The following is a 57,671-nucleotide window of genomic DNA, read 5'->3' on the forward strand; positions in this document are numbered from 1 at the left end:
GGAGCAGTTATCAGCAATGTAACGTCAGACATTCCGCTGTATGCGAAATGGAATACATCAACATCCACCATCAGCTTCAACGTAAACGGCGGAACAGGAACAACGCCGAATTCCATGACGGTATCGTATGGTCAGTCTTCCGCAGCGCTGCCGGATGGCACGGGAATCACAGCTCCGACAGGAAAAGTATTTGGAGGCTGGAACACCCAAGTGGATGGAAACGGTACGAGCTATGCCCCCGGGGAGTCGTTCACGATGAGCACAGCAAACGTGACATTGTATGCGCTGTGGCTATCAGCGAACGCTTTGTTGTCCAGCTTGTCCGTGGATCAAGGCACGTTATTACCGGCGTATACGACATCGAATTCGAATTATACGTTGAACGTGTCTAACGCGACTTCAAATCTCAACATTTCTTTGACAAAAGCGGATCCAAATCAAACGCTATTGGTTACGGGTGCAGCATACAGCACGGTAACGGGCAATGTGTATACTTACAGAGCTTCGAACTTGATTGTCGGGCCAAACCTTATTAAGATACAGGTAACTGCGCAGAATCTGACACAAAATACGTATAATCTAGTAGTGAATCGATTAAACAACAACGCCGACTTGAGCGGACTGACGCTGTCGGGCATTACGCTAACTCCAGCATTTACTTCCGGGACAACTTCGTACAGTACTAATGTGGCTAATAGTGTATCTAGTACGTCCGTAACAGCTAGTGCCTATGATAGCAACGCGACAATGACAGTGAACGGAGTAGCCGTTGCAAGCGGTCATACAAGCAGCGCTATTAATTTGAATGCAGGCACTAACATAATTACCATCATCGTAACGGCACAGGACGGCACTCCGAATTCCTATACGGTTACAGTGACGCGTGCATATCCATCATCCATTGGAGGCAGTGGTGGTTCTGGACCGGTAACGACTTCAAACGATAAAGTTATCTCGTCGGACGGTACGCTGAAACTTCCCGTCGGTAAATCGGGCGAAGTTAGCTTGGGCGATGAGGTTAAGATCGTTATTCCTGCCGATGCTTTCGGCAAAGACCTGGAATTATCGATTGAAAAAGTGGCTGACACGCAAAAGCTGCTCACAAGTAAAGACGTTCTGGCCAGCCCGATATTCGAAATTCTGAAAAATTTATCGGAAAACTTCTATAAGGAAATCACACTCACCTTTACCTTCGATCCTAAGATCTTAACGGGAAATCAAAAGCCTTCCGTATTCTACTATGACGAATCGAAGCAAACCTGGGTGGAAGTCGGCGGCGTGGTAAACGGCAATACCATTACCATAAAAGTGAATCACTTCACGAAGTATGCGGTATTCATTGTTGGCCAAGGGGCAGACTCGACGGCAGACACGAAGCAGCCGATCAACTTCAGTGATATCCCCGGACATTGGGCGGAGGCGAATATCAAGCAAGCGGTAAGCGCCGGCATCGTCAGAGGCTATCCGGACGGATCGTTCAAGCCGAATCGTACGTTAACGCGTTCGGAATTTGCGGTCATGCTGATGAACGCGTTGAAGCTGCAAGGAGAAGGAGCGGCACTGACGTTCACAGATAAAGCGAAGATCGGATCCTGGGCGCAGAGAGCGGTCGCGCAAGCTGTACAAGCAGGAATTATTAAAGGCTATGAGGACGGCAGTTTCCGTCCGGATGCAGAAATGACACGCGCTGAGATGGCAGTGATGCTCGCAAACGCTTTGGGTAAGTCCACCGTAGCGGACACCGCAACCGGCTTCGCAGATGACAAGGATATTCCGGTGTGGGCGAAAGGTAGCGTTGCTTTTGTGAAGCAAGTAGGCATCGTGCAGGGGAAAGGCGATAACGAATTCGTTCCTTATGACCTTGCAACGAGGGCTGAGGCCGTAACGCTTCTGCTGAAAATGCAGGCACAAAAGAGCAAGTAAAGTAAACGTTATTGAAATTTGCAGGGCGATTTACTGTAGTTTAACTCAGGACTGTTATTGAAGTTTCTGTAGCGAATTAGAGCAATGAACGCTGTAAAACAAAAACGCCGGGTTTTCCGGCGTTTTTGCTTTACAATATAAATCTTGGGTTGAGTTGTCGAAAATTGCGTATTACAATCACAGACGGATCAAGGAAAAACTAAAAGGCATGAGGGGTCACACAGATTCCTTAAATTAAAACGCTGACTTCAAGACCGGCGCATCGCGCGCGCCTATGTCTTTTCGTTTATATTAAAAATCTTCGGGTAGCTCCTCGATGCTAGATGGCCAAGAACGAATGGTCACGAGCCAAAATCCACGGGAATCTCCCATATTAAGTTCCTCGTTCGGATTAAATAATGATGTAGCGGCTGTTTCCAGGTACATGAGCTGATTTTCGCGAGAGACGCGGTGATAAGATGGTTTTCGTTCGCTTACATGTTTCTGTAGCGCTTTTATCGCCTCGCCCCAATCCCCATGAAGTTCTTTTCCACATTTGAATTGAAGTAGGTCAACAAGATCGGTTTCCAGGTAGGCGTCATGCTGGTTAGCTTTTAAGCCGTGGAGCGGTGTGCCTGTTGATGCGAAATGCCTGTTAGAATGGCTGTTATCTAAAAACAAGTAGCGCGCGCCAGGATGCGCATATGGTTGCGAATCGACATTGAAATGCTTGTTATGGATATTTGCCGTTGTGTACCAAAAGGTCGGCCAACTGAGATAAAGCTGCAATTGCGCTTTATCTACAGCGTTTTGGCTCCAGAGTTTGGCTTGCAAGAGAAGCGCGTTTTCTCTGATTATCTGCTGCTTGTCCATTTCTTTGTAAATGTATAGTACGTCTCCGAATTCGATCCTTTTTCTTCGCTGTATGCCGGTATAGGATACTTGGGGCGTTTGATGGATAAAGTAGGACGATATGGAGAGTTGAACAGGGAGTCCATGTTGGTTTGCGAGAATGTTCTTCCACGTGTTGCCTAGAAGATGTATGTCCTTATGTATGCTTTCGAGCATGCTGACTTCATTTCGCGAACAGTTTAACTGATTTCCTAAGAATGTTACCGCTGATTTGCGCAAATCGATCTGTATAGCGGTGGGGATTCGCATGCTTGGATGTGCCTCCTTTTATTGGCTTCAGGGGTTGATATACAGAATTTCATTGAAAAAAGACGAGTTCTACACCGGTTTCTCGGGATGCCTTTTGTATAGGAAAGTATTGGAATTACTATGTGAGGCTTATGATACTGTAAGATGTTGTACCTATCAATGCGAGATTACTATAAGTGCGATCTCAAAAAAATAATAAAAACAGGCATAACTTTTTGGGAAATATCATTTAAACCGAATTTGCGGTATTTGTAGATTTACCGATCAGCGGTTACATATTTAAATTTATTGTTAAGGCACTGTCTTGTACCCATCAACAAATCCCGGATCAATTAAATATTCTAGTTTTCTGCTGAGGAGAAAAGTAACCCAAATCAAAATGATTGAATCCTTAAAAAGTATAGAATAATGGAGAAATAGACTGTCTTGGGATGTAAACCTGCCCAGATCGTCGAACAACCCAGTGTCATTAAACGCTGGGTTTCTTTTTTTGGTGAAAATATATAGCATTTTTTATGCAAATCTATATTAATTTGAGAAAATTCTATAGTTTTCTATGTATATCATATCCAATCCGAATTTTATAATATTAAATGTAAGCGCTATCTATTTGGATTTTAATAGGAGGTGTGCGGTTAGCGGATAGGATTGTGCTCATAGACGAGGCATAATTTTTCGGATGTCCAACTCAATCTGGGAGGCGAATTTATGTTAACGGTAAAATCAAAGTCGTTAAATGTGTTTGTCGTGTTCGCTATGGTCGTATCATTATTCTTGTTCGCATCCTCGCAAAAGGCAAGCGCGGGGCTCGCACCGACTGGGTCCAAGTTTTTGGGCAACGTCATCGCCAGCAGCGTTCCTTCCAACTTCGGAACGTACTGGAATCAGGTAACTCCCGAAAACTCGACCAAATGGGGTTCCGTCGAGGGAACTCGCAACACCATGAACTGGACCCAATCGGACATCGCCTACAACTATGCGAAAACTAACGGTTTCCCTTTCAAATTCCATACCTTGGTATGGGGAAGCCAAGAGCCGGGCTGGATCGGAGGCCTTTCGGCGACGGACCAAAAAGCGGAAGTTGTCCAGTGGATTCAAGCGGCCGCTACGAAGTATGGCGGCGCGGAATTCGTAGACGTCGTGAACGAACCGTTGCATGCCAAACCTTCCTACAAGAACGCTATCGGCGGCGACGGTACTACGGGCTGGGATTGGGTCATCTGGTCGTTCGAGCAAGCCAGACAAGCGTTCCCGAACTCCAAATTGTTAATCAACGAATACGGGATCATCAGCGACCCGAATGCGGCGAGCCAATATATCGCCATTATTAATTTGTTGAAAAGCAGAGGCCTAGTCGACGGCATCGGCATTCAATGCCACCAGTTCAATATGGACACGGTTTCGGTAAGCACGATGAACAGCGTACTGAACACGCTCTCCGCGACGGGGCTTCCGATCTATGTATCGGAACTGGACATGACGGGCGATGACGCTACGCAGTTGGCAAGGTACAAAGAGAAATTCCCGGTTCTATGGGAAAACTCGAATATCAAAGGCATTACGCTGTGGGGTTATATTCAAGGCCAAACGTGGGTAGACAATACTCATCTGGTTACAAGTTCCGGCGCTGAACGCCCAGCTATGACATGGCTGAAGCAGTATCTCGGCGGGAACGGCGGAACACAGGCTCCGGCTGCGCCAACAGGCCTTACGGCAACGGCAGGCAACGCGCAAGTTGCGCTCAGTTGGACAGCATCGAGTGGAGCGACGAGCTACACGGTGAAGCGCGCGACGACGAGCGGCGGAACTTACACGGACGTGGCGACTGGCCTCACTTCGACGAGTTATACGAATACGGCCTTAACGAACGGAACGACGTATTATTATGTGGTGAGCGCGGCGAATAGCGCGGGTTCCAGCGGCAACTCGTTGCAGGTTAGCGCAACGCCGACGGCTGGCACTCAAGCGCCAGCGGCTCCTACTGGACTTACCGCAACGGCAGGTAACGCGCAAGTTGCGCTCAGTTGGACGGCATCGAGCGGCGCGACGAGCTACACGGTGAAACGCGCGACGACGAGCGGCGGAACTTACACGGACGTGGCGACGGGCGTCACTTCGACGAGCTACACGAATACAGGATTAACGAACGGGACGACGTATTATTATGTGGTCAGCGCAACGAATAGCGCGGGAACTAGCGGCAATTCGTCGCAAGCTAGCGCAACTCCGAGCGCAGTCGGAGGCGGCACGAGTACGCTTGTCGCGCAGTACAAGGTTCTCAACGCCAACCCGACCGACAATATGATTAACGCGACGTTCAACATCAAGAATACGGGCACAAGCGCCGTTAGTCTGAGCGGGGTGAAACTTCGCTATTACTTTACGAAGGATAGCTCTTCTACGCTTAACTTCTACGTGGATTATGCGCAAATTGGAGGTTCCAACGTCAGCGGAGCGTTCGTCAGCGCGACGGGCACGAACACGGATACTTACCTTGAGCTGTCGTTCAGCTCCGGCGCCGGCTCGATCGCGGCCGGCGGACAGACCGGGGATATCCAGATTCGCATTGCCAAGGCCGATTGGTCGAACTTTAACGAAGCGAACGATTATTCGTACGACGGAACGAAGACGGCATTCGCCGATTGGAATAAAATCACGCTGGTGCAAAGCGGTACGATCGTCTGGGGGACTGCTCCTTAAGCGATCCATAGATAAGAGATTGAGGCTGCCTTCGGGTAGCCTCTTTTTCTTGTGAGCCTCACAGTCGCACAATCTAAGTGGTTCAAATCCACTCGGTTACCGGTTGAGGCATTTCTCGATCAGGTTTTAATTTCTCTATCCATTGAAACATCCCATTCCTTGCCATTATGAGATTTATACTCGGACGGAGTCATATGCATATGCTTCTTGAATTGCTTGGAGAAGTAGCTCAAATGCTGAAATCCGTTTTCCAATGCGGCATCGAGGATGCTGCAATAGCTCGATTGAATCATAACCGCTGCGCTGTTCACGCGAAGCAAATTCAAGTATTCCATCGGCCTTAAGCTTGTAAGTTCTTTGAAGAGACGGCAGAAATGAGATGGAGACATGGAAGCGACGGCGGCTAATTCCTCTAAGGTCATCGTCAGCTTATAACGGGCATCCATATATCCCAGTACGGTAATAATTTTGTTCCATTTCTGACTTTTAACCCGATTGGCTTCTTCATAGCGGTTTCTGGGAACCAGGAGGGGGTAGATCTTGGCCAAGAAAATAAGCAAACGCCCCTTAAACAGCAGCTCAAAGCCTGCCGCCCTCTCGTGGAAGTCCTCGATTAGCGCTTTAATCAAGCTGCACAATTCTCCGTAATCGCCTTGGATTAGAGCAGGAAACAGAGCTGTACCTTTCAGAAGCGGATTCAAATACTCCTGGCATCGATCGGGCTGGAGGCTTGAAAGCCAGGAAAGCTTGAATACGATCGCACTGTAGAAGCAGCCTTCTGGTGCATGCGAATAGCCGCTGTGAAGCTCTCCCGAGTTGACGATGACACAGTCGCCCTCCCGAACGGTATAATCCGTATGATTGACGGAGAACACGGCGCTCCCTTTGCGGATATAGATCAACTCGATTTCTTCGTGCCAATGGAGCGGAAGGATTTGCTGGTTTCCGCTCTCGTAGTTGACGTTGTAGATCGTAAGCGGGAATTTGGACGAGCCGTGAACGGCTTTCTCGCGAAAACGGAATTCAAGCATGAATAGATCTCCATATAATCAATATTGTGCTAATGATAATCAAAATTCAGTTAGATTATACCTTATTAACTCAATATCATGATACTCATACGGTTAGGCGTTTTCTTAACGCCTTCCAGATGAGGAGGAGTAAACATGTCTATCGTGAAAGCCATCGTCATGCCGGAAGGGCTCGTTCTCGTAACCTCGGATGGACGAATGAAGCTTACTCCGTATTCGAGCGGCGCCATTCGCATCCAGTACACTTTGGAACCGACCTTCAGCACTGCAGACAGCTTGATGATCGTACGTCGACCGGGAGAAGACGTAGACTTCGCCATCGATGATCAGGAGGACTCCGTGAGCTTGCGCACTTCTAGATTAACGGTACGAATCGATAAACGGACTTGTGCATTCGCTTATTACGATGCGCTAGGAACACTGCTTGCGAAAGAGCCTTCCCGGGGCGGAAAGACACTTGTTCCGATCGATGTTGTCAAAGCCGTGTTCGACGAGAACGCCGGGCTGGAAACGGACCAAGGAGCGGACGGGCTGAGGGTAAGAGCCGAGAAGGGAAAAAAGGTTATCGATAGGAAGGCTTACCGGACCAAATTAGAATTCGAATGGGTGGAAGGAGAAGCGTTGTACGGGCTCGGCTCACATGAAGAAGGCATGTTCAATTTGCGGGGCAAGCACCAGTATTTGTACCAGCAGAACATGAAGGCGGTCATGCCCGTCCTCGTATCGACCCGCGGCTATGGCATCCTCGTGGACAGCTATTCGCTTATGAAGTTCCGCGACGATGCGTTCGGCTCTTACTTGTCCACCGAGGTGGACGATGAGATGGACTATTACTTTGTATACGGCCCGGAGCTGGATGAAATTGTCCATGGCATTCGCGATTTGACGGGTAAGGCGCCGATGTTGCCGAAATGGGCGTACGGATACGTGCAATCCAAAGAACGGTACGAGTCCCAGCAAGAATTGATCGAGGTCGTGAGGGAATACCGCCGTCGGGGGCTGCCTCTCGATTGCATTGTGCTGGACTGGAAATCCTGGACTGGAGAGCTGTGGGGACAGAAGACGCTGGATCAGGACCGGTTCCCCGATCCCGAGGGGATGATGGAGGAGCTGCATCGGTTAAATGCGCGGTTGATGGTTTCCATCTGGCCGATCATGAACCCGGACAGCGACAATCATAAGGAGATGGCTGAACAGGGCTACCTGCTGGCCAATCGAGCGACCTACGACGCCTTTCAAGACAAAGCCCGCGAACTTTACTGGAAGCAGGCGAACGAGGGACTGTTCTCGAAGGGCATCGATGCCTGGTGGTGCGACTGTACGGAGCCTTTCGAGGCGGACTGGAAGGGGGCAGTCAAGCCGGAACCGGAGGATAGGATGCTCATCAATACGGAGGAGTCCAAGCTTTATTTGGACCCGGAGCTGATCAACGCGTATTCGCTGCTGCATTCCCGCGGCCTGTACGAAGGGCAGCGTGGCGTAACCGACCGCAAGCGCGTTGTGAACCTGACCCGTTCCGCTTACGCGGGACAGCACCGATACGGTACGATTACGTGGTCGGGGGACGTTTCCGCCACTTGGGACACTTTGCGAAAGCAGATCCCGGACGGCCTGAATTTCTTCTCTGCCGGCTCTCCCTACTGGACAACGGACATCGGCGGTTTCTTCGTCCACAACAAGCCGGAGCTTTGGTTCTGGAGCGGCGATTACGACGATGGCGTCGAGGACCAGGGCTATCGGGAACTATATGTCAGATGGTTTCAATACGGAGCGTTTCTGCCGATGTTCCGATCGCACGGCACGGATACACCGCGCGAAATCTGGCGCTTCGGCAGGCCGGGCGAGCCTTTCTACGAAGCGCTGGTCGCGTTCCTGCGCCTTCGTTACCGGTTGCTCCCGTATATCTATTCGCTTGCCTTCCGAGTGTATCGGGACGATTATACGATGACAAGAGCATTGGCCTTCGACTTCAGGCACGATCCCGGAACATACGACATCGGCGACCAGTTCATGTTCGGACCTGCCTTGCTGGTGAATCCCGTCACTAGGCCAATGTATTACGGTTTTGGCTCAACCCCTCTCGAAGACGTAAGTGAAACTAGAAACGTCTATTTGCCGGAGGGCTGTCTATGGTTCGATTTCTGGAACGATCGAGTATACGAGGGAGGACAAACTCTGGAGGCCGAAGCTCCGCTGGATCGGATCCCGCTGTATGTCCGTTCCGGTTCGATCGTGCCGATGGGAGGAGACGTTCAATACTCGGGCGAAAACTCTTCCGAGCCGTTGCATATTCGAATCTACGCGGGTCGAAGCGGATCCTTCGAATATTACGAGGACGAGGGAGACAATTACGGCTACGAGAAGGGATACTATGCCGTTTCGTCTATGCATTGGGATGAAGACCGGCGCGTATTCGTTATCGGTGAAAGGCAGGGCTCGTATCCCGGCATGAGGCCGCAGCAGGAATTGATCCTGCAGCTGTTCGACTCGCGAGACTTCGAGAATCCTTCGCGTTCTCCCGTAATCCGGCATGTCAATTATACTGGAGCAAGCATTGAAGTCGCATTTCCATGAAACTTTAGCCCGCTGAGCGTTTCGGCGGGCTTTTCATATGCATAGAGGTAACTTTTGAATAAACGAGGTCACCTACGATAGAGAGATCTTAATTCTTAACAGAGTACAATGAACCCATCCTGTTAAATTGGAGAGAGGTTATAGGCATGGCTATTCAATCGACCGTTAATACATCAATTAAACCGGCGCATTCACGGCGGCAGAGCGGCATCGTCCGCTTACTTCGAAATATCGTGAAATATCGAGTGCTACTGTTTATGCTTTTACCGCCGGCGATCGTCTTTTTCATTAATTGTTATATTCCGATGTTTGGCGTATTCATCGCTTTCAAGAACATCAACTACGTCGATGGTATTATGGGCAGTCCGTGGACGGGACTCGACAATTTCCGCTTTCTCTTTGCCACTTCCGATGCATGGCGAGTGACCATTAATACGGTTGCATACAATATTTCCTTTATTGTGTCCGGTTTAATTCTCTCAGTTGCGGTCGCTATTGCCATTAATGAGGTACGTGCCAAGATCGCTTCGCGATTCTATCAAACGGTTATGATCATGCCGAATTTCTTGTCTATGGTCGTCGTCAGCTATATCGTATACGCCTTTCTGCATCCGGAATACGGCTTCCTGGTCAAATACGTCTTGCCTTTATTCGGCCACACTTCCGTTAATGCCTATATGCACCCGCAAGCATGGCCTTATATTTTATGGTTAACGAAAATGTGGCACTCCGTCGGCATAGGCAGCGTCATCTATCTGGCCGCAATAACCGGAATCAGCGAGGAGTTGTATGAAGCCGCGGTTATGGACGGTGCCAGCAAATGGCAGCAAATCATTCGTATTACGATTCCGCTCCTTACGCCCGTGATGGTCATCCTGACGATTCTGAATTTGGGAGGTATTTTCCGCTCCGATTTCGGTTTGTTCTATCATGTTACGCTCGACTCCGGCGCGTTGCGCTCTACGACGGATGTCATCGATACGTATGTTTACAGAGGATTGATCCAGCTCAACGATCTGGGAATGTCCTCCGCGGCGAATTTTTACCAATCGATAGTCGGATTTTTCCTTGTCATCGGAGCTAACGGTCTAGCTCGCAAACTTAATCGTGATTCGGCACTTTTCTAGAAAGGAGAATCGAAATGAATAAAGCGGGTAGCATGAAACCTTACCAGCAAGTGTCCAGATCGGCTAAATTATTTCTTCATCTATTTTTCGTCGCTTTTAGTCTCGCGTGCATCATGCCCATCGTGCTGATTGTCTCTATCTCCATTTCCGATGAAAAAATGCTCACGTTAAAAGGTTATAAGTTCTGGCCTGACGTTATCGATCTGTCCGCATACCGATTTCTATTTACCGATTCGTCAACGCTATTGAAAGCCTATGGGGTTACCTTAACCGTTACTTGTATCGGAACCATATTGGCGGTGTTGTTGATCGCCATGTACGCTTATCCGATCTTTCGCAAGGATTTTCCGTTCAAGAAGTTTTTTAATATCTATCTTTTGATTACGATGCTTTTCTCCGGAGGGTTAGTTCCGTTCTACCTCTTGTATATCAATTACTTGGACCTGAGAGACTCTCTTATCGCTCTCATCCTTCCGGGTCTTTCGAGCGCTTTCTATATTTTCATAACGCGTACCTTCTTTCAGCAGACCATACCGGAAGAGATGATCGAGTCGGGCAAATTGGATGGGGCGTCGGAGTGGCGAATTTTCTTCCAGCTCGTTCTTCCGATTTCGCTCCCGGTTCTAGCGACCATCGGCCTGTTCACGACGCTGATGTATTGGAACGATTGGTTTAATTCCTTGTTGTTCATTAACGATACGGATAAGTTCTCCTTGCAGTACGTGATGATTCAAATGATTCGCCAAGCCGAGTTTTTCAAAAATCAATTGGCGGGAAGCGGAGTAGCCTTGTTGGTGCGAGAAACGGTTCCCACGGAAAGTCTTCGTATGGCTATGGTTGTCGTCTCCATTGGTCCGATTCTGTTCGTCTATCCCTTCTTCCAGAAATACTTCACCAAGGGGCTTACCATCGGGGCCATCAAGGGTTAAACCGTCTAACTCTGGCTAAATGGCCGGTTAGAATATATGATAAACTTATAGGGAGGCACGACGAAATGAAGGCAGCAAAAGGTTGGGGCACGGCGCTTTCTTTGGTGATCGCGATGATGCTGGTTATCTCTGCTTGCGGAAACAATGACAACGCAAGCTCGTCAGGTTCGCCTAGCGCGAAACCGACGGCAAGCAGTCAGTCATCCGGCGATACCGGATCCGGCAATCCGGATATCTCTAAGTATCGCAAGCTCAAAGTGTACACGGTAGGTAATTTCCCTCAGAAGGACACCGCGGCAGTCGTAGCGGAGATCAACAAGTACCTCAAAGAGAAAATCAACGCCGAGATCGACTTCCAAGGACTCCCATGGTCCTCCTGGGCGGAAAAGATGGTTCTGGCTTATCAGTCCGGAGAACAGGTAGACTTGACATTTGCTCCGAACTGGTCCGATTTTGCCAATAACGTAGCGAAAGGCGCTTTTCTGCCGCTCGATGAACTGTTGGCCCAATATGGACAAGGAATTACGCAGACGTTAGACCCTCGTTTCTTCGAAGGCGGCAAAGTAAACGGCAAAATCTACGCGATTCCTACGAATAAGGAAATCGGCGAAAGCCACACCATTATGTTAAGAAAAGATATGGTGGATAAATACGGGTTTGACGTAAGTACCATCAATACATTGGAAGATCTCGAGCCATGGCTTGCGAACATTAAGGAAAAGGAGCCCGGCTTCGCTCCGATCTGGCTGTCGGGTAGCGGTTCCGATACGCTTAGTTACTTCGATAAAACCAGGAAAAGCATTGAGGAAAACTTCCGTTATGAGCTGGTAGCTGGCGCGCCGGCTGTTATCGTGCTGGACACGAAGATGGACAAGATGGTAATCAGCTCGATGGAGAACGATGCCGCTATTTACAGGTGGAAGCTCTACAGCGACTGGTTCAAGAAGGGGTACATCAACAAAGATGCCGCAACGACCAAGACCAGCACCGAAGACGCGTTGAAAGCAGGAAAAACGTGGATGAAGTTCGGCTCCGACAAACCGGATTCCGATAAGGAAGATTCTAGCGCCACCGGTATCCAGCTCGTTAAGCTTAAAGGAAACGATCCCGAGATGAGCACGGCCAGCATCAGCAACTCCATGATGGCCATCGGGCGCACTTCTGTCGATCCGGAGCGGACGATGATGCTGCTGAACCTTCTCCATACCGACAAGCATCTGGTCAATTTGTTCGATTTCGGCGTGGAAGATCGTCAATACGTTAAGTTGGAAGGCCAGGATAATTTCATTAAGCTGCCGGACGGCGTAGCTACCCGTGCGGATACGGGCTGGGCTCCGGGCATCGAGTGGATGTTCGGCAATCAGACGCTAACTTATTTATGGGAAGGCGAAAGCGCGGACAAATGGGAAAAGTTCAAGGAGTATAACGACAGAGCCCATAAGGTGAAATCGTTCGGTTTTAGCTTCAATACGGAAACGGTCAAAACGGAAGTATCGGTTATCAGCAATATTATCAAGGAATATCGTCCGCTACTTGAAACAGGCAGTCTGGACGCGGACAAGGTTCTCGCCGAATACAACTCAAAGTTAAAAGCCAACGGCATTGAGAAAATTCGCGCTGAAGCCCAGAAGCAGTACGATGAATGGAAAGCGAAGCAACCGTAAATAGGCTAGGGGGAAGACTAACAAAGTCTTCCCCCTTTCGTGCCGCATCGTCGCTTAAGGCCAAGTAAGAGGAGAGAGACTATGAGACTATCATTGCGATTTAAAGTAAGCGCTCTAGTCCTGCTTCTGGTGACGCCGCTTTTTCTTTTTTTGTATTATACGAATATCTATTCAACGAACATTGTCCGGGAGAAAGTCACGAATTCCGCTTCGAATACGCTGGCTCTGCATTTAAGCACCCTTGATGAGTTACTAGAGCAGACCGGCACTTATTTGACTCGCACGGCAAATGACAATCTGCTGTTGGAATTATACTCGGCAAGCGACCCGGACAGCGTAAACTATTATGTGTCCCTGCGGAAATTGATGGATCAATGGTACAACGATGTCAGCTACTACTCCATTATCCGCACTGTGTTCGTGTATCATCAGAAGAGGGACGAATTGTTCTTAAGCAGCCGAAATGAGTATTACCAAGAGAAAGAAGATATTCGATCCGGACTGTCGTCGCGGCTGGAAACGCTCAAGCTTCCAACTTCTTTGAAGTGGGAAATCGTCACCGTCGGCGGCGAGCCTGTCTTGTATAAGGCTCTGCCGGATAAAAGCGGAAGGTTGCTCATCGGCGTACTTGTCAGCATCGACTCTTTGGCACAGCCTTTAACCCAGCTAGGACCCGCAAGTAACGATGAGAAGATCGGCATGATATCGAAAGACGGCAAGCCGTTGTGGGGTCAATTTACGAACGAGGATCTTGTCAGCATCCGCGGCCTTCTGGATGAACAATCGGCCCGCACCAGCGTTTCCATTCGTCTCGGCGACGGTAACAGCTATTTGTTCGTAGGCAAACCGTCGCTTTTTTCGGATCTCAACGCGTTCATCCTATTGGACGAAAAATCGCTACTGGACGAGCTTCCTTTGTTCCAACGCGTTATCGAGGGCATCCCGGCCGCGGTTATCGTGATGTTGGTCATTCTTCTTATTCTGCTCAGCCGTCTCGTGTTTAAGCCGATTCATTCATTGGCAAGCGGGATGCGCATTCTTGGCAAGGGACAATGGGATTATCGACTGAAGGAAGGGAATACCAAGGAGTTTCGGTTGATTACGGAACAGTTCAATCGGATGGCCGAACAAATCGGCGATCTGAAGATCGACGTATACGAAGAGAAAATGAAAGTCCAGCAGGCCGAGCTTAAACATCTTCAGGCCCAAATCAATCCCCATTTTTTTATGAACTCCCTGAATATCGTCTACCATTTGGTAGAGCTTCAGAAGTACTCTCTGATCAAAAAGATGATAGGCCATCTTGTGTCCTATTTCAGGTTTATCATGAGTACCAACGATAGCTGGATTCCGCTCGCCAGCGAATTGAATCATATTCGGAATTACATGGAAATCCAAATGGTGATGTACCCTGACAAGCTGATCTATCGCGAACGGCTTCCGAAGGAATTCGAAAGTCTGTTCGTTCCGCCGCTGCTCGTACAACCTTTCGTAGAAAATGCCATTAAGCATGGATTTATAGATAATCTAAAACCATTCCAAGTCGAGATAACGGCGAGCGCGGAAATCGGGGATGACGGGGTATCGTACGTCTCCATCCAAATCAGCGACTCCGGACGGGGATTTACCGATTCGCAACTCGAATTTCTTAACGGCGGAATATATGAAAAAGAGCCGACGGACCGCCAGTTAGGGGTATGGAACGTTCGTAGACGCTTAGTTATGTTCTATGATGAACGAGCGAATCTTGCTTTCCGGAACGATCCTCGGGGCGGCGGAGTGGTAGAAATGAAATTGCCCATGACGAGGAGACCGTGATCGATCTTATGTACCGGATTTTGATCGTAGACGACCAATATTTCGCCTTGCTCGGTTTGCAGCAAGGCGTGGACTGGAGCGAGCTTAGCGTTACGGACGTTAGGCTGGCGGAAAACGTAGAGCAAGCGGTGGAGTGCCTAAGGAACGAAGCAGTTGATCTGCTTATATGCGATATCGAGATGCCGGGGAGGAACGGACTGGATTTGTTGGCCTGGGTGGAGCAACACTCGCCGAACACCCTAACCATTATGCTCACATGCCATGCGGATTTCGAATACGCGCAGCGTGCCATTCAACATGGAGCGTTTCATTATTTGTTAAAACCCGTCGATTACGGGCAATTGAAGAAAGTGGCGGGCGAAGCGATCGCCGAAGTGTGCAGGCGGAATGACCAGCTAAAGTATGACGATCTTATGCAGGATTATCGAAGGAAATGGGATCGACAACTGCCGATCCTGGTGGAGCGCTTCTGGCAGGACATCCTTAGCCAGCGAGCATCGCTTCATCCGGATTCGTTGCAAAGATCCGCGGAAACTTACGGTTTGGATTTCAAGCCGAGCGACCGTTTTATCCTGGTCCTGTTAGGTCTGGAGCAATGGAAAGAGAACCTGAGCGCGCGGGACGAGTCCATAATGGAATACGCGCTTCGCAATTTGGCCGGAGAACTTCTATTGAGCGAGTTAGAAGGCGTCGTTCTTCAGAATCATGCGGGTCTTAATCTAGCGATCGTATACGAGAGGCGCGAAGCAGACCCCGTCGGCAACGTACTGGAACGCAATTGCCGGCGGTTCCTGAACGAGTGCGAACGGTTGCTCCATTGCTCCTTGTCTATCTACATTAGCCCGTCGGTACTCCTGCCGGAGATCGTGAGCGCCTACGCTAACGTGACGGAGAAAGAACAACGCAACATTAACCGCTCCCGGCAAGTATTCACTTCCGGTTATCCGCCATCTGTTAAACCGCTGGAACAGATACCGGCGGTTGCTCCTTTGTATTTGTTTTCGGAATGGGCCACCATCCTGGAACTCGGCGAACTAGAGGAATTGGATCGCCGCGTTACGCTGTGGTTTAGCGGCAGCGGCACAGAAACTTGGACGAAGGAATCGCATGATCAGATCATCCACGGCATTCTTTTTATCGTTCATACCCTACTCGCGAAAAAAGGTTTAACGATAAACGAATCGGCGGAGCTGAAAAACCTGGCGGACAAGGGAAGCTTCCCGAAACATATGCTGGCCCTGCAGAGTTGGACAAGGGAATGCCTAGGGGCGACCGTGCGACTTCTGCGGACAAGCAATAACGTATCCTCCACCGTTGTCGCCAAGATCAGGCAATACATTCGTTCCCGCTTAAGCCAGGAGATAACCCGGGAAGATCTGGCCTCGCATGTCTATCTGAATCCGGCGTATTTGTCCAGGATGTTCAAAAAGGAGACAGGGTTATCTTTGTCGGACGCCATCATTCAAGAACGAATACAGGAAGCCAAACGAATGCTGGAAGAAACAGAAAACAAGATTACCGATATTGCGGAAAATGTAGGTTATACAAGCTTAGGGAGCTTTTCCAACTTGTTCAAAAGAGTTGTTGGCGTAACGCCTCAGCAATATCGGGCTAGAAAAAAATAGAACTGTTGCGCCTTCCCGAAGCAGTTTTTCGGTTTCGTCCATAAGTCATGAAATATCAATTTTGTACCATACACTAATGAATCAGGAAAATTGGTATAGATCAATTATATATTGGTATACATCATTGTTTTAATCTGGTTAGTCATTTAAGATTTTTTTTATGAAAATCGGTGAATGTATGGAGGCGTATGGATTGGAAAGGTATCAGTAATGCTTCGTATTGTCGATAGCTGCTCTTTTGCGTAGATGTGGAAGCGTTTGCACCAATTAGGCTTCGGATTGATCGTTTCAACCTTTTGTATGCTTTTGGAATTTTCGCGGCGTATTTCCCGTTATTTGTTTGAATTGCCTGCAGAAGTGTTCTACATTTTGATAACCGCATTGAGCAGCGATTTCAGCAATACTTTGGTTGCTATGAAGCAAATATTCTTTGGCCAATCGGATTCGGCTGTTGATGACGTCATCTATACAAGAAATGCCAAAGTTTTTTTTGTAAATGTTTTGAAGATAGCCTGGACTGATTCGTAGATAATCCGCCATTTTCGAAACCGTCCAGTTATCGCCCGGATTGTTTTGAATAGCGGTGCGAATTCTCAATAGTTTGTAGTATTGAGGCGTAATGGCATCTTGAAAATAAGACTCCAATAACTTGTTGAACAACGTCCTCAATAAAAAATCAGTGGAAGATTCTTTGTAATCCCGACTAAAATTGTGTTCGATGACTAGCAGTTCAAACAACTTATGGCAGTAGTCCGGATCATTCAAGGAAAAAGGAACGCCGAACGGAAGCGGTGATTCCGTTATATAAGGTTCGTTGGATTCAAAGCGGATCCAGTTATTTACGAAATAATAATCGGCGCAGGCTCGGTAATAGATCTTCTGAAGTGGGCGGTAGAGGACGGCGCTGTGAGCAGGGTATTCCTTGAGTTCGTCATCGACCCAGAATTGCGCGGGGGACTTGGTAATGACTAGGAGCCAGTGATAACCCACGGGAACATCGATTACAAAATGGCTTGAGTGCGTAGTATTGCATTCGACATAGTGAATATGGGTCATCCGTACCCCTCCCTTTAAGCATGTCTTAAATATACCATAGTGAGGAAAATAGGAATGAAGATTCGAGTGAGAAAATCGCTGATATATCTGCATAGCCAAGTCTTAGGAGGGATAGTGAACGATGGTGAACATGGATAGGACGGAAATTCCCGCCGCATACATGAAGGCGGTTGGGAGTGGCAAGCAAGGCACAGTCAAGGACGTTGTTTATCCGGTAAAAAACTATATTAACTCGTCGCGCCAGCTCGTGACGGATCGCCGTATCGATGCCGAGGAAGCGGGAAGAGCCACGGTTAGTGGAGAGGCGATCATGAAATCCTGCAGCGTATATCTCCCAGCGGGTTACGAAAAATTCGATCCGGATACCCGTTACAATGTGTTGTACTTGCTTCACGGTGTAGGCGGAGACCATTACGAGTGGTTACGCGGCAAAGGGATTGAGGGCGGCAATTATTTCTTATGCAATATGTTGGACAATCTCATCGCGAGCGGCGATATCGATCCGATCATCGTCGTTATGCCGAATGGAAGAAGCTCGCATGATTGGACGGATTGTACTTTCAATTCCGAAGGAACCAACATGCTCGGATTCTACTATTTCGATTATGAGCTGAGATACGATCTGATTCCGTTCATTGAATCCACATTCAAGACATATGCGAATATTCGAGAGATGTCTCTGGAATCAGTTGAATACAGCCGAATGCACAGGGCTATCGCGGGTTTATCCATGGGCGGCATGCAGACATTGAATTTGATCCTTGGCGGTTATCGATGCGATTCCGCGGCTATTGCAGGAAAGGAGAGCGGTTGGAGCAACGGGCTTACCGAGACTGTTCCCGCGCGGGGGATGACCGATCTGTTCGCTTACTTAGGTGCCTTCTCAAACGCACCTACATCGAGCAACGGTAAGTTTCTGGGCTCGAGCATCGCATTGAGCGGCAACAGGCTTAAATTGTTATATATGACATGCGGAAATGCCGACAAAATATCTATCGATTGCTACACGCAATCGAACGAGGGACTTGCAGATATTGCAGGGGATTATCTCGATGCATATTACCAAGTCTCAATCAAAGATGGTGTACATGACTTCAACGTGTGGAACAGCGGCGCGTATCATTTTATTCGTCTGTCATTCGGGAAAGGAAATCACTAAGGGGAGATACGGATGAGCAAGACAACGATTACGAATCCGGTCATCTGGGCGGACGTCCCGGATGTGAGCGTGGTTCGAGTAGGAAACGTCTACTATATGGTGAGCACGAGCATGCATTCGATGCCCGGTTGCCCTATCATGAAATCGGAAAACCTGATGCACTGGGAGATCGTGAATTATGTTTTCGAGACCCTCGAGGATAACGACGCCCACAATTTGCTGGACGGCAAAGGTATTTATGGCCAGGGCTCATGGGCCGCAAGCCTTCGCCATTATGAAGGCATGTTCTACGTTTGCTTCTCTTGCAACGACATGAATCGCTTTTACGTTTATAGAACATCGGATATCGAGAACGGTCCATGGGAACGTTTCGTCATTCCAGGTCTTCACCATGATCCGGCCCTGTTGTTCGACGACGGAGGCGTATTTGTGATCTATGGCAACGGCGACATCCGGATTGCGGAGCTGACTGCCGATGCGACGGCTCATAAACCCGGTGGCGTCGATCAATTGCTGTTCGAGACGGAACGAGACGGGATCGGACTCCGGTGCGAGGGCTGCCATGCATATAAGTTGGACGGCTATTATTACCTGTTCTTCATTGAATGGCCGAGCACGGGAAACCGTCGCCGGAGGCAACTGGTCTATCGTTCGCGTGAGCTGCTTGGCCCCTACGAGCGCAGAATGCTAATCGACGACGACATGGGATACCGCAACAACGGCATCGCGCAGGGCGGCATTGTCGAAACGCCCGCCGGCGACTGGTATGCCGTGCTGTTTCAGGACCACGATGCGGTCGGCCGGATTCCTTGCGTGCTGCCTGTCTCTTGGGAGAACGGCTGGCCAGTTTTCGGCGTGGAGGGGAAGGTGCCTGCTTCATTCGAAGTGCCGATGCCGGGCTCGGAACCGAAGCAGCTCGTAATCAGCGACGAATTCGATTACTCGATTAACAAACTGGCGTTGAATTGGCAATGGAATCACAATCCGGATAACTCGCTGTGGTCCGTAACAGAACGGCCGGGCTGGCTGCGGCTGCGGACAGGGCATCTTGCCAGAAGTGTCGAATTTGCCCGTAATACCCTGACGCAGCGGACGCAAGGTCCAGCATGCAGCGCTTCAACAATGATCGATGCGGCGGGGATGAAGCCGGGAGACCGCGCTGGTTTGGTCGCGCTGGCCTTCCACTTCGGTGCGGTCGGCATTCTGGCAAACGAGAATGGGGAATTCCGCGTCTTCATGAGTGTCAAAGGTGATGATGGCAGCGAGCACACGATCGAGAGCCATCTTTACGCGGACAGTCTGATTTACATAAAAATCGATTGCATTTTCGATGACAGTGCGGACCTCGCTTACTTCTGCTATTCGGCGGACGGAGAGTTGTGGCACGAGATCGGGCAGCCGCTGAAGATGGAGTATACGCTGCATCATTTCATGGGTTACCGGTTCGGACTATTCAACTATGCCGCGAAAGAATCCGGCGGTTACACCGACTTCGATTATTTTAGGTATGCGAGGAGGAGCGGTTAGTACCTCTGACGCACAGGCACCACCACCAAAGCTAGCTGTGTGAGGCTAGCTCTTTTCAGATGCTACCCGACGAAGGGAAAATAAAAGTGATATAATCTTTTTTTAATGGCCCGAGCTGACAGTAAGGTGTCTATACTAGATTTGTAGGTGGGAAACAGCTAAAAAAGCGGAGGGGCAGACAGTGATAGTACGAACGGCAAAGAGCATGAAATCGGATATTTATAGCAAGTGGAGAAGACTGGCGCTGAAAATACCTTTTGTCTATTTCTTAGTAATCTTGATTACGGTGGCTTTCAGTTTTGTAGTGTTCAATAAAATATCTTCGAACTCAGCGCAGAACAAAATCAATGAGGCATCTCTTCAAACGATCACTTCCATAAAGACAAGCGTAGATTTAACGGTGGACAACGTAAATAACTATTCGAAAATGATTTTCTCGGATAATAATCTGCAAAATTTGCTAAGGAAAGGGAATGTGTATTCCAACCTGCAAACCCAGTCAAAGGTCAGCATGTATTTATACAATCTCATGCAAGCGGTTCCGATTATCGATTCCGTTCATATATTCGACAATTCCGGCCATCGTTTTTCCGTCGGAACGGAACAATCCCCGACTTTTACGATAGCGAACGTGGAAGAGGCTCCATGGTATCGACAAGTGGTATCCGAGAATGGAAAGTATATTTTGAAGTTAAACGGAAGCGGGGCGTTTTCGGACGTTTCCAAAGAAAATTTCGTATCCTTCATTCGATTGATCCGGGACATCGACAACACGTCGACGCTGGGGATTCTGGTCATCAATATCAAGGGAGACGCATTCGTACAGGCGTATTCTAATCTTCCGAATCAAAACTCCCTGCAGATCGTTATTTTGGATGAAAATAATCAGGTCATTTCTGCCAATTCAACAGAAGATAATCATTACGCGCTCTTTAAGCAGATGCTGGAAACAAACGATAATGAGATGAAGCAAGCATTCCAGCACAGCGCCTCTGGCTTCCTTACCATGAAATCCGGTTCACAGAAATATACGGTTTCTTATCTTTCGGACGGGAATTTCAATTGGAATTTTGCTAGTATAACGCCGCACAATTTAATTGATTCTACGAACAAATCGCTTGTCTTTTTGGCGCTTATTCTGCTTATTATTAACGGAACCGTTTTTTTCGCGAGTTCGTTTATTATTTCGCGCAGCATTATTCATCCTATACTTCAGCTCCTGCGATCCATGAAAAAAGCCCAAAGCGGTAATTTTCAGAAAGTAAACGCAGTGTCTAACAGTTATGAATTCGAACAATTATTTAACGGTTACAATAATATGATTGAACAAATCGATCAGTTACTGAAGCGGATTATTGAAGAGCAAAATACGATTCGCAAAGCGGAACTAAATACGCTTCAAGCTCAAATCAAGCCGCATTTTTTATATAACACGCTAGACTCTATTACATCGTTAGCGATGACCGGATTAAACGATCAGGTATGTGATCTGCTAGAGGCCCTAGGCAGTTATTATCGCATGAGTGTTAGCAAAGGACGGGACGTGATCACCGTTGGCGAAGAAGTCGACATGGTTCGGAATTATTTGAAAATCCAGAAAGTACGTTATCAAGATATTTTCGAGGTTCAGTATGATGTGGACGAGAGATGTAACCAGTTCCCGATTCTGAAACTGGTTATGCAGCCATTGGTTGAAAATTCGATCTATCATGGCATTCGGCCCAAAGGGACGAAGGGAACGATTCGAATCAGCGCGCATCTTGCGGAAGGGGCTATGAAAATATCGATTGCCGATGATGGCGTCGGGATGTCGGAAGATCAACTCGCGCAAATTCTGCAGACGGAACGTAAAGGACAAATCAAAAGCTTCGGCCTTTGGGGAACCATGGAACGTTTGCGTATTTTTTATGGAGATCGCAGCAATATCAGAATCGAAAGCGATCCGGGAAAGGGAACGACAATCACCTTTTTCATATACATGGGAGACTATACAACATGGACAAACTAAAGGTTTTGATCGTAGACGACGAACATCTCATACGGAATCTGCTCAGAATGCGCATAGACTGGGAGAAACAGGGGATGACGATCGTAGGCGAAGCTTCCAATGCGCAAGAAGCGCTCGATCTGGTGGATGAATGGAGACCGGATATTATATTGACGGATATTTATATGCCGTTCATCAACGGAATCGAGTTCAGCGGTATGGTCTTGGACAAGTATCCGGATATTAAAATCGTAATCGTAACCGGTCATGACGAGTTTGAATATGCTCAAAAAAGTATAAAACTCGGAATTTCGGATTTCATTTTAAAACCGATCCGCGCTTCGGAACTGCTCCATGTGACAGACAAGCTAAAACGTACAATCGAGCAGGAGCGTACGCGTGAAAAGGAATTTGAGAGGTTAAAGGAAGATCTGGAGCGGAACTTTCCGTATCTAAGGGAAAAGTTCTTGAACCAATGGTTATCGGGCGCCCTTTCTTTGGAAGAGATTAATGAAAAGGCGGAATATTTCAATATTCCGGCGCTCGGTTCGGGCGCATCTCAAATTGCCGTTATCGAAATTTCCTTGGCATCCCCGAAGCAATCAGAGGAACAGCTGATTCTCTTGGAAATGGAATGTAAAAACAAGACGGAACAATTTTTCCTAGATGATTCCAAAGTCGTCATTCTATCGGATGCCAGGAACCAAATCGTCTTGATAGCCTTTAACCGGGATTCGGATTTCGTCGGCGAGTGCGAACGGCTTCAAACCAACCTGATCGATTCCTACAATTGCTTCGTCAGCACCGGGATCGGGCGGAAACATGGAAATATACAGGAGGCACGCCTGGGATATCAGGAGGCTTGCCATGCGCTTCAATATAAAGCCTTTATCGGCAAAAATCAGGTGGTCTGTTTTGAAGACGTTGTCGATAACAAAGAACAACCGTATCGTTCGGATTCAGACCTTCTCCAGCAATTGCAGTTCTACATCAGCGTGGGTTCGTCCGAGCGAGCGATTCAAGTTCTGCATCAAATCTTTGACCTTTCGTTTGCGAGCGTGTCGCAGTTCCGAATGGCGGCGATGGATGTGATCACGGAATGCCAGCGAGCTGCCATCGAACAGCAAATCGAAAATGAGCACGTTATTGATAAAGAAACGCTGGTATCCATTCTTGCCGCGGATAATTTGCCTGAATTAATGACAATATTGGAGGGTTACGTCCTTCAACTTTCGACGACCATCCATGTGAAGAACCGGGCGAAAGAAGGTAACCTGATTAGCCAGGTGAAAGATTACCTTGAAACGAACATGGGCGACCCCGAGCTTGGATTAGCGAGCACCGCTGCGGCGTTTTTTGTCAGCCCGGGCCATTTGGGACGGCTTATGAAGAAAGAAAGCGGGCAAACGTTCGTGGAATATCTTACGAATATTCGCATGAAACGGGCGGAAGCTTTGCTGAAACAGACCGATTTAAAAGGGTACGAGGTCGGTGCCAAGGTGGGAGTCGCCGATCCGCACTATTTCAGCATTTTATTTAAGAAGAATATCGGCAGGTCCGTGAACGAATACAGAAACGTGAAATAATTGACGGAATATGTTCGAATTTTGAAAGCGGATGCACGTATTTTGAATGGAGCTAAAGCGCTTTCTTCCCTACAATAAAATTCGTAACAGCAAAACAACTAGGGAGGTTTATAAAATGAAAACGTTTCTAAAAAAGACAGCCGGCATTGTATTGGCTATGGGCATCGTAGGCAGCATGGCCGCATGCTCCTCTAATTCTAACGGGGAGAAGCAGTCGGAGAAGGGCGGAAGCGGCGAAACGATTAAGCTGAATCTATGGGATCAGTCTGTCGGCAATACGGATCCGTCGGCAAAATTGTTGCCGGAAATCATTAAAAAGTGGAATAGCGAACATCCCGACATTCAAATCGAACGGACAGGAACGACCGGCGAGCAGTATAAGACCAAAATCAAGACTGCCATTGCCGCAAACGAGGCGCCTGACGTATTTTACGGCATGGGTGGCGGTAGCTTCATGCAACCTTACATCCAGTCCGGAAATGTCCTTGAAATCACCAACTATGTGACAGACGACATCAAGACGAAGTTGGCCCCGGGTATGTTGAAAGCCATCGAAACGGATGGGAAAATTTACACATTGCCTGTTTATACACACATTGCCAATCTTTATGTCAATACCGAATTATTCGATAAAGCGGGAGCCCAAATCCCGACGAACTATTCTGAACTGCTCGCTGCGGTAGAGAAATTGAAGGCTGCGGGCATTACGCCGGCTCTTATGGGAGAGAAGGACCGCTGGCCCGGCATGTATTGGTACGACATCGTCGCGATGCGCCAGGCAGGAAATGACGCGGTTATCGAAGCGTTTAAAGATCCTTCCAAGTGGGATTCGCCCGATTTCGTTGCAGCCGCTACTAAGATGCAGGAGCTGGCAAAAGCAGGCGCATTCAACAGCAGCATGTTCAGCATGAGCTACGATGAAATGCTCGGCGCGTTTAATGCGGGCAATGGAGCCATGATGTTCCAAGCCAACTGGGTGAATGCCGGTATCGAAGACCCATCCACGGCAACCAAAGGCAAAGTTAAGGTCATTCCTTTTCCGATTTTCGAAGACGGCAAGGGTTCTGCTGCCGAATTGTTCGGCGGAGGCGTCGACGGCTTTTACGTCAGCAGCAGCACCAAACATCCGAAAGAAGCCGCTGAATTCCTTGCGTATTTAAGCGAGCAGCTCGGCACGAAAGGTTTTCTGGCCGGAGCAGGGCTTCCTAGCTGGAACATTGACGGGTTGGATACTTCGAGCCTGTCCACGCTTGACCAGTCCGCAGCAGACATCATGATAACGGCGACGTCGTTTATTACGTGGTGGGATAATATCCTCCCGGCAGAGTCGGCGGAAACGCACAAAAACTTAATCGCGCAACTCTTGGCAAGCGACATTACTCCGGAGGAGTTCTGCAAACAGATGGCCAAGCTTAAACCGACGGAACTTACGCTCTAATCAATAACAAACCGATAAGGATGTGGTTAGGGAACGATCCCTGACCACATCTTTTAATAGGAGGTCGATTATGAATTCCGTATTTTCGAATAAAACGGCATTAAGTATATTTGTTCTTCCCACTCTCATCATTTTTTGTACGATTGTCATGATTCCTATTTTCGTCTCGAGTTATTACAGTTTGCTCGACTGGAACGGTATCGGAAAAGGGACTTTTATCGGTCTGGAAAATTATGTAGAAATGTTCACGGATTCGAGAGCCCTAAAATCCATGCAAAATTCTCTCCTGTTTGCAGGGGCTTCGATTTTCATCCAATTGCCGATTTCTCTATTGCTCGCCCTTATCTTGGCGTCCACGGTCAAGTGGGAGGGCTTTTACCGTACGGTCTATTTCATCCCGGTTCTCATTTCGACCGTCGTCATCGCGCAACTGTGGTCCAAAATTTACAATGCGGACTATGGCTTGTTGAACACGCTGCTCAAGAGCGTAGGGCTTTCGAGTTGGGCACAAGATTGGCTCGGCCAGAAAGATACCGCCCTCGTCTCTTCGTTTATACCGACCCTATGGCAATATATTGGATATCATATGCTATTGATGTATGCCGGCGCGAAGTCGATTTCTCAGGATATATTCGAAGCGGCTAAGATTGACGGGGCTTCCCGCATACGGACAGCATTCTCCATCACTATTCCGTTAATGAAGCCGATTCTCAAAGTATGTCTCGTCTTTTCCATGATCGGTGCGCTCAAAGTATTCGATCTGATATACGTGTTGACGGGTGGAGGTCCGTTTTTCTCCACTGAAGTGCCAAGCACGCTGATGTACACGACCATATTTGATACGTACCGGTATGGCTACGGCAGCGCATTATCGGTCTTTATTATCTTGGAATGTTTAGTGTTCACTGTAATCATTAATAAATTTATTAAAACCGATTAGGAGGTGAGAAAAGTGAGTACTACAACAGTAGTCATACAGAAAAGACCAGGCTTCATTGGGAAACTCCTGTTGCAAGCGTTTTTGGTTCTGGTAGCGATCACGCAGATTTATCCTCTAGTGTGGCTAGCATTTTTCTCACTGAAAGATAATGGTGAGATTTTCAGCGGAGATGTGCTGAGTTTTCCAAAAAAGTTCCTTTGGAGCAACTATGCCAAGGCGTTATCCGACGGAAATATTTTGTCATATTTTTTCAATAGCGTGTTGGTGACAGCCCTAAGCATTATTCTGGTTTTGATTCTTGCTTCTATGACGGGCTATGCCATCACGAGGATGAACTGGAAACTCAGCAATTTAACGATGACGCTGATCCTTCTCGGCATGATGGTGCCGATTCACGCGGCTCTGCTGCCGCTGTTTATGGTCCTGAAGAACTTACACTTGTTGAATACCTATTGGTCCTTGATTATTCCTTATGTTGCTTTCGGAATTCCTATGGCAGTGTTCATCCTCGGCAGCTTTTTCAAGGGAATCCCCCGCGAGTTGGAAGAATCCGCGGTTATCGACGGATGCGGGATCTACAGAACTTTCTTTTCCATTATATTGCCGCTTGTTAGCCCGGCGGTGGCAACGGTAGCGATCTTTACGTTCCTTTCCTGTTGGAACGAGTTGATGTTCGCGGTAACATTCATTAATAATACAGCCTATCAGACGCTGACGGTCGGTATGATGTCGATGGTGGGAACCTATATTACGCAATGGGGAATTATCGGGGCAGGCCTCATGATCTCGACAATCCCGACGATTATCATTTATCTGCTCCTTAACAAACAAGTACAGAAAAGCATGATTGCTGGTGCTGTCAAAGGGTAAAGAACGCTAATTCCTATAACGAAAAGAGATTAAAGAAGGAGATTTGTGATGAATACAACGATTACCGTAAATACCGATCAGACTTCCGGTACGATCAGTCGTCATATATACGGGCATTTCGCCGAGCATCTCGGACGCTGCATTTACGAAGGCATCTGGGTCGGAGAGGATTCGCCGATTCCGAATACTCGGGGGATCCGCAACGACGTGCTGCAAGCGCTGCGCAACCTCTCCATTCCGGTGCTCCGGTGGCCGGGCGGTTGTTTCGCCGACGAGTATCATTGGAAGGACGGTATCGGTCCGAGGGAACAGCGCAAGCACATGGTCAACACGAACTGGGGCGGCGTCGTGGAGAACAACCACTTCGGCACGCATGAGTTCTTCGACCTGTGCGAACTACTCGGCACTGAACCTTATATCTGTGGCAATGTTGGCAGCGGCTCGGTCCAGGAAATGCAGGAGTGGGTCGAATACATGACGTTCGACGGCGAGTCGCCGATGGCGAATTGGCGCAAGGCGAATGGCCGCGAGAAACCGTGGGAATTGAAATATTTCGGAGTTGGCAATGAGAATTGGGGCTGCGGCGGCAACATGCGCCCGGAATATTACGCTGACGAGTACCGCAGGTACCAGACCTACGTGCGGAATTATGGCGAGAACCGGATCTATAAAATCGCAGGCGGCGCGAATACCGACGATTACCGCTGGACCGAGACGCTGATGCGGGAAGCGGGCCAACACATGGACGGCCTCAGCTTGCACTATTATACCGTTCCCGGAGGCTTCGAGCTTAAACGTCCCGCAATCGGCTTCGACGAAGCGGAGTGGTTCGAGACGATGCAGCAGGCGCTTCGCATGGACGAGCTGATTACGCGCCACTCATCGATCATGGACCAATACGACCCGAAGAAGCGGGTCGGCCTGATCGTGGACGAGTGGGGGAACTGGTTCCAGGTAGAACCGGGCACGAACCCAGGTTTCCTTTACCAGCAAAACTCTTTGCGGGATGCGCTGGTGACGGGGCTGCATTTTCACGTGTTCCACCGGAACTGCGAACGCATTCACATGGCAAATATTGCTCAGACGGTCAACGTACTTCAGGCGATGATCCTGACCGAAGGAGCGAAGATGTTGCTGACGCCGACGTACCACGTCTTCGAAATGTTTAAGGTGCACCAGGACGCGGAGGCGCTCGCTCTCGTTCTCAATACCGGTGATTACGTCGTTGGCGGCGAGACGATCCCGCAAGTTAGCGGGTCGGCATCGAAACGGGCCGACGGCACGATCGACATTAGCTTATGCAACGTTGACCCGAACTGCGAGGCACCGGTCACGCTGCGGCTTCGCGGCTTAACGGGCATGCCGAAAGTAAGCGGTCGTTTGTTGACGCATGCGGACATGAACGCGCATAATACATTCGAGCAGCCGGAGACGGTGGCACCGCAACCGTTCGATGGCGTGACGGACATCAGCGCGGAAGGGCTGTCAGCGACGTTGCCGCCGATGTCCGTCGCGGTAGTCACGCTGCGTTTCTAGACATGCAAGCGACCAACGGTTGCAAGGGATGCAAGGCGGACGTTCGGGTGACACGCGGTCAAATTAACCGGCTTCTGTCCGCGATGGAGGGCAAAGGCTTCGTCTTCGTCGGCGACGATACGTACGGCGCCCGGCTTGATGCCTGCCGGGCATGCCCGTCGCTAGAGTACGGGAATACGTGCATGCAATGCGGTTGCCTGGTCGATGTGCGCGGGAAGCTCGCCGAGAAGGATTGCCCGCATCCCGGAGGCTCGAAGTGGAGCGTGCCGAACAGTATTGAAACAGGCCGAAAAAGTGCTTCATTTCGAGAATAGGAATTACAAATAAGGGAGAGATTTGAAATGAACAAAGCGCCCCAGCCCCATAAACCGCTGGTTACGCACATCTATACCGCGGACCCGTCCGCTCATGTATTCGAGGGCAAAATCTACATCTATCCGTCACACGATATCGATCATGACGGACCCGACAATGATAACGGCGATCAATATGCCATGGAAGACTATCGTGTGCTATCGCTTGAGAACTTCGATTCGCCTGTCATCGATGAAGGCCAAGTCCTTCATCTGAACGATATCCCCTGGGCTTCCAAGCAGCTCTGGGCTCCGGACGCCGCTTACAAGAGCGGCACCTACTATCTGTTTTTCCCGGCGAGGGATCATCAGGGGATTTTCCGGATCGGAGTCGCGACGGCAAAATCACCGGTCGGTCCTTTTGTGCCGCAGCCGAATTATATCGAGGGAAGCTTCAGCATTGATCCGGCCGTGTTCGTCGATGAGGACAATCAGGCCTACATCTATTTCGGCGGCTTATGGGGCGGCCAGTTGGAGAAATGGCAGACCGGAACGTTCGAGCAGAACGCCGTGGGACCTGACGCAGATGCGCCCGCGCTTGGACCGCAGGTTGCGCTGCTTAGCGAGGATATGCTTTCTCTCCAAGGAGAGTCTCAGGAAATTTCCATCGTCCATGAGGATGGCAGCCCGATTCTAGCTGGTGATGAGGACCGTAGGTATTTCGAAGGACCCTGGGTGCACAAGTATAAAGGCTGGTACTACCTGTCCTACTCTACGGGAACCACGCACAAGCTTGTCTATGCCGTCAGTCGGAATCCGATGGGACCTTATACTTTCAAAGGGACCATCCTGACCCCGGTGATCGGCTGGACAACCCATCATTCGATTGTCCAGTTCGAAGACAGATGGTATCTGTTCTACCATGACAGTTCCTTGTCGGGTGGTGTAAACCACAAGCGCTCCGTTAAATACGCGGAGTTGCATTACAACGAGGATGGAACGATCCAAACTATCGATCCGAACAAGTAACAAGATGCCAGCACGCGGAAGATTCTGAGAGACAGGGTTATGTTTATTAAGAACGATATCACACCTAATGAAGACAGCTGATTGTATTTAGCTGTCTTTTCCTTGTTGGATGTAAATCCTCGCTCTATTCGAACCGAGAATGATCGATAGCCACGTATTTCTCACCGACTAGGATGAGAGCGCTGGCCTTCGATAAAAACCATCTAAATTTTGGAATATTATACTATGAAAACGCATTCATAATCATGGTAAAATAAGAATTATTATCAGAGGAGAGGGTCCAGATCTTCAACGTTCTGCTTGTAGACGACGAACCGCTCGTCCTGGAAGGCTTGGCGTTCATGATCGATTGGGAAGGTCACGGCTTTCGTGTCTGCGGCGAAGCGTGCGATGGGGAAGAAGCGCTGGACCGGATCCAGGAGTTGAACCCCGATCTGGTCGTGACGGACGTCAGCATGCCGGTCATGGATGGGCTGCAGTTGATCGAGCACTGCACGAAGGCCTTGAAAGCGTCGTGCCGTTTCGTCATTCTGAGCGGGCACGATGATTTCGCTTCCGCCCAGAAAGCGCTGACGTACGGAGTGCTCGATTACTGGTTAAAGCCGATCGACATCGAGGAAATTCACGCTACACTCGGAAAGCTTCACAGTGAGTGGTCGCATCCGTACGGGGACGGCACCGCGGGTTCGCCGCCTACGGCCGCACCGCTTGAAGCGGCTTGGACGGTCCCGGATGCCGGCGATCCGCTATTCGATGCGGAGGATCAAATGTTGCTAGCGATCAAAGCTGAAGACGGGGCGACGATCGACGAAGCGGCTGAACGGCTCTGCCGCCAATTGCAGCTTTCGTTCGGGGGTGATGGGGAAGCCGGAAAGGCGTTCTTGTCGAACGTACTGTTGGAGCTGCTATGGAAAGTAATGGATGGAGAGGTGACGAACTCGGCTCCTGGGGGCGAACACGACCTCTCGCTTCCGGTCCTGTCGAACAGGGCAGACCGCTGGCCCGACGTCTTGGCGTCGTTTGCCCGCAAGGCGGCGGAGCAGTTGGCGCGGCAACGGTCCGTGACGGGCCCCGCGTGGGAGGCGGCCCGATTCATTCGGGAGCGCTACCGCGAGCCGCTTCAACTGCAGACCATCGCGAGAACGCTCCATTTCCAGCCTGCCTATCTGGGTCAGTTGTTCAAGAAGCAGATGGGCATGTCTTTCCTCGACTACGTTCACCGTACGCGGGTCGAGGCAGGCCGCAAGCTTCTGCGGAGAACGGATCTGAAAATCGCCGAAATAGCCCGGATGGTCGGATACGCCGATCCCGAGCAATTTGCCGCGAAATTCAAGCAATGGATGGACATGACCCCTTCCCAATACAAAAACGGCTGACTAGAAGGAGGCCCCCGCATGCGCAAACCTATCGGATGGTTGGGCTTCGTTAACAACATTCCGCTCAATTGGAAGTTCACTCTCATCTACCTGTTTTGCGTTCTGTTGCCGATCCTGACGATCAACGTCCTCTTCTTCCGGCAAATGTCGGAGAACATCCAATCCCGGGAGCAGAACAACCTTCAGATGACAATCGAGCGGGCGGCCAAGAATGCGACGGACATGATCGAAGGTGGCGTGACGCTGAGCCATTCCGTGGCGACAGACCGTATATTGTACGAGATGCTGGACAAGGAATACGCCGATGTTGTCGATTTCTATGAAAGCTTCAATGAGTTGCTGACCGGCAAAATGAGGCCGTTTATGTCCGCCTACACTCACGTAGAGAACATTTCGGTGTTCACGGAAAATCCGACAGTCGTAAGCGGCAGCAATTTCTTCGTGCTGGACGAAGCGGCGAAGCGCAGTCTTTGGTACGAGGCAGCCTCCAATTCGCCGTCGGCCGTCAATGTCCTCATGTACACCGATGTCGACCCGATGAACGCGAAAGCGAGTAAGGAATACTTCAGCATCGTGCGCAAACTGAACGAGTACCCGCTGTACGGGCGTTATGCCAAATATTTGCGCATCGATCTCAAGCTCAGCAGCTTCGACGAGATTCTGGAACAGGAGAAGCCGTACATGACGCTCAGCATGCTGGATCCGCAAGGCAGGGTGCTGTTCCCCTCCTCCCAGTTCATGGGGCAGACCGGATCGGCGGACAGCGGCGAGGACGAGGGCTTGATGTTCCATAGTTCCCTGGGCAAGGCATCTTATATCCGCGGATGGACGCTTGTCGGTCTTGCAGAAGAGGGCCGTTTCCAGACGGCCGTCCAGAGCTCAAAGCGTTTCATCTGGGTACTGGCCGCCATCAGCACGTTGCTTCCGACTTCGCTCATCTTCATCATGCTGCGTTCATACAATTACCGGATTCGCCGGCTGTCCCGCCATATGGATAAAGCGACCAACGAGAAGTTCGACTTGATCGAGCTGCGTGAAGGCAAAGACGAGATCGGCGGATTGATCCGGAGCTACAACCGGATGGCCGCCCAGATCGAGTCGCTCATTAACGATGTTTACAAGCTCGAAATCCAGCAGAAGGACATGCAGCTGGAGCAGGTGCGCGCCGAGATGAAGCTGCTGCAAAGCCAGATGAACCCGCATTTTCTGTTTAACACGATGAACGCCCTGCTCGTCGTCAGCGTGAAGAACGGCTACACGGAAGTGGCCGATATCATCCGGAACTTGTCCCAATTGTTGCGTCGGATGCTCAGTTGGTCGGACTCCGCCGTCACGTTGCAAGACGAACTTCATTTTACGGAAATGTATTTGAAAATCGAAAAATTCCGGTTCGCGGATCGGTTTGACTACGTCTTCAACATCGAAGATGAAACCGCAAGTTGCCTGGTGCCGAAAATGTGTATCCAACCGCTTGTCGAGAATGCGTGCAAGCACGGGCTGCAGGCAGTCAAAGGGAAGCGTTTTATTCGCATTGAAGCCCGGCGAGCGGACAATTATTTGTTTGTGCTGGTCGAAGATAACGGTAAAGGCATGGATGAGGATCGGTTGAACGAAATCCGAAGCATGATGAACGGAAGCCTCGATTCGGACGAGAATGTGGGCATGCGTAACGTCTATAAGCGGCTACGGCTACATTACGGGGAACGCGTCGATTTTTACATCGACAGCCATCCGGACAAGGGCACTCGAATCAGCTTTCGGATTCCTGCCTTATCCGCTGATGAAGGGGGGAGAAGAAATGTACTCGGTTCTGCTAGTGGATGACGAACCGTGGGCGATCGAAGGCTTACAAATGTTCGTTGATTGGGAGAAACTCGGCTTTCGCGTCTGTGGTGTGTGCGAGAACGGCGCCGAGGCGCTGTCGGCGGCGCGCGAGTTGATGCCGGATGTCATCGTGACGGATATCCGGATGCCGGAGATGGACGGTTTAGAGCTGATTGGAAAATTGCACGAGGAGCGGGGATCCCCTTCCGAACTCGTCGTGCTCAGCGCCTACAGCGAGTTTGTGTTCGCCAAACGCGCCATGCAACTCGGCGTCCATCATTACTTGCTGAAGCCGGTCATCGGAGAAGAGGCGGAGGAGGTGCTGTCGCAGATCCGCTTGCGGCTGGACACCCGCCGGGCGTTACAGAGTAAGGTGGACGGTGGCGGTGAAGAGGAGTCGCTGCCGGCTCTGGTCGCGCATCGGATGAAGGATGTGCTGCAATCGGTCGAAGATGCGGACCGGGTCCGTGCGACGGAAGTGATCGATAGCATATTCAGGGAGCTGGGTGGCCGTTCGTTCGAATGGGCCGAGCTGTTCGCGGGCTCGTTGACCGTTCAATGCAGCAAGCTAATTCGCGGATTAGGCGGCGATCCAGCCTTGTTGCTACGCCCCTTTCCGGAACCGGATTCATACGGGATGGATGCCGGGCAGGTGTCCGTGCAGACGCGTATTCTCTCGTATGCGGAGCAAGCGATCGGTGCGGTGCAATCGATTCGCGAACGCAGGCCCGGCAGCACGATGGCCGAGGTTGACAGATACGTCTGTGAGAATTATCGCAGCCCGCTGTCGATCCGGGAAGTAGCGGCGAGGTTTTATTTGAACCCCGTTTATCTGGGGAAGGCATACCAGGATAAATTCGGCTGCGGATTGCTTGATCGGATTCACGATTTGCGGATCGCCGAGGCATGCGAGAAGCTTCGCGGCACAGCCGGGTCGACCGGCGCTATTGCAGAGCAGGTCGGGTATGCGCACTACCACCATTTTCTGCAGCATTTCGAACGGCGTACGGGTAAAAAGCCGGTGGAATACAGAGCTTCGAAAGGGTGAAGGTTCGAAATGGTATCCTGTAGTGGAAACCGAAATTTAAGGGGGATCCCCATTTAATCCGTGAATTGAAACCGCCTTCAAGAAAGCGCTACCATAAGAGAAGCAAGACGAATGCGCGCCGTCTTGCGTCACATCCGCTGAGGAGGATTTATCATGGGGGTTCGAACAAGAAAAGCGGCCTTAGGGTTGCTCATGTTGATTCTGACGTTCAGTATTATTGCGTCAGCTTGCTCCAAGAACGGAAACAATGAGAGCAGCCCGTCGTCATCTGCGTCGCAGAGCACGAAAGAAGCCAGTTCGTCTGAATCGAGTTCGGCTGAAACGAAAGTGGAGCCGCTTACCATTTCCTTGTTTACAGCTGCTACGATTATCCCGACGGATGACAACAAAATCTATCAGGAAATCAAGAATCAGCTCGGCGTAACGCTGAAGGAAGAATATTTGGTCGGCGATATCGAGCAGAAGCTCGGCGTTATGATCGCCGGCGGCGATTACCCGGACATGATTACGGCGAATACGAAGCTGACGGCGGCCAAAGCGGTCATTCCGCTGGAAGACTTGATCGAGCAGCACGCACCGAACTTGAAGAAGCACTTCGGAAAAGTGTGGGAACAATTGAAAGACCCGGCGGACGGTCACATCTACTGGTTGCCGAACTACGGGGTTTATCAAGGCGACTTCAAGCCGACGGATTACATGGGACCGGGATTCTATATCCAGAAGGCGATTCTCAAAGAAAACGGTTATCCGAAAATCAAGACTCTGGACGAATACTTCAAGTTGATAGAAGATTATGCGGCCAAGTACCCTGAGATCGACGGCCAACCGACGATCGGTTTCACATCGCTCGCTTTCGACTGGCGCGACTGGGGTCTGCGCAACGCGCCGCAGCATTTGGCCGGCCATCCGAACGACGGCGGCGTCCTCGTCGATCCGAATACGAACGTCGCAACGCTATATTCCGCTACGGATACAGCGAAGCCGTACTATAGTAAGCTGAACGAAATCAATGCCAAAGGCCTGATGGACAAAGAAGCGTTCGCGCAAAACTTTGACCAGTATCTAGCGAAGGTGTCCAGCGGCCGCGTGCTCGGCATGTTCGACCAACGCTGGAACTTCCTTGTAGCCCATGATTCACTCGTCTCTCAAGGCAAGTTCGACCGCACTTACGTCGGCTTCCCGCTCGTCTATGACGCGAACACGAAGGACTACTATCTTGACCGTCCGCCGATCAACTTGAACAACGGATTCGGCATCACGGTCAACGCCAGGGATCCAGAGAAAATCATCAAGTTCATCGACACGATGCTCTCGGAGAAATGGCAGAAGCGCATGAACTGGGGCGAAGAAGGCTTCGACTATCTCGTCGGCGACAACGGACTCTACTACCGGACGCCGGAAATGCGCACACAACAAGAAGACGTCACTTGGAGGCAGAAGTACAAGGCGGAATCGCTCTGGGGCTATCTTCCTAAATTGGAGGGCAACTATCCGGACGGCAACGCCGACGGCGCGGGCAACCAGCCGGACGAATTCTTCGCGAACTTGAAGGACATCGATAAAGAGCTGTTGACCGCCTACGGCTACAAAACGTGGACCGACTTCTTCTCGGCGCCGGTGGATAACCGCGTATCGTACCCGGCATGGAACATCGACCTCATCGAAGGCTCCCCTGCGAAAGTCGCCAACCAGAAGATGAAGGATCTGGACTTCAAGTATTTGCCGAAGGCGATCTTAAGCAAACCGGAAAAATTCGAAGAAGTATGGTCTGAGTATGTCGGCCAGATGGGCAAAGTGGATACGCAAGCCTATCTGAATCGAGTCAACGAACAACTGAAATGGCGCTCTGACACTTGGACGAGTAAATAAGACGAAGGAGGGCGGAAGGTTGGAGCGATTGTTCCGGCCTTCCGCCCTTTCAAGACAGGAGGCGGAACCGATGCCGCAGCATACGGTCCACAAGGTTGAAATCGCACCTCAGTCCGCTCCGCGGACCGAAACGTTCTGGAGGAAGATGGTCCGCCAGCGACAATTGATCATCATGTCTTTCCCGATGGTGTTATACGTCCTGCTCTTTGCCTATGGTCCCCTCTGGGGCTGGCTGATGGCGTTCCAGGACTTTAAGCCGATGGCGGGAGTCTCGATCTTTGAACAGAAATGGGTCGGACTGGATCAATTCAAGTTTCTGTTTCTGGATGAAGGCTTCACCCGGGTTCTTCGCAATACGATCGCGATGAGCTTCATCTCGCTCATCCTTGGGTTTGGCACGGCGATCGGCTTGGCACTGCTGCTGAACGAAATCAAGAAAACAGGCTTCAAGCGGTTAATCCAGACCATCTCGTATCTTCCGCACTTTCTATCTTGGGTTATCGTGACCGGTCTCGTCTCGATGTCGTTATCCACCGAAAGCGGCATCGTGAACATCGTGCTCATGAAGCTCCATATCATCAATGAACCGATTCTGTGGCTGGGCGAAGGCAAGTACTTCTGGGGAATCGTTGGGATGACCAACGTCTGGAAGGAAGTCGGCTGGAACACGATCATTTACTTGGCGGCCATTGCATCCGTCGACCCGTCCTTGTACGAAGCGGCGGAGGTAGACGGCGCGGGGCGCTACCGCAAAATATGGAACATCACGCTGCCCGGCATCAGGCCGATTATCGTCATCCTGCTGATCATGAACGTCGGCTGGATTCTGAATGGCGGCGGCTTCGACATTCAATATTTCCTCGGCAACGGACAAGTGCTCGACTGGTCGGAGACGATCGACATATTCGTCCTGAAGTACGGTCTCAAACTCGGGAACTACTCGCTCGGCGTCGCAGCCGGCATATTCAAAACCGTCGTCAGCATCATACTACTCTACTGCGCGAATTTAATCGCCAAGCGTCTCGGCGAAGAGCGACTTATATAAGGAGGGCTCCGCATGCAAACTGCCAACAAAATATTCAAGACGGAGCCGCTCCTGTTTCATACGTTTAACGTCATATTCATGCTGTTCGTCGCGGTTGTCACATTATATCCGTTCCTCAACACGCTGGCGGTCTCATTCAACTCAGGCCTCGATACGACGCGCGGCGGTATCTACGTGTGGCCGCGGGAATGGACATTCAAGAACTATGAAGCGGTATTCGCGACCGGCAAAGTGTACCACGCGTTCTGGGTGTCCGTCGCCCGGACCGTGATCGGCACGGTGGTCAGCGTCTTCCTGACCACTATGCTGGCGTATACGATTAGCCGTAAGGAGTATATGTTCCGCAAGCCCGTCACGCTGATTTTTATTCTTACGATGTATTTCAGTGCCGGCCTCATTCCTTCGTATTTTTTGATCAAGGATCTGCACCTGCTGAATACATTTCTTGTTTATATTCTGTTTCCGGGAGCTGGGGCAGGGCTGATCAGCGCGTTTAACATGCTTGTCGTCCGTACCTACATTCACACGCTGCCGGAAAGCTTGATCGAATCGTCTAAGATAGACGGCGCGAGCGACTACCGGGTATTCTTCAGCATCATTTTGCCGCTTTGTACGCCGGTGATCGCGACGATCGCGTTGTTCACGGCCGTCGGCCAATGGAACACGTGGTTCGACACGTTCATCTTCGCCTCGTCCAAGCCGAACCTGAGCACGCTTCAATTCGAGCTGATGAGGCTGCTGTCTTCATCGGTGAATTCCAATGCCAATCCGAGCTTGTCGTCTACAGCTGCCAAGGATACCGCAACGATGATTACGCCGCTGTCGATCCGAGCCGCCATTACGATGGTTGCATCAGTGCCGATTCTGGTTGTGTATCCGTTCCTGCAACGGCATTTCGTATCGGGATTGCAGCTAGGGAGCGTGAAGGAGTGACATAGGCGTATTTGTCCCATCGAACGCACGCTCGTAACCCTTGGTTATATTGATCATAAAAAAAGCCCTCAAAGGGGCTTTTTTTTACTTCATATGTTGACATAGCCTCTCAAACTTCATTATACTTTTAATGAACAACTGTTGATTAACTTATTTTACTCGAGGGGGATTTGGCATGCGTTTAGAAGGTAAAGTAGCGGTAGTTACCGGAGCAGCATCGGGTATGGGGAAAGCGATTGCGGAGTTGTACGCGAAAGAAGGAGCTAAAGTCGTCGTCTCCGACTTGAACATCGAAGGCGCGGAAGCGGTTGCGGCCGGTATTAGAACGAACGGTGGCGCAGCTATCGCAGTAAAAACAAACGTTGCCGACTTGAACGATATCAATACAATGATCGATACGGCAGTTAATGAATACGGAACGCTTGATATTTTGGTTAACAATGCCGGCATTATGGATAACATGGCACCCGTGGGCGACGTAAACGACGAGAAATGGGATCTTATATTCGATATCAATACGAAAGGCGTCATGCGCGCGATTCGCAAAGCGATTCCGATCTTCCTGGAGAAAGGAAAAGGCGTCATCGTGAATACGGCATCGACGGGCGGGTTCAGCGGGGCGCATGCGGGCGCAGCATACACGGCTTCCAAGCATGCCGTAATCGGTATCACTAAGAACACTGGTTTCATGTATGCGCAGAAAGGCATTCGCTGCAACGCGATTGCGCCGGGCGCGACGATGACGAACATTGCTTCGACGATGACGAACGTGAACGAGTTCGGCGCTTCGCGTACGAAAGTTACCCAAGGCGTCATTCCACGGGTCGGACAAGCGGAAGAAATCGCGCAAGTGGCTCTGTTCCTGGCATCGGACGAATCGAGCTTCGTGAATGGCGCGGTTATCGCAGCTGACGGCGGTTGGACGGCAGGCTTCTAATTCGGCTATTGGCTGAAAAAGGTTCGGCATAACGCAAAGGCTACAAGCAGACAGGCTGCTTGTAGCCTTTTTATTCCCTTCGGATGATGCTTCGATCTCCTGCAATAACGTATACAATTCCCATTTCACGTTATATAATTCACAACAGATTAAAGTTATTGAACAGATGAGAATAAAACCGTACATTTAGTGAATCGTAGCCATTGTAATAAGTGGGGAATATAGGACATGAACGATAATGATTTAAGAGTCGTTAAGACGAAAAAAGCATTGCATCAAGCGCTTCTGGCTTTACTAAAGACCAAAACGCTCGAATCGATTTCCGTATCCAACCTTTGCCGCGAGGCTCATGTTAATAGGGGCACGTTTTATTTGCATTACAAGGATATCGGGGAGCTGTTCGACGAGCATCTTCACGATTTGCTTCAAGATTTGGAGGACTCGTATTACGAGCCTTACCGGCATGTGTCGCGATTAATTCCGAACCATCTCGACCCTTCGACGATTCGTATCTTTCATCACGTGAAGAAATACCAGCCGTTCTATGAGATCGTGTTCGATAAGAAGTCGCCGCTGTCGTACTATTATTCGTTGTTAGTGAAAATCAAAAGCTTAATGCAGGATGTCTCATCGGTGAACCAACTGGAAGATAGACAATTAGATCTCTCCATGCTGGTCGCTTATCAAGCCAATGCGATTATGGGATTGCTCATCCAATGGAGCATGGACGGCTTTGCCCGCAGCCCGGAGATTATGAACGAACAGCTCGCCTATTTCTTGAAGATGCAGCATAAGGATTCGTCGCCAGAATAGTCACAAAAGCCGGGTCCTGCATAGGACCCGGCTTTTGTTTGCCGCACGGCATTATCGAAGCTCTAAACTTCCTATAACAGCTGTTATTCAGCTTTTACAAGAATCTTCACCTGATTTTTTTCTTTCAAAAGAGCTTCGAAGCCTTCTTCAATAACATCATCTAGCTTGATCCGTTTTGTTACTAGTTTCTCGGCAGAGAAGTAGCCTTGGCCCATCAAACTAATAACGGCAGGGAATACGTTACGATAACCGATAATCCCTTTAATGGTGCGCTCCTTCATTACAACGTTATTAGGATGAACTGGCGCTTCTTTCTCGAAGATACTGACAATCATCAATTCGCCGCCAACTTTCGTCGAGTTAAGAGCTTGCGTAAGAACCGGAGGCACGCCGGTGACTTCAAACGCGACATCTGCGCCGCCGTTCGTGCGGTTGTGGATTTCTTCCACGACATCGTATTCTTTAGGGTCAATTACGATTGCGCCTAGCTCGGTTGCTTTTTGCTTCCGCTCTGCCGATAGCTCAACAGCGTAGATCTCTGCTGCTCCGGAGGCTTTCAATGCTTCGATAACGAGCAGACCAATTGGACCAGCTCCGAATACGATCGCTTTATCGCCAACTTTGAGCTTGCTTTGACGGACGGCATGAAGCGCGACTGCGGAAGGTTCCACAAGCGCTCCTTGCTCGTAGGAAATGCTATCAGGTATTTTATGAACCATTGATTGTTCAGCAGCTACGTATTCAGAGAAACCGCCGCCGCCTCCAGCAAGACCGAGGAATCCCATGGTGGAGCAAAGGTTATAATAGCCCGACTTACAAGCATCGCAATGACCGCATGTATAGATAGGTTCAACAACGACACGATCACCAACCTTAACTTTAGTTACTCCCTCGCCAACCTCAACGACTTTACCGGAAAATTCATGTCCCATAACGATAGGTGCTTTTTCTCCAGTGATGGGATGAGGTTCTCCGTTAGGAATGAAAATCGGACCTGCTGTATATTCATGTAAGTCGCTGCCGCATATGCCGCACCATTCGACTTTGATTTTAACTTTTCCAGGTAATGCAGTCGGTTCTTCAATATTTTCTAGACGTAAATCTTTTTGGCCGTGCCATCTTAATGCTTTCATATCTGTCATCTCCTTAGAAGTGTAGAAGTACAAATAATATCGGAAATAAACCGATGTTTTAGGAAACGTTTCCGAAATACACTATGTCACTGTACAGATAAAATGTCAATATGATTAACGATTGTTGCTAGAACATTATTCGTTGAAAACCAGATATGTTATAATGATGAAGGAATGTAAGAATACTATTATGGAAATGATTCCGTATTCGTGAGGTAGTGATGAGCTTGGGAGATCATAAAGTTACGATAGAAGTCGTAGCTGCTAGAGCCGGCGTTGGGATTGCAACCGTCTCCAGAGCTATTAATAATATGGGCGGTATTAGTCCGAAGACGAAGGCGAAAGTGCTGGAAGCCGTCGAGGAGCTTGGATTCATTCCGAATTCCAATGCGCAGAACCTGAAGCTTCGCCAAACCAAACAGATTGCCTTGGCCGTACCCGATATTCGAAATGCTTTTATTCCGGAGATTGCATATTCCGTCGAACAGGTAGCGAAGCATGCCGGCTATCGTGTCGTTCAGATTAATACGTTAGGAAATACAAGATCGGAATTAGAATTGCTTCGCGATATCAAGAAGCTTCATGTAGATGGGCTCATTATCTTGCCGCTTGCTTATCCTAGAACGCTTATGGAGCTCATTAATAAAACCAAACTTCCCATCTCGATCATCAATTACGGCAAAAAAATAGATCCGGACGTTAAAGCGGACATTGTAAGTCTTTCCACGCAAGAGGGCCAGTTGGTTATGGAACATCTGATCAGTATCGGAAGAACGAGAATCGGCTATGCAGGTGCTCATAAAGAAATCATCGAGGAGAGATTTTTTGCTTATGAGGATGCCTTAGAGCAAGTTGATCGATCGTTGGTTTATTTCGGTGATGATTTCTCACTGCAAACGGGAGCTAAAGCAGCGGATTATTTTGTTAGTTTGACCCACATGCCAGATGCCATCTATGCCGGAAATGATATGGTCGCGATAGGGCTGTTGAATCGCTTTAAGGAATTGGGGGTTCGCGTGCCCGAAGATATCGCAATCGTGGGAATCGATAACAATATACTATGTACGATTACAACTCCAAAGATCAGCTCCGTAACCATCATGGGGACAGAAGTGGCTAAAGTGGCGACGGAGCTATTGCTGCAGCGCATACTTGAGCAAAAGATAGGCCTCTATGAGAGGGTACTGTTTGAACCGAGACTGATCGTGAGAGAATCCAGTTTAGCGCGGACTCACATTACTCAGCGCATTGAGTAATGGTATATCTTGGATGAATCTATTAATGATAAAATGAATAGATCATATAGAAAAGGGGATTAATAGGATGACCGCAAGTAAAACAACTGTTTTATTTCAAGGGGATTCTATAACGGATGGGGCTCGATCGCGGGACGAGGATCAGAATCACATTTTAGGGCACAGCTATGCTTATATGATTAGCGCCAAATTGAGCTATGAGTTGGCCGAGCGTAAGCCGCATTTCATTAATAGAGGCATTAGCGGTAACCGAGTGTCGGATTTGTATGCGCGCTGGAATGAAGATGCCATTAGCCTTAAGCCTGATCTCATTAGCTTATTAATCGGAGTGAATGATGTTTGGCGCACGATCAGCGGCGAGGCGAGCGGTGTAACGGATCGGTTCGAAAGAGCGTATCGTCATCTATTGGAGGAAACAAGAGAAGTGCTGCCGGAGACGGGTCTCGTGCTATGCGAGCCTTTTATCTTGAAAACAGGAGCGACGGCAGGGCGCTGGGAGGAATGGGTTGAACGAGTGGGCTCATATCAAGCAATCGTACGCAAGTTAGCGTCCGAATTCGGTACTGTGTTCGTACCGTTACAAGGAGCATTCGATGCGGCATGCAACAGAGCGGAAGCATCCTATTGGATCTGGGATGGCGTTCATCCTACTGCGGCGGGTCACGAGCTTATCGCCCGGGAGTGGCTGTCGGTTGTTCAGAACAGCCCAGTTGCGATTCGTTAGAGAGCAGAGGAACCTAAATAAATTAAAACCCAACGATCATTTCTAACATGATCGTTGGGTTTTATTGTTTTTCCTGATTCCTTTTTATGCAGAAAAATACAATATGTCATATGACAAATTAAGTACGTTAATCACTATTATTATCCGCATAATTCAATTATAATTACTCGGTTACATTAGAGAGTCACTGTTTCAACAACTCAGATCATAAGCGGAGAGAAGATATGTTATTTAATTCTTTTGAGTTTATTTTGTTGTTTTTACCGATCGTTACTTTCGTCTATTATTTTCTTAATAGAAGGAAATTAACGATAGCATCAAGAGTTTGGTTGGTTATTAGCTCTTTGGTGTTCTACTCTTGGTGGAATATTAGTTATTTGCCTTTGATCTTGTTATCGATATCCGTGAACTATGGGATTGGTCTAGTGCTAAGCTTTGATCGACTTAAGTTACCACGTAAGTTTATTTTAGTAATCGGGATAATCTTCAACGTTGGGCTATTAGGATATTATAAGTATGCTGATTTTTTTATTTCGAACACGAATGCCCTTATTCATTCGAACATCCCATTGTTAAACATTGGGTTACCCTTAGCCATTAGCTTTTTTACGTTTCAGCAGATTGCTTATATCGTGGATTCATACAAAAAAGAAACGCGGGAGTTCGATTTTCTTAACTACGTTCTATTCGTCACCTTCTTCCCCCAATTAATCGCCGGCCCGATCGTACATCACAAAGAAATGATGCCCCAATTTAGAATTCTACGGAATAAATTCGTTAATTATAGGAATCAAGCTCTAGGGATGTTTATTTTCTCGATTGGCTTGTTCAAGAAAGTCGTATTGGCGGATACGTTCGCTATATGGGCAACGCAAGGCTATGATCAAATAGATTTGCTGACTATGGTCGAGGCTTGGGTTACCTCACTGTCCTACACGTTCCAAATGTATTTCGATTTTAGCGGATATATGGATATGGCTATGGGGGCTGCGTTACTGTTTAATATTACGTTACCCCAAAATTTTAATTCACCATACAAATCGCATAATATTCAAGATGTTTGGAATAGATGGCATATGACTTTGGGCAGATTTTTAAATCGCTATATTTATATCCCCATTAATAAATTATTGCTACATAAGGTGTTTGCGCCGCTCGGGTTGAAAAAACAGGTCATGCTTAGGACGAGTATAAGTTTAATCTTATTGTTTGTAATAAGCGGATTTTGGCATGGAGCTGGGTGGACTTATGTATTTTTCGGCTTGATGCATGGTTTAGCGATTGTCATTCATAGGTATTGGAAGTCAACGAAATATAGGATGAACAAAATATTGGCGTGGTTTATCACTTTTAATTTTATTAATTTTAACTTTGTTTTTTTTAGATCGACTAGTATGGAGGGTGCATTCAAAGTTCTGAAGGGGATGACGGGGTTTAATGGAATCGTGCTTCCAACCAAGTTCATTGAGGTTTTTCCAAGCCTAGCGCAATTGGATTTCCTAGAGTTCGGCGGAACTCCGCTAAATAATATTCCTGCGGCAGTTAAATATATTCTAATCGGTTTTGTCCTTGTTCTATGCTTCAAAAACTCGGGTCAGTTAATGGAGAAGTTCAAACCGACCTGGTACCTGCTGCTATTCACCTTTATCCTTATCATATATTCCCTTCTTAACATGACGAAGGTGACTGAGTTTCTATACTTTAATTTCTAGAGGGACATGATATGAAAAAAAATAAAAAGTGGGTTTACACGTTACAAGGGCTTCTCATCGCGTCTATCGTACTAATCGTTGCCATTAACTATGTAGTGGATCCTTATCAAATATATCGAACCCCGACCGCAGCAGGATTTAATCATATGAAACTATCTACACAAGCATACTTATGGAAAGCTAGATTTATTGCCGAGAATAAACCGGATGTGATATTTCTAGGATCATCAAGGACTGGCCGGGGGCTTGATCCGGAATATTATGCTCGAATCACGGGGGATGAAGCGTTTAACAGCGGTCTCTCAAGCGCCAATATTTATGTTGGACTACGGTACTTAGAATATGCAATATTGAATAACAAATCCTTAAAGACAGTTTATATCGGTTTGGATTTCGAAGGCTTTAACAAATATAGCGAAAGTGACATGCTTGATGAAAAACGATTGGAAACCTCCTCCTTCACCAAAAATGATAGGCTCGCGACGCTTTTTACCAAGCAGACTCTAAGAGATAGTATTAGAGTGTTGAGAATGAATCTTTTGAAAATGCCCCCGGATATTGATGCATTGTTACCCGATGGCAGTTATAGCGATGTTGGTCAAATTATTAGGAATCAACGACTTCTGGAGCAAGGAAATAACCAATTCTATGAACATCTCAATGACTATCTGAACACCGTTTATTCGCAATACGAATTATCACAACAACACGTTGAAGATTTTCGAAAGATCGTCTCGTTGTGTTCCGAAAACAATATTGATCTGTATGTGTATATCCAACCCTCTCATGCGCTGCAATGGGAAGGAATACAAACCTCGGGACTATGGGACGAATTCGAAGAATGGAAAAGAGAGATCGTAGCCATAACAGAGGTGTGGGATTTCTCGGGCTTCAACTCCGTTACGACAAGTCCGCCCGATCAGTTTGACACGTATTTGGATCAATCTCATTATCGTAAGCAGATAGGGAATTATGTTTTTAATAGAACGTTACATATTAACGAAGACAGCGTGCCTGAAGATTTCGGCGTATTATTGACCAAGGACAATCTAGAAGCACAATTAAAGAGAATAAGAGACGAGAGAGATAAGTGGGAAAGAGATAACCCGGACATTGTTAAGAAGATAGAGGCGTTAAAAGCGAAATCTCCTTGATAGCAATTTGTCATAGTAGAACTTGTAATAAGCGTTGCCCTATGGGCGACGCTTTTTTTGCTATTTCATAACAAACTATCACTTCGAAGGATCGATTTCCGACATTTAATATCTATTTCGACAAAAGCAGTATGACTACGATGCAGCCGGCAACCGTTCGGTCATGAATGCCCCTTTTGACAACAATGTTTATTACAAGTACGACATGCGCAACCGATGGAGTAGTTAAAGCACAGGATAAATACTTGTACAATGGAGACGGGTTACTATGGGAACGCACAGAGGATGGACAGGTCACGAGATATTATTATGACGGAGACCAAGTCATCGCAGAAGGTATTGTGGTGAATGGCGTTTCCTCGCTTAAAGCTCGCTATATTCGAGGGCAAGGACTTATCGCTCGTGAAGATGAGACGGGCAAAGCTTATTATCTCCATAACGGACATGGAGACGTGGTAGAATTAAGAGACAGTACGGGAGACACACGTCTGAACCGCTACTCCTATGACATGTGGGGAAATCCTATTGTCACGGAAGAGAGCGTTCAGAATCCTTTCCGTTACTCTGGAGAAATGACCGATAGCACAACGACGTTACAATATCTCCGCGCTCGTTGGTACGACCCGAGTATGGGACGGTTTATTAATGAGGATAGCTATGAGGGAAAGATTAATAATCCTCTGAGTTTGAATTTGTATACGTATGTAGAGAATAACCCTTTAATCTATACCGATCCGACAGGGTACTGCAAAGCAGGTAAAGATGCTGGTTGTTACGTCGATTCAAATAGCGGTGTCGACAAGATGATCAGCGATCCAGAACTGGCAAACAATTCGCAGATGTGGAAGGACTATCAGGGTCAGAAGGCATATTGTAAAAATTCTAGTTGTGTTTCTAAATTAGAAGCAAAACAGAAAGTATTAGAGCAAGCCAATGACAAAATCAGAAACAGCGCATGTATTTATGTTGATTGTTATGATGGTGAAGCGAAGTTTACTGGTATGGATAATGGTATGCCGATTATTACTCAAGATGCTGAAAATGGAAAAAAGAAATACACTTTAACAAAAGTTGGTGTGATTCAATGTAACTGCTTTACTGCAGGTACCAAGGTCCAGACCAATCAGGGTGAGAAACCAATTGAAGAAATTCAGGTCGGAGATAAAGTGCTGTCAAAAAATGAAAAAACTGGAGATGTCGACTACAAAAAGGTTACAGCTACTTTTAAGCATGATACGGACGAAATATATAAAATAAATGTGGGGAGTCAGACGATTGAGGCGACTTTTAATCATCCTTTTTGGGTAAATGGTAAAGGGTGGGTAGTTGTAAAAGACCTAATAGTAGGAGATTCTCTTGTTCAAAGTAATGGGAATACCCTTAAAATCGATAATATTACAATCGTTAATGAAAATGTCACAGTGTATAATATGACTGTCGATGAATTCCACACTTATTTTGTTAGTGATTTAAATATTTGGGTCCATAACACAAGTAGTTGTTTTCCTGAAGACCCCAATAATTTTAACCCTACGGGATTAATAAAGAGGGAGTTTCCGGGAACAAAGAATGGAAGAATTATTAAATGGTTCGATCCGGTAACTAATAAACCCATCTATGAGTGGAACGAGGATCTTAAGTACGGAAACCACTATCATTATACACCGAATGGAAATATAAGAGCCCCACATCCGGTTACTAGGAACACTCATATCAAGGGTGGAGACGCAATGATAGAATATATGGAGAAAGAGAAATGAGGTGCATGAAATGCGAATCAGTTCGGAGAATAAGCATTTATTTGAAGATTTAGATTTACATGATGCAGAACTACTAGATATAAAATGTGATTATCGTAATAAAGTGGTGACAGTGATTGCTAAACTGTATCTGCCTGAAATACAAAGTCAGTTGATTCAACTTGCCTTTATTGACTTTTCGTCTTTTTCAATTAGTTGTGAAGAACCTTGGGGGAGCGGCATTTACTTATTAGGTGCTACAATAGTTGAGATTGATGGTGAGGGTAAAGATGTTGATATTGAAGATAGTAAAATATTTATCGATGTCACTTTGAATTCTGGTGATCATATTAAAATAGCTTCTTCCGAGATCGAATGGACTTTAAAATAAATAACATGCCACATGCGAGTGTAACAACTCTCATGTGGTCTTTTTATTTTGCCCCCACCCAGTGCAGCAGACGGCTTGATTGTTTTATTTAATTTATGGCCGCTCGGAACTTCCTGGATGGTTCCAGACTCATTTCCAGGAATAAAGATATATAAACATATTGAGCTTCATAAGAAAGGCATAGATTCAATTAGAGAGACCCCTAAACAAATGAACTAAATCGGAACGTAATCGCGATTATCAACGACTAAGGCAAAAAATGAAAATTTATATATATGTTTTCTCTGGGGAAAAGATAGGTATGCCCACAAATCGCGGGAAATATTTAAGGAAATATTCCATAAGCAGAACCAACAGTTCTGGCCATCCCTTATTTAAGGGACGGTTTATTTTTTGTTAACCGCCATTCCCTACGAAATCGCTCTTGATTGGCGCTTGTCGTCAATGGCGATAATTGTGAAAGAAGGTAAGATACTCGATGTTGCTATGTCGGGCAACGATAGCAGCGTCTTTATCAATGGGCTCGAAGTCAAAGGGAATGACTTTTTTTACGATATCGTAATGCCATTTCTGCCCGAAGATTCAGTCAATGAATTTGATAAATGGACAAACAGAGGGCAAGCAGTAGAGGATAGTAGCCCATAAAATATATTTTTAAGTGAGCCCACTATCAATAGTTTTTATTCTGCTTTCAGAGATAGAACTTTTTGAAAAGTTCTTAATTACTACACCTGAATATTTAATTACAATGGCCGTTCTTTTAATGGTGTCATTCGTACTTGCTCTATTCAGTAGAGGAAGAATTTTGAAGAGTTTTTTGATAAATTCTTTAATAGGTATCCTAATTTTCTATGTAACTGTACTTACTGTTTGTTTTTAATAACTTTTGAATAACTTACTAATCAACAATTGAGCTGCATCAAAGTAGGTGAATTGCTTGTACGTAGTGATGGGAATACACTCAAGATAGACAGTATCGAACTGGAACAGAAAAATGTTACGGTTTACAATATGACGGTTGATGAGTTCCATACTTACTTTGTCAGTGAACTGGGGATTTGGGTTCATAATTCATCATGTACTGTTGATGTAAGTGGGCTTAATGGCTGGACAAATGTGGGGAATATCAACAGTTATATTGCTAAACAAGGATGGACTATAAGTCAGAGCTCCCAAGAAAAAGAATGATGGCACATATGTTGTGAACATATATAATAGCAAAAATGGAAAAGTCGGAGAGATACATGTAAATCAGCCTCAATACAAAGAGAAAATACAGACTGGACTAATATATCCCGTTCATCTCCAGACACGGAAAAATGCAATGCATTATTATGATGATGTGAAATGAATAATTTTGGGATGAGGAAAATAAATGTATATTGATGTTAAAAATATTTATGGATCAACAACTGTGGACCTTTCAAATCTGGCTGATATTTTAATATCATTTCTTGATAATAACCAAACACTCTATTTTGCAGTGAATGGTTGTAGTGAATTTGAGGGATTTACAATTTATGATCGTATGGTCTTTAAAAGCTATGACTACGTTTTTCCTTACGATAATCATCCTCGTGAATTGCACTGGTTCGAACCGAAAGATAAAGAAGAGATTTTAAAAGTAATTGATGAAGATTATCTATTCCTATGTATTGCTGTTCCTAAAAATAGTATTGATGTCAGAGGGTTTACTTATGCAATAGAAGTAATGGATGAGGATGAGTGCTGTTCATTAAGTATTTACTGCAAGAACACTGAAGACTTTAAAAACAGAGTCTTGTCAAAAGTTAGACTATTATTAAAAGAAGGAATGGAACTGCTAATGGAACATTAGCGACAAAGTTCCGTTATTCCCCAAGTGAGCTAACAACTCATTTGGGGAGTTTTTTTGTCTAAACTATCCGTCGCGTAAGCGTCAAACGCTCCCAACTTTCGTTCCTCTAATAGCCGTGAGATAATCCTCTTCTGAATCATCAATTCAGGGAAGGTATTTTTTTGAGACGGATTGTCAAGCTAAGTGCGACAGTTCGACTCGTGTAGCTTCAGCCGCATTTGAGTGTAACAACTTGCATGTGGTCTTTTTTTGCCCCACCCAGTGCCGAATGAAGCGGGCGGCTAGTGAAGGTATTCCTGCGCCAAGGATACCCAGATTGCTCTAGATTCATCTCGTGGAATAAGGATTTATAACCATGTATATAGCATTAGAACGGCTTAGAATGAATCGGATAAACCCTAAGTTGGCACGGTTCGCTTGAATCGCTCCGATTATGGTCGGTTCGGGTAATAAATCGCGCAATTACAAGAGTAAGCAGGGCAATCGGGAACTGCATCAAAGCGCTTGCCATTCGGCAGATTGCCGTTAGTCGAACGAAGAGAGAGCCGAGAAATCCGTACTTTCATGCCTACTACGAACAAAAACTGGCGGCGGGAAAGACGAAGCAACAAGCCATCGTCTGCATCATGCGAAAGCTGGTGAACATCATTCACTACCTGTTGCGAACAAAAGTTGTCTATGTTATTCCAAATGTACCCAATTGAGATGCTGGATGATACAATTGTTGTGGGCGGAGATTACTAGACAATCCCGCCCAAAATTAAATCAATATGACGCTTTACTAACTAGGATACGTATGAGGGAAAGATTGATAATCCTCTGACTTTGAATCTTTATACGTATGTGTATAATAATCCACTTATCTATTCCGACCCATCGGGTAACTATTTTGTGTCAGCAGATGGAAAATGGGCACATGGAGGAACGTGTGATCCTAAGAGTACTGATAGTATCTACATGGGGGATGATAAATATATAACTGCTGGCACTGAAATTATTAAAAATGGAGTAGAAATAGATCATATGGGTGCTATGGGGCCGCCCAATCCGAATGGATATGGTAACGGTAACTTTTGGGACCTTCATGGAGAATCTTGGATTGATGACTGCTGCGCAAGCTGCTAAACGATTTCCTTGGCTAGTAGAGATCGGAATAACAAGTGCGGGAACATGGCTTTCATTAACGTTGTTTGTAGAAAACGAATTAAGAGGTTTCAATGTTGCTACAATGAAGGAAAAACTCGAAAGTATGAAGTCTGGACCAGTTTTAATCATAAATACAACTGTTAATATTCATGGAATATACTCTAGTACTACTAGTGTAGAAGATCCAAGAAAGAGAAAGAAATGAAAAAGCGTTAAATTATGATAAAAGAGGGTTGAAATATGGATAAAAGAAAGGTACTCATCGTATACAATTCCATTATTATTTCTGCTTTGTTCGGGACTTTTTTGGATTTGTACAATGATATAATTAGTATGTTGCACAACATTCGATATTATAATACCTCGATTAAAGAAGTAACCTATTCATATTTCAACGTAACTGTTTATACAGTAAACAACGATACGTTTCACTTATATCTAGGTATTCCCCTTTTAATTGCTGGTGGCGGTATCCTTTATAATCTATTATATTATCTAATTATATATCTGAAGGGTCAGTGAGCATCATTAGCCTGTAGGATAAAAGTATTATAATATCGATTAAATTGAACAAGAGAAAACGATATTATGATATTGTTTAAAGCATTATAGCCTTGTGAAGCCGCATGCGAGTGTAACAACTCCATGTGGTTTCTCCTTTCTAACGAACATGTTTTGCCACCGCCCAATTCAAACGAACCATTAGAAAGTAAAACTATTCTTTATCACATCTCAGATAAAACGTCTGAACCGCTACTCCTATGACATGCGGGAAAATCATATTGTCACGGAAGAGAGTGTACAGAATCCTTTCCGCTACTCGGGTGAAATGACCGATAACACGACGACGTTACAATATCACCGAGCACGTTGGTACGACCCGAATATGGGGACACAGCGCTAAATCAATTTATGAACCTAGTAAATCCAGCAAATTATTTTTGGGGCCCATGAAAATTTAGGAGCCTATAACAGGATGAATTTAAGCAAAACAAGATACTAAAAGATTCATCCACGTAACGGCTTTATGAGATGCCCCATTAAAGCCAGGGTATATATGATAGAATTAAGCAAAAATTAGGGGGGATAACGTGCAGGATAAAAAGTACTTTATTCTATTATTTCCAGCGATCGCAATTTTTCTTTTCTTATTTTTCTTTCTTCCAGAAAATAAAAGGGGCTATGCTGGAATTGTTCCTACCATTTTTTTGGCGATTTATTACACTTCGAATTTAATTGAAAGGAAAAAAAGGGAGAAGTGATTGGTTGTTAAAAGAAACCGAGCTTAAGATCCTATGTGGTTCATTGGAAGCAGCATTAAATCAAGCAATTTCGATTTAATGATGACATGTACCCCACCACATGCGAGTGTTTCAACTTGCATGTGGTTTTCCTTTGTTCATGCCCGCCGCTCAATTGTTTAAGATGCACCATGCAGAATTTCGCGATTTAGTGCGTTATGGTGCATATATTAATTCCTGAAGATCTAACAACTCTTCTCGAAAATAAAGGAATTAAGTATTCAGATGCTCAATTTGTTGATTTAGGATTCGATTGGTTCAAGTCTTTTGTTTGATGTGTTTCTATTCGCCGACTACCCATACTGGAGTTTAACAAGAGACCCAATTCCCGGGGTCTTTTTTTATGCCCATCCATCTTCCATACCTGAATATTTTAAACATTTCCCCGAAATTCGACGCCTTGATGCTGTAGAATGAAAGCATACAATGAAGGCATACAGAAGGGAATGAAGCGGGTGCGCAATTTCATCTATGGACGGGTCGTGAAGCCCTGATGTTCAAGCGGATTAGGATGAAAATCTTTATGGCCATGCTGCTGACGACCGCCTTGCCGCTGGCGATTACGTCCGGCATTATTTGGTATCAGGTGAACCAGCAAATCGAGAAAGACCGGAGCTACGCGGATAATCGCATTAAGCAGGATTTGAAGGGACAGATCGATCAATTCGCCCTATCTTTAAATGAAACCGCTTACCAGATTTATTCCAACCCGGATTTAATCGAAAGCATCGCCCGGAATAAACAGTTTCTAACGGACAGCCGCACTTACGATACGCGTCGGGACATTCAGGAGTTTTTTCTCAGCGTCTACAATCAATCCCGATTCAAAAATATTATGGGCATGTATTTGTTCCGGCTAGATGAAGAGAGCAGCCTAGGCAATTTTTTTCCGCATCGTTTTCCTCGGATGAACGCGGATTATTTCCGCTCTTTGCAGAGTGAAGTAGAGAACAACAATCACAAACCGCTCATTAAGGTTCGGACCCAGAGCGTCTACGATGAGCCGATCGTGCAGTTTCTGTATCCGGTCCGTTATCGGGGAAATCCTACGGGTTTATTAGTGATCGATATTCAAGAGCAGTCGTTCCGCGGCTTGGTGGAGTCTTACAATACGTTCTATCAAGGGCAAGTTATACTCACTGATGCTAACGGGGATACGATTTACGCAACGAATTCCGATTCCGTAGGGGACAAGTTCGCCGCCGACGAGTTGAAGAAACGTACGGTTGCCATACAGACTCCATTGGAACACTCGTCCATGACGCTGAATTATTTGTACGATATCGGCCCGGAGCAAATTTTCTATCGTAATCTAGCGATCATGATGATCGCCGCGGCCGGTTTGTTGGCGTTGCTGTTCTCCATATGGCTCAGCTACAGCATCACGAAACCGATTATCCAGATGCACCGGAAAATGGCCCGAATACAGATCGGCGATTACGACGCGAGGGTAGAAGTTCGGACTTCGGATGAAATCGGGTACTTGGGAATGCAATTCAATCGAATGGCGGAGACAATCCAGCAATTGATCGAACATGATCTGAAGCTGCGCTTTATGAATCAAGAAACGCAGATCAAGGCGTTGCAAGCCCAGATCTCTCCCCATTTTCTATTTAACACGCTGCAGATGATGGCCGGGATCGCCGAGATGAACAAGGTTCCCGATCTTAAGCTAATCTGTCAATCGTTAGGCAATATGTATCGCTACAACATGAATATCCAGAACGAGTGGGTCAGTCTGCGGGACGAGATCATGCATATTCGCAATTATTTGGTCATTATTAACAAGCGGTTTCCGGAGAGCATCCGATTTCGCTTGGACATTGAACCCGGTGCCTATGACATGTACATACCTAAGCTCATCCTGCAGCCGATCGTGGAAAATGCGGTCGAGCACGGTTTGATCCCTAATCACAGAAACCGCAAGCTTCTCAAAATATCCGCGAGAATGAGACGGGATGACGATTGTATGTATCTCTATGTGCTGGATAACGGGATCGGGCTTAGCGAGTTCGAAACTCGTGCCATCGAGAAGTTGCTACGCAACGGTCATCTGACGGAAGGGGAGGAAGAAAGCCCGATCGGATTGTACAATGTTCATTCCCGCATTAGCCTCATTTGCGGGGAAGGGTATGGCATCAAGCTGCGAAGCCGCAAAGGACGGGGAACTTGCATCGTATATCGTTTGCCGCTTAAAGGGGGAGCCGAAAAATGAAAATATTAATCGTAGACGACGAGTCCGCCATTCATGAGCAACTGGAGAAGCTGATTCCGTGGAAGGAGCTCGGCTGGGAAATCGTCGGCCATGCCTACAACGGGGAAGAAGCGCGTAAGATGACGGAAACTTACCGCCCGAATCTGATCCTGACCGATCTCAAAATGCCTTTCATGGACGGGATAGATTTCATGGCTTGGCTGGACAAATCGGAGCGGAACGCGAAGGTGATCGTTCTTAGCGGATACGGCGATTTCGAATACTCCAGATCGGCGTTCATGCTTGGTGCTTACGATTACTTGTTAAAACCGGTACAGGAGGCGGAGCTGTTGCTTGCCCTGGACAAGGTCGTAGAACAGATCCATAAAGACTCGCAAAGCGAAGCGAACCGCATCAATGAGAAAGCGGTGCTTGGCGAAGGTCTCGTTCTCATGCAGGATCAATTGTTCACCCAGGTCATCGGGGCAGCCATTAAGGACGAGAATGAGATCGTCGTGCAAGCCCAGCGCCTGCTGATCCGACTTCCCGAGACGGGTTACGCTGCGGTCGTCGTCAGGTTTACCGACTTGGACGAGCAAGTACAATCGCGCTATGAAGGGGATCGGACGGCTTTCTATTATGCCGCGCGTAATATTATTCGCGAGGCGGCAGGGACCTCGTCTTTGGTGTGCCGGAATTTGCAGCTCGCGAACGAGTTTGTACTGCTGCGACCATTGCCGGATAAGAAAGCTCAGCATTTGGAGCCAATGTTACGTAATCTGCAGCGTTCGCTTGCCGGTGGGCTTAAGATCAAAGCGATGATCGGCATCAGTTCTTGTAAGACGCGCATTGAGAAAATCGCCGCGGCCTATTCGGAAGCGCAGCAAGCTCTGGAGACGCTTCAGCTAGCCGGAGAGAATTCCATCGCTTATTATGACGGGAAGTCTCACCCTATGCCGACGGAATCCGCCGTTCATTTCGAGAATCTGTGGAAAGAAATACTCATGCTGTTCGATTTATTGGTCGAGAAGGGTTCGTTGCGCGAGAACGATAAGTTGATCAGAACCATGGACGAGGCTTTCTGCGAAGAGAGGCTTTGCCAGACTAGCGGCTCCGATTGGAAGAAAGCCGTAATGGAGCTTTTTCCTAAAATGGAACGCCATTCGACGCAGGAAGACATGCGGTTGCTGCTCAACGAGGCTAGGGCCGCAACGCAGGCGTTGCAGTTCAAGCAAGCGAAAACGACTCTAGAAGAATGGATATCCAGATGGATCAGCCTTAGTTCGGCAGAAGGCAAGGACAAGAGCGGCAAGCCGCTCATCGAAGCGATTCACAAATATATCGACGAACATTATCGAAGCGTATCGTTGGATGAAATCTCCGAACGCTTCTACTTGAACAAAAACTATTTCTGTACTTTATTCAAGAACACGACGGGACAGAGCTTCATGGAATATTTGACGGGAATTAGAATGGAGCACGCGAAGCGGCTTCTTCATGATAGCACGCTTAAAACGTATGAAATCGCGAATTCAGTCGGTTACTCGGACCAGCGCTATTTCAGCCAGGTTTTCCGCAAGCATACCGGAATTCAGCCTACCCAATACCGTCAAGCGATGTCGAAGGAACGAAACCAAGCTTAATATTTTCAACAAGAACATGAAGTTTGCATCGTTACAGGGTGGCATCCCCCCTATATACAATGAGAGCGTAAACCATAACGATATTGGAGAGGGGTTCTACCAATGAAAGTCAATAAGACTTTAACCGCAGTCCTTGCTCTACTGATGCTCGCAACATTGCTAGCCGCTTGCGGAAGCAACAAGGAAAACGCATCGAATGCGTCGGGTGCTCCTTCCGAATCGGCCGCCGGATCCAAAGCGCCAGTCAAAGAGGTCACTTTGAAATTCTGGTCCTCGCTTGATCCGAGCTCCGACCAGGGCAAAATGATCCAGCAAAAAGTAAAAGAGTTCGACAACAGCCATGACAACATCAAGATAGATTTGCAGGTCATCACGTATGACGTACTTCACGATAAGCTCGTCGCGGCCATTAACGCCGGAGATGCTCCCGACTTAAGCTGGGGGCTTAGCGAATGGTTCGGGGAATTCAACAAATTGGACGCTCTGGCCGATCTGACTTCCTACGTGGATGGCTGGGCGGAGAAGGATAAAATTTATTCCAACGTGCTTGAAGCTCTGACGGTAGACGGCAAAGTAAAAGCTCTTCCTAACTATCTCGGCATTCGTGCGCTGCTCTATCACGAGAATATCCTCAAAGACGCAGGCATTAGCGCTGCTCCGAAGACATGGGACGAGCTGCTGGGCATCGCCCAAACGGTGAAGGAAAAGACAGGCAAGGAAGCTTTCGGAATTGCCGGCGCCGGCGTTCGTTCGCCTCAGGAATTGATTATGTACTTAGCGCAAAACGACGTTGTTCTAGCAGAGAAACAAAGCGACGGGAAATACAAGAACACTTGGCAGGACAATCCGGACCAATTGAGCAAAGCCGCCGAAGTGTTTCAGTTCTATCAAGATCTGTTAGACAAGAAAGCGATTAAAACGGATGCCAGAACTTGGGGCTGGGAAGAGGAAGATCAAAACTTCGTATTGGGTCAGTACGCGATGGTCGTCAACGGGACTTGGATCGAAGGACGTTCCTCCGAAAATCCGGAAGGCATGAAAGACGTCAAAATCGCGGCTCCGATGTACAAGAAAACTCCGGCAACGTTCATGGAGATCGCGCCGCTGTTCGTGTACAAATCGAGTCACCCGGCTGAAACGTGGGAGTTCGCTTCCTTCTTGCTCGGAGCGGATTACCAGAACGCCGTCAATCCTTCCAACGCGCCTCGCAGCGATGTCGTGAACGAGGGCTGGGGCAAGGAATTCATGGAGCTGGCTTCGCAAGGCGTCGTGTTCCCCGCGGTATCCCTTGGCGGAATTACGAAGGTGATGGAGGATTCGCTGGCTCGCGTTATGCTCAAGAAAGAAAAGCCGGAAGACGTAGCGAAATGGCTCTCGCAAGCGATTAACGATAGCCTGTCGAAAACTGGAGAACTAAGCGGTAGCTAGTCATTGAGATAAACAAGACTTGCAATGAAAAAAACAAGCAGGAACGGGGGCTTCAAAAGGTGCAGCGGGCTCCCTGACCTGCTTGTTTTCCATTCTGGATAAAGTGGTGAACATACATGCTGACATTAAGAGAGAAAAAAATCCGTAGGCTCGCCATCGGATTTATCGTTCCCGCGCTGCTCTTTTTCCTCCTGCTCAATGCTTTTCCATTGGTTC

44 protein-coding genes and 2 pseudogenes (1 of these 46 running past the window's edge) are annotated in these 57,671 nt (G+C 47.6%); 42 read left to right on the forward strand and 4 right to left on the reverse strand.

All coding sequences use genetic code 11. The features are described from left to right. A partial coding sequence (locus L3D05_RS00005; RefSeq protein WP_239613462.1) for an S-layer homology domain-containing protein occupies positions 1 to 1,923 on the forward strand: 1,923 nt, incomplete at its 5' end. 291 nt (positions 1,924 to 2,214) lie between these two features. Here the strand turns inward: L3D05_RS00005 and L3D05_RS00010 are convergent. Continuing rightward, entirely contained in the window at positions 2,215 to 3,063 is an 849-nt protein-coding gene (locus L3D05_RS00010; protein ID WP_239613464.1) for a hypothetical protein, read from the reverse strand. Positions 3,064 to 3,251: 188 nt separating this feature from the next. Between L3D05_RS00010 and L3D05_RS00015 the strand changes: the two are divergent. Continuing rightward, positions 3,252 to 3,472 (forward strand): annotated as a pseudogene (locus tag L3D05_RS00015) (hypothetical protein); the annotation flags it as partial. Positions 3,473 to 3,771: 299 nt separating this feature from the next. Further along, entirely contained in the window at positions 3,772 to 5,763 is a 1,992-nt protein-coding gene (locus L3D05_RS00020) for an endo-1,4-beta-xylanase (RefSeq protein ID WP_239613466.1), read from the forward strand. Between the two features lie 119 nt (positions 5,764 to 5,882). Here the strand turns inward: L3D05_RS00020 and L3D05_RS00025 are convergent, their stop codons facing one another. Continuing rightward, positions 5,883 to 6,794, reverse strand: a complete 912-nt coding sequence (locus tag L3D05_RS00025) for an AraC family transcriptional regulator (protein WP_239613467.1) — start codon at positions 6,792 to 6,794, stop codon at positions 5,883 to 5,885. Positions 6,795 to 6,929: 135 nt separating this feature from the next. On the opposite strand from L3D05_RS00025, the gene L3D05_RS00030 reads away from it, so the two are divergent. From L3D05_RS00030 to L3D05_RS00055, 6 genes are all read left to right on the forward strand, one after another. Further along, on the forward strand, positions 6,930 to 9,368 hold the full coding sequence (locus L3D05_RS00030) for a glycoside hydrolase family 31 protein (protein WP_239613469.1): 2,439 nt from the start codon (positions 6,930 to 6,932) through the stop codon (positions 9,366 to 9,368). Between the two features lie 146 nt (positions 9,369 to 9,514). Beyond that, the gene (locus L3D05_RS00035) at positions 9,515 to 10,495 is read left to right on the forward strand and encodes an ABC transporter permease (RefSeq protein WP_239613471.1); all 981 of its coding nucleotides are present in this window, start codon (positions 9,515 to 9,517) and stop codon (positions 10,493 to 10,495) included. A 14-nt stretch (positions 10,496 to 10,509) separates the two neighbouring features. After that, a complete protein-coding gene (locus L3D05_RS00040; protein WP_239613472.1) occupies positions 10,510 to 11,424 on the forward strand; it encodes a carbohydrate ABC transporter permease in 915 nt (304 codons plus the stop codon). 65 nt (positions 11,425 to 11,489) lie between these two features. After that, entirely contained in the window at positions 11,490 to 13,088 is a 1,599-nt protein-coding gene (locus L3D05_RS00045) for an ABC transporter substrate-binding protein (RefSeq protein ID WP_239613474.1), read from the forward strand. Positions 13,089 to 13,169: 81 nt separating this feature from the next. Then, on the forward strand, positions 13,170 to 14,906 hold the full coding sequence (locus L3D05_RS00050) for a sensor histidine kinase (protein WP_239613475.1): 1,737 nt from the start codon (positions 13,170 to 13,172) through the stop codon (positions 14,904 to 14,906). Then, positions 14,903 to 16,531, forward strand: a complete 1,629-nt coding sequence (locus L3D05_RS00055; RefSeq protein WP_239613477.1) for a response regulator — start codon at positions 14,903 to 14,905, stop codon at positions 16,529 to 16,531. The genes L3D05_RS00050 and L3D05_RS00055 overlap by 4 nt, the downstream gene beginning before the upstream one ends. A gap of 288 nt (positions 16,532 to 16,819) precedes the next feature. On the opposite strand, the gene L3D05_RS00060 is transcribed toward L3D05_RS00055, so the two are convergent. Then, on the reverse strand, positions 16,820 to 17,587 hold the full coding sequence (locus tag L3D05_RS00060) for a helix-turn-helix transcriptional regulator (protein WP_239613479.1): 768 nt from the start codon (positions 17,585 to 17,587) through the stop codon (positions 16,820 to 16,822). Between the two features lie 121 nt (positions 17,588 to 17,708). Between L3D05_RS00060 and L3D05_RS00065 the strand changes: the two genes are divergently transcribed. From L3D05_RS00065 to L3D05_RS00150, 18 genes are all read left to right on the forward strand, one after another. Beyond that, positions 17,709 to 18,746: an alpha/beta hydrolase gene (locus L3D05_RS00065; RefSeq protein ID WP_239613480.1), complete on the forward strand. Its 1,038-nt coding sequence runs from the start codon at positions 17,709 to 17,711 to the stop codon at positions 18,744 to 18,746. Positions 18,747 to 18,758: 12 nt separating this feature from the next. Next, entirely contained in the window at positions 18,759 to 20,273 is a 1,515-nt protein-coding gene (locus L3D05_RS00070) for a glycoside hydrolase family 43 protein (protein WP_239613482.1), read from the forward strand. A 181-nt stretch (positions 20,274 to 20,454) separates the two neighbouring features. Then, entirely contained in the window at positions 20,455 to 22,281 is a 1,827-nt protein-coding gene (locus tag L3D05_RS00075; RefSeq protein ID WP_239613484.1) for a sensor histidine kinase, read from the forward strand. After that, on the forward strand, positions 22,269 to 23,846 hold the full coding sequence (locus L3D05_RS00080) for a response regulator (protein WP_239613486.1): 1,578 nt from the start codon (positions 22,269 to 22,271) through the stop codon (positions 23,844 to 23,846). The genes L3D05_RS00075 and L3D05_RS00080 overlap by 13 nt, the downstream gene beginning before the upstream one ends. 115 nt (positions 23,847 to 23,961) lie before the next feature. Beyond that, positions 23,962 to 25,284, forward strand: coding sequence for an extracellular solute-binding protein (locus L3D05_RS00085; RefSeq protein ID WP_239613487.1), 1,323 nt, complete (start codon positions 23,962 to 23,964; stop codon positions 25,282 to 25,284). Between the two features lie 70 nt (positions 25,285 to 25,354). Continuing rightward, the gene (locus L3D05_RS00090; RefSeq protein WP_239613489.1) at positions 25,355 to 26,224 is read left to right on the forward strand and encodes a carbohydrate ABC transporter permease; all 870 of its coding nucleotides are present in this window, start codon (positions 25,355 to 25,357) and stop codon (positions 26,222 to 26,224) included. 12 nt (positions 26,225 to 26,236) lie between these two features. Then, positions 26,237 to 27,094 (forward strand): carbohydrate ABC transporter permease, encoded by an 858-nt coding sequence (locus tag L3D05_RS00095; protein WP_239613491.1) that lies wholly within the window; start codon positions 26,237 to 26,239, stop codon positions 27,092 to 27,094. Positions 27,095 to 27,142: 48 nt separating this feature from the next. After that, entirely contained in the window at positions 27,143 to 28,630 is a 1,488-nt protein-coding gene (locus L3D05_RS00100; protein ID WP_239613493.1) for an alpha-N-arabinofuranosidase, read from the forward strand. Positions 28,631 to 28,677: 47 nt separating this feature from the next. Next, positions 28,678 to 28,944: a hypothetical protein gene (locus L3D05_RS00105; RefSeq protein WP_239613495.1), complete on the forward strand. Its 267-nt coding sequence runs from the start codon at positions 28,678 to 28,680 to the stop codon at positions 28,942 to 28,944. Between the two features lie 27 nt (positions 28,945 to 28,971). Then, positions 28,972 to 29,952, forward strand: coding sequence for a glycoside hydrolase family 43 protein (locus L3D05_RS00110; protein WP_239613497.1), 981 nt, complete (start codon positions 28,972 to 28,974; stop codon positions 29,950 to 29,952). Positions 29,953 to 30,248: 296 nt separating this feature from the next. Then, the gene (locus tag L3D05_RS00115; protein WP_255807257.1) at positions 30,249 to 31,328 is read left to right on the forward strand and encodes a response regulator transcription factor; all 1,080 of its coding nucleotides are present in this window, start codon (positions 30,249 to 30,251) and stop codon (positions 31,326 to 31,328) included. Between the two features lie 18 nt (positions 31,329 to 31,346). Next, positions 31,347 to 33,152 carry a cache domain-containing sensor histidine kinase gene (locus L3D05_RS00120; protein WP_239613499.1) on the forward strand — a complete coding sequence of 602 codons (1,806 nt, stop codon included), beginning with the start codon at positions 31,347 to 31,349 and terminating at the stop codon, positions 33,150 to 33,152. Beyond that, entirely contained in the window at positions 33,127 to 34,200 is a 1,074-nt protein-coding gene (locus tag L3D05_RS00125; protein WP_239613501.1) for a response regulator transcription factor, read from the forward strand. Before L3D05_RS00120 ends, L3D05_RS00125 begins: the two co-directional genes overlap by 26 nt. A 153-nt stretch (positions 34,201 to 34,353) precedes the next feature. Further along, on the forward strand, positions 34,354 to 36,069 hold the full coding sequence (locus tag L3D05_RS00130) for an ABC transporter substrate-binding protein (protein ID WP_239613502.1): 1,716 nt from the start codon (positions 34,354 to 34,356) through the stop codon (positions 36,067 to 36,069). A 70-nt stretch (positions 36,070 to 36,139) separates the two neighbouring features. Next, the gene (locus L3D05_RS00135; protein ID WP_239613504.1) at positions 36,140 to 37,114 is read left to right on the forward strand and encodes an ABC transporter permease; all 975 of its coding nucleotides are present in this window, start codon (positions 36,140 to 36,142) and stop codon (positions 37,112 to 37,114) included. A gap of 12 nt (positions 37,115 to 37,126) precedes the next feature. Next, positions 37,127 to 38,047, forward strand: coding sequence for a carbohydrate ABC transporter permease (locus L3D05_RS00140; RefSeq protein WP_239613505.1), 921 nt, complete (start codon positions 37,127 to 37,129; stop codon positions 38,045 to 38,047). Positions 38,048 to 38,222: 175 nt separating this feature from the next. Then, entirely contained in the window at positions 38,223 to 38,984 is a 762-nt protein-coding gene (locus L3D05_RS00145) for an SDR family oxidoreductase (RefSeq protein ID WP_239613507.1), read from the forward strand. A 228-nt stretch (positions 38,985 to 39,212) separates the two neighbouring features. Beyond that, positions 39,213 to 39,797 (forward strand): TetR/AcrR family transcriptional regulator, encoded by a 585-nt coding sequence (locus L3D05_RS00150; RefSeq protein WP_239613509.1) that lies wholly within the window; start codon positions 39,213 to 39,215, stop codon positions 39,795 to 39,797. Between the two features lie 83 nt (positions 39,798 to 39,880). Here the strand turns inward: L3D05_RS00150 and L3D05_RS00155 are convergent, their stop codons facing one another. Then, a complete protein-coding gene (locus L3D05_RS00155; RefSeq protein ID WP_239613511.1) occupies positions 39,881 to 40,930 on the reverse strand; it encodes a 2,3-butanediol dehydrogenase in 1,050 nt (349 codons plus the stop codon). 221 nt (positions 40,931 to 41,151) lie between these two features. On the opposite strand from L3D05_RS00155, the gene L3D05_RS00160 reads away from it, so the two are divergent. The 15 genes and pseudogenes from L3D05_RS00160 to L3D05_RS00220 form a co-directional block, all read left to right on the forward strand. After that, positions 41,152 to 42,186, forward strand: coding sequence for a LacI family DNA-binding transcriptional regulator (locus L3D05_RS00160; RefSeq protein ID WP_239613513.1), 1,035 nt, complete (start codon positions 41,152 to 41,154; stop codon positions 42,184 to 42,186). 67 nt (positions 42,187 to 42,253) lie between these two features. Then, positions 42,254 to 42,910 (forward strand): SGNH/GDSL hydrolase family protein, encoded by a 657-nt coding sequence (locus L3D05_RS00165; RefSeq protein WP_239613515.1) that lies wholly within the window; start codon positions 42,254 to 42,256, stop codon positions 42,908 to 42,910. 224 nt (positions 42,911 to 43,134) lie between these two features. Next, on the forward strand, positions 43,135 to 44,622 hold the full coding sequence (locus L3D05_RS00170; protein WP_239613516.1) for an MBOAT family O-acyltransferase: 1,488 nt from the start codon (positions 43,135 to 43,137) through the stop codon (positions 44,620 to 44,622). A gap of 11 nt (positions 44,623 to 44,633) precedes the next feature. After that, the gene (locus tag L3D05_RS00175; protein WP_239613518.1) at positions 44,634 to 45,776 is read left to right on the forward strand and encodes a hypothetical protein; all 1,143 of its coding nucleotides are present in this window, start codon (positions 44,634 to 44,636) and stop codon (positions 45,774 to 45,776) included. Between the two features lie 344 nt (positions 45,777 to 46,120). Further along, positions 46,121 to 47,536, forward strand: coding sequence for a polymorphic toxin-type HINT domain-containing protein (locus L3D05_RS00180; protein WP_239613520.1), 1,416 nt, complete (start codon positions 46,121 to 46,123; stop codon positions 47,534 to 47,536). Between the two features lie 10 nt (positions 47,537 to 47,546). Further along, positions 47,547 to 47,906, forward strand: a complete 360-nt coding sequence (locus tag L3D05_RS00185) for a hypothetical protein (protein ID WP_239613521.1) — start codon at positions 47,547 to 47,549, stop codon at positions 47,904 to 47,906. Between the two features lie 393 nt (positions 47,907 to 48,299). Further along, entirely contained in the window at positions 48,300 to 48,551 is a 252-nt protein-coding gene (locus tag L3D05_RS00190) for a hypothetical protein (protein ID WP_239613523.1), read from the forward strand. Between the two features lie 264 nt (positions 48,552 to 48,815). After that, complete coding sequence (locus L3D05_RS26625; RefSeq protein ID WP_369417924.1) at positions 48,816 to 49,094, forward strand: polymorphic toxin-type HINT domain-containing protein; 279 nt, start codon at positions 48,816 to 48,818, stop codon at positions 49,092 to 49,094. Positions 49,095 to 49,281: 187 nt separating this feature from the next. Then, positions 49,282 to 49,743 (forward strand): hypothetical protein, encoded by a 462-nt coding sequence (locus L3D05_RS00195; protein ID WP_239613525.1) that lies wholly within the window; start codon positions 49,282 to 49,284, stop codon positions 49,741 to 49,743. Between the two features lie 400 nt (positions 49,744 to 50,143). Beyond that, a pseudogene (locus tag L3D05_RS26860) lies at positions 50,144 to 50,447 on the forward strand (IS110 family transposase); the annotation flags it as partial. 347 nt (positions 50,448 to 50,794) lie between these two features. Then, a complete protein-coding gene (locus tag L3D05_RS00200; RefSeq protein WP_239613527.1) occupies positions 50,795 to 51,094 on the forward strand; it encodes a hypothetical protein in 300 nt (99 codons plus the stop codon). A gap of 1,619 nt (positions 51,095 to 52,713) precedes the next feature. Next, positions 52,714 to 54,405, forward strand: coding sequence for a sensor histidine kinase (locus L3D05_RS00205; protein ID WP_239613529.1), 1,692 nt, complete (start codon positions 52,714 to 52,716; stop codon positions 54,403 to 54,405). Beyond that, entirely contained in the window at positions 54,402 to 56,027 is a 1,626-nt protein-coding gene (locus L3D05_RS00210; RefSeq protein WP_239613531.1) for a response regulator, read from the forward strand. Before L3D05_RS00205 ends, L3D05_RS00210 begins: the two co-directional genes overlap by 4 nt. Before the next feature lie 102 nt (positions 56,028 to 56,129). Continuing rightward, the gene (locus L3D05_RS00215; RefSeq protein WP_239613533.1) at positions 56,130 to 57,455 is read left to right on the forward strand and encodes an ABC transporter substrate-binding protein; all 1,326 of its coding nucleotides are present in this window, start codon (positions 56,130 to 56,132) and stop codon (positions 57,453 to 57,455) included. A gap of 116 nt (positions 57,456 to 57,571) precedes the next feature. After that, positions 57,572 to 57,671, forward strand: partial view of a carbohydrate ABC transporter permease gene (locus L3D05_RS00220; protein ID WP_239613535.1) — the 5' portion only. The gene runs 791 nt beyond the window's last position; the window shows 100 of its 891 coding nt (coding positions 1-100); its start codon is at positions 57,572 to 57,574; its stop codon lies beyond the right edge, outside the window.

It is taken from the genome of Cohnella mopanensis (assembly GCF_022352055.1).
Lineage (GTDB): Bacteria > Bacillota > Bacilli > Paenibacillales > Paenibacillaceae > Cohnella > Cohnella mopanensis.

Coding starts and splice junctions, on each gene's coding strand:
- L3D05_RS00010 (WP_239613464.1), bottom strand. CDS start 3,063: ATGCGAATCCCCACCGCTATACAGATCGATTTGCGCAAATCAGCGGTA.
- L3D05_RS00020 (WP_239613466.1), top strand. CDS start 3,772: ATGTTAACGGTAAAATCAAAGTCGTTAAATGTGTTTGTCGTGTTCGCT.
- L3D05_RS00025 (WP_239613467.1), bottom strand. CDS start 6,794: ATGCTTGAATTCCGTTTTCGCGAGAAAGCCGTTCACGGCTCGTCCAAA.
- L3D05_RS00030 (WP_239613469.1), top strand. CDS start 6,930: ATGTCTATCGTGAAAGCCATCGTCATGCCGGAAGGGCTCGTTCTCGTA.
- L3D05_RS00035 (WP_239613471.1), top strand. CDS start 9,515: ATGGCTATTCAATCGACCGTTAATACATCAATTAAACCGGCGCATTCA.
- L3D05_RS00040 (WP_239613472.1), top strand. CDS start 10,510: ATGAATAAAGCGGGTAGCATGAAACCTTACCAGCAAGTGTCCAGATCG.
- L3D05_RS00045 (WP_239613474.1), top strand. CDS start 11,490: ATGAAGGCAGCAAAAGGTTGGGGCACGGCGCTTTCTTTGGTGATCGCG.
- L3D05_RS00050 (WP_239613475.1), top strand. CDS start 13,170: ATGAGACTATCATTGCGATTTAAAGTAAGCGCTCTAGTCCTGCTTCTG.
- L3D05_RS00060 (WP_239613479.1), bottom strand. CDS start 17,587: ATGACCCATATTCACTATGTCGAATGCAATACTACGCACTCAAGCCAT.
- L3D05_RS00065 (WP_239613480.1), top strand. CDS start 17,709: ATGGTGAACATGGATAGGACGGAAATTCCCGCCGCATACATGAAGGCG.
- L3D05_RS00070 (WP_239613482.1), top strand. CDS start 18,759: ATGAGCAAGACAACGATTACGAATCCGGTCATCTGGGCGGACGTCCCG.
- L3D05_RS00080 (WP_239613486.1), top strand. CDS start 22,269: ATGGACAAACTAAAGGTTTTGATCGTAGACGACGAACATCTCATACGG.
- L3D05_RS00085 (WP_239613487.1), top strand. CDS start 23,962: ATGAAAACGTTTCTAAAAAAGACAGCCGGCATTGTATTGGCTATGGGC.
- L3D05_RS00090 (WP_239613489.1), top strand. CDS start 25,355: ATGAATTCCGTATTTTCGAATAAAACGGCATTAAGTATATTTGTTCTT.
- L3D05_RS00100 (WP_239613493.1), top strand. CDS start 27,143: ATGAATACAACGATTACCGTAAATACCGATCAGACTTCCGGTACGATC.
- L3D05_RS00110 (WP_239613497.1), top strand. CDS start 28,972: ATGAACAAAGCGCCCCAGCCCCATAAACCGCTGGTTACGCACATCTAT.
- L3D05_RS00120 (WP_239613499.1), top strand. CDS start 31,347: ATGCGCAAACCTATCGGATGGTTGGGCTTCGTTAACAACATTCCGCTC.
- L3D05_RS00125 (WP_239613501.1), top strand. CDS start 33,127: ATGTACTCGGTTCTGCTAGTGGATGACGAACCGTGGGCGATCGAAGGC.
- L3D05_RS00130 (WP_239613502.1), top strand. CDS start 34,354: ATGGGGGTTCGAACAAGAAAAGCGGCCTTAGGGTTGCTCATGTTGATT.
- L3D05_RS00135 (WP_239613504.1), top strand. CDS start 36,140: ATGCCGCAGCATACGGTCCACAAGGTTGAAATCGCACCTCAGTCCGCT.
- L3D05_RS00140 (WP_239613505.1), top strand. CDS start 37,127: ATGCAAACTGCCAACAAAATATTCAAGACGGAGCCGCTCCTGTTTCAT.
- L3D05_RS00145 (WP_239613507.1), top strand. CDS start 38,223: ATGCGTTTAGAAGGTAAAGTAGCGGTAGTTACCGGAGCAGCATCGGGT.
- L3D05_RS00150 (WP_239613509.1), top strand. CDS start 39,213: ATGAACGATAATGATTTAAGAGTCGTTAAGACGAAAAAAGCATTGCAT.
- L3D05_RS00155 (WP_239613511.1), bottom strand. CDS start 40,930: ATGAAAGCATTAAGATGGCACGGCCAAAAAGATTTACGTCTAGAAAAT.
- L3D05_RS00160 (WP_239613513.1), top strand. CDS start 41,152: ATGAGCTTGGGAGATCATAAAGTTACGATAGAAGTCGTAGCTGCTAGA.
- L3D05_RS00165 (WP_239613515.1), top strand. CDS start 42,254: ATGACCGCAAGTAAAACAACTGTTTTATTTCAAGGGGATTCTATAACG.
- L3D05_RS00170 (WP_239613516.1), top strand. CDS start 43,135: ATGTTATTTAATTCTTTTGAGTTTATTTTGTTGTTTTTACCGATCGTT.
- L3D05_RS00175 (WP_239613518.1), top strand. CDS start 44,634: ATGAAAAAAAATAAAAAGTGGGTTTACACGTTACAAGGGCTTCTCATC.
- L3D05_RS00185 (WP_239613521.1), top strand. CDS start 47,547: ATGCGAATCAGTTCGGAGAATAAGCATTTATTTGAAGATTTAGATTTA.
- L3D05_RS00195 (WP_239613525.1), top strand. CDS start 49,282: ATGTATATTGATGTTAAAAATATTTATGGATCAACAACTGTGGACCTT.
- L3D05_RS00200 (WP_239613527.1), top strand. CDS start 50,795: ATGGATATGGTAACGGTAACTTTTGGGACCTTCATGGAGAATCTTGGA.
- L3D05_RS00205 (WP_239613529.1), top strand. CDS start 52,714: ATGGCCATGCTGCTGACGACCGCCTTGCCGCTGGCGATTACGTCCGGC.
- L3D05_RS00210 (WP_239613531.1), top strand. CDS start 54,402: ATGAAAATATTAATCGTAGACGACGAGTCCGCCATTCATGAGCAACTG.
- L3D05_RS00215 (WP_239613533.1), top strand. CDS start 56,130: ATGAAAGTCAATAAGACTTTAACCGCAGTCCTTGCTCTACTGATGCTC.